At 39.9% G+C, this 57,671-nt stretch carries 54 protein-coding genes, 1 tRNA gene and 1 pseudogene (2 of these 56 cut by a window edge); 34 read left to right on the top strand and 22 right to left on the bottom strand.

All coding sequences use genetic code 11. The features are described from left to right. Window positions 1–875: the 3' portion of an acetyl-CoA C-acyltransferase FadI gene (gene fadI, locus HWV02_RS15775; protein WP_211676714.1), read on the top strand. 436 nt of this gene lie to the left of the window's left edge; 875 of the gene's 1,311 nt are visible here — the last part of the coding sequence; the start codon falls outside the window, past its left edge; its stop codon occupies window positions 873–875. Further along, window positions 875–3,007 carry a fatty acid oxidation complex subunit alpha FadJ gene (gene fadJ, locus HWV02_RS15770; protein WP_211676713.1) on the top strand — a complete coding sequence of 711 codons (2,133 nt, stop codon included), beginning with the start codon at window positions 875–877 and terminating at the stop codon, window positions 3,005–3,007. The genes fadI and fadJ overlap by 1 nt, the downstream gene beginning before the upstream one ends. A 94-nt stretch (window positions 3,008–3,101) precedes the next feature. Here fadJ and HWV02_RS15765 read toward each other — a convergent pair whose 3' ends face one another. From HWV02_RS15765 to nrdD, 4 genes are all read right to left on the bottom strand, one after another. Further along, the gene (locus tag HWV02_RS15765; protein ID WP_211676712.1) at window positions 3,102–3,548 is read right to left on the bottom strand and encodes a GspH/FimT family pseudopilin; all 447 of its coding nucleotides are present in this window, start codon (window positions 3,546–3,548) and stop codon (window positions 3,102–3,104) included. Window positions 3,549–3,674: 126 nt separating this feature from the next. Next, window positions 3,675–5,672 (bottom strand): SDR family oxidoreductase, encoded by a 1,998-nt coding sequence (locus HWV02_RS15760; RefSeq protein WP_211676711.1) that lies wholly within the window; start codon window positions 5,670–5,672, stop codon window positions 3,675–3,677. Window positions 5,673–6,504: 832 nt separating this feature from the next. After that, the gene (gene nrdG / locus HWV02_RS15755; RefSeq protein WP_211676710.1) at window positions 6,505–7,020 is read right to left on the bottom strand and encodes an anaerobic ribonucleoside-triphosphate reductase-activating protein; all 516 of its coding nucleotides are present in this window, start codon (window positions 7,018–7,020) and stop codon (window positions 6,505–6,507) included. A 95-nt stretch (window positions 7,021–7,115) separates the two neighbouring features. Further along, window positions 7,116–9,251 (bottom strand): anaerobic ribonucleoside-triphosphate reductase, encoded by a 2,136-nt coding sequence (nrdD, locus tag HWV02_RS15750; protein ID WP_211688645.1) that lies wholly within the window; start codon window positions 9,249–9,251, stop codon window positions 7,116–7,118. 305 nt (window positions 9,252–9,556) lie between these two features. Between nrdD and HWV02_RS15745 the strand changes: the two genes are divergently transcribed. The 5 genes from HWV02_RS15745 to HWV02_RS15725 all read left to right on the top strand — a co-directional run bounded on the left by HWV02_RS15745 (window position 9,557) and on the right by HWV02_RS15725 (window position 12,799). Further along, a tRNA-Ser gene (locus HWV02_RS15745) sits at window positions 9,557–9,647 on the top strand. Window positions 9,648–9,795: 148 nt separating this feature from the next. Beyond that, window positions 9,796–10,311 (top strand): TlpA disulfide reductase family protein, encoded by a 516-nt coding sequence (locus HWV02_RS15740; protein ID WP_211688643.1) that lies wholly within the window; start codon window positions 9,796–9,798, stop codon window positions 10,309–10,311. Window positions 10,312–10,352: 41 nt separating this feature from the next. After that, the gene (locus HWV02_RS15735) at window positions 10,353–10,565 is read left to right on the top strand and encodes a DUF4266 domain-containing protein (RefSeq protein WP_067044798.1); all 213 of its coding nucleotides are present in this window, start codon (window positions 10,353–10,355) and stop codon (window positions 10,563–10,565) included. Continuing rightward, the gene (locus HWV02_RS15730; RefSeq protein ID WP_211688641.1) at window positions 10,556–11,818 is read left to right on the top strand and encodes a DUF3570 domain-containing protein; all 1,263 of its coding nucleotides are present in this window, start codon (window positions 10,556–10,558) and stop codon (window positions 11,816–11,818) included. The genes HWV02_RS15735 and HWV02_RS15730 overlap by 10 nt, the downstream gene beginning before the upstream one ends. A 36-nt stretch (window positions 11,819–11,854) precedes the next feature. Next, window positions 11,855–12,799: an FAD:protein FMN transferase gene (locus HWV02_RS15725; RefSeq protein ID WP_255550422.1), complete on the top strand. Its 945-nt coding sequence runs from the start codon at window positions 11,855–11,857 to the stop codon at window positions 12,797–12,799. On the opposite strand, the gene HWV02_RS15720 is transcribed toward HWV02_RS15725, so the two are convergent. Continuing rightward, entirely contained in the window at window positions 12,796–13,752 is a 957-nt protein-coding gene (locus HWV02_RS15720) for a D-2-hydroxyacid dehydrogenase (protein ID WP_211688639.1), read from the bottom strand. The two genes, HWV02_RS15725 and HWV02_RS15720, sit on opposite strands and share 4 nt — an antisense overlap. 330 nt (window positions 13,753–14,082) lie before the next feature. On the opposite strand from HWV02_RS15720, the gene trpS reads away from it, so the two are divergent. The 4 genes and pseudogenes from trpS to HWV02_RS15700 all read left to right on the top strand — a co-directional run bounded on the left by trpS (window position 14,083) and on the right by HWV02_RS15700 (window position 16,502). Further along, window positions 14,083–15,141, top strand: coding sequence for a tryptophan--tRNA ligase (gene trpS / locus HWV02_RS15715; protein ID WP_211688637.1), 1,059 nt, complete (start codon window positions 14,083–14,085; stop codon window positions 15,139–15,141). Between the two features lie 13 nt (window positions 15,142–15,154). Then, window positions 15,155–15,466 (top strand): cupin domain-containing protein, encoded by a 312-nt coding sequence (locus HWV02_RS15710; protein WP_211672356.1) that lies wholly within the window; start codon window positions 15,155–15,157, stop codon window positions 15,464–15,466. Between the two features lie 13 nt (window positions 15,467–15,479). Then, a complete protein-coding gene (locus tag HWV02_RS15705; RefSeq protein WP_211688636.1) occupies window positions 15,480–16,064 on the top strand; it encodes a dienelactone hydrolase family protein in 585 nt (194 codons plus the stop codon). Between the two features lie 59 nt (window positions 16,065–16,123). Then, window positions 16,124–16,502, top strand: a pseudogene (locus HWV02_RS15700) (GNAT family N-acetyltransferase). Window positions 16,503–16,566: 64 nt separating this feature from the next. Here the strand turns inward: HWV02_RS15700 and HWV02_RS15695 are convergent. Beyond that, entirely contained in the window at window positions 16,567–17,238 is a 672-nt protein-coding gene (locus HWV02_RS15695; protein WP_211676700.1) for a LysE family translocator, read from the bottom strand. A gap of 240 nt (window positions 17,239–17,478) precedes the next feature. Here HWV02_RS15695 and HWV02_RS15690 point away from each other — a divergent pair, with 240 nt between their 5' ends. Continuing rightward, complete coding sequence (locus HWV02_RS15690; protein ID WP_211676699.1) at window positions 17,479–17,823, top strand: hypothetical protein; 345 nt, start codon at window positions 17,479–17,481, stop codon at window positions 17,821–17,823. Here the strand turns inward: HWV02_RS15690 and HWV02_RS15685 are convergent, their stop codons facing one another. After that, the gene (locus HWV02_RS15685) at window positions 17,824–18,651 is read right to left on the bottom strand and encodes an AraC family transcriptional regulator (protein WP_211676698.1); all 828 of its coding nucleotides are present in this window, start codon (window positions 18,649–18,651) and stop codon (window positions 17,824–17,826) included. 255 nt (window positions 18,652–18,906) lie between these two features. Here HWV02_RS15685 and HWV02_RS15680 point away from each other — a divergent pair, with 255 nt between their 5' ends. Together HWV02_RS15680 and HWV02_RS15675 are read left to right on the top strand one after the other, a co-directional pair. Then, window positions 18,907–20,604: an acyl-CoA synthetase gene (locus HWV02_RS15680; RefSeq protein WP_255550419.1), complete on the top strand. Its 1,698-nt coding sequence runs from the start codon at window positions 18,907–18,909 to the stop codon at window positions 20,602–20,604. Between the two features lie 298 nt (window positions 20,605–20,902). After that, entirely contained in the window at window positions 20,903–22,195 is a 1,293-nt protein-coding gene (locus HWV02_RS15675) for an HAAAP family serine/threonine permease (protein WP_211688634.1), read from the top strand. A 111-nt stretch (window positions 22,196–22,306) separates the two neighbouring features. Here the strand turns inward: HWV02_RS15675 and queC are convergent, their stop codons facing one another. Continuing rightward, window positions 22,307–23,035, bottom strand: a complete 729-nt coding sequence (gene queC, locus HWV02_RS15670) for a 7-cyano-7-deazaguanine synthase QueC (protein WP_211672349.1) — start codon at window positions 23,033–23,035, stop codon at window positions 22,307–22,309. Between the two features lie 259 nt (window positions 23,036–23,294). On the opposite strand from queC, the gene HWV02_RS15665 reads away from it, so the two are divergent. Next, window positions 23,295–23,912: a tetratricopeptide repeat protein gene (locus tag HWV02_RS15665; RefSeq protein ID WP_211688632.1), complete on the top strand. Its 618-nt coding sequence runs from the start codon at window positions 23,295–23,297 to the stop codon at window positions 23,910–23,912. 76 nt (window positions 23,913–23,988) lie between these two features. Here HWV02_RS15665 and HWV02_RS15660 read toward each other — a convergent pair whose 3' ends face one another. After that, window positions 23,989–24,870 carry a LysR family transcriptional regulator gene (locus tag HWV02_RS15660; RefSeq protein WP_211688630.1) on the bottom strand — a complete coding sequence of 294 codons (882 nt, stop codon included), beginning with the start codon at window positions 24,868–24,870 and terminating at the stop codon, window positions 23,989–23,991. A 110-nt stretch (window positions 24,871–24,980) separates the two neighbouring features. Between HWV02_RS15660 and HWV02_RS15655 the strand changes: the two genes are divergently transcribed. From HWV02_RS15655 to HWV02_RS15640, 4 genes are all read left to right on the top strand, one after another. Continuing rightward, entirely contained in the window at window positions 24,981–26,354 is a 1,374-nt protein-coding gene (locus tag HWV02_RS15655; protein WP_211688628.1) for an MFS transporter, read from the top strand. A 10-nt stretch (window positions 26,355–26,364) separates the two neighbouring features. Next, a complete protein-coding gene (locus tag HWV02_RS15650; protein ID WP_211688627.1) occupies window positions 26,365–26,748 on the top strand; it encodes a hypothetical protein in 384 nt (127 codons plus the stop codon). 84 nt (window positions 26,749–26,832) lie between these two features. Further along, window positions 26,833–27,027 carry a DUF4250 domain-containing protein gene (locus HWV02_RS15645; RefSeq protein WP_211676691.1) on the top strand — a complete coding sequence of 65 codons (195 nt, stop codon included), beginning with the start codon at window positions 26,833–26,835 and terminating at the stop codon, window positions 27,025–27,027. Between the two features lie 103 nt (window positions 27,028–27,130). Beyond that, window positions 27,131–27,907, top strand: coding sequence for a M48 family metallopeptidase (locus HWV02_RS15640; protein WP_211688625.1), 777 nt, complete (start codon window positions 27,131–27,133; stop codon window positions 27,905–27,907). Between the two features lie 35 nt (window positions 27,908–27,942). Here the strand turns inward: HWV02_RS15640 and HWV02_RS15635 are convergent, their stop codons facing one another. Then, window positions 27,943–28,698, bottom strand: coding sequence for an MBL fold metallo-hydrolase (locus HWV02_RS15635; protein ID WP_211676689.1), 756 nt, complete (start codon window positions 28,696–28,698; stop codon window positions 27,943–27,945). Between the two features lie 168 nt (window positions 28,699–28,866). Here HWV02_RS15635 and sbcD point away from each other — a divergent pair, with 168 nt between their 5' ends. From sbcD to HWV02_RS15575, 12 genes are all read left to right on the top strand, one after another. Beyond that, window positions 28,867–30,105: an exonuclease subunit SbcD gene (sbcD, locus tag HWV02_RS15630; RefSeq protein ID WP_211688623.1), complete on the top strand. Its 1,239-nt coding sequence runs from the start codon at window positions 28,867–28,869 to the stop codon at window positions 30,103–30,105. Then, window positions 30,105–33,776: an AAA family ATPase gene (locus HWV02_RS15625; RefSeq protein WP_211688621.1), complete on the top strand. Its 3,672-nt coding sequence runs from the start codon at window positions 30,105–30,107 to the stop codon at window positions 33,774–33,776. The genes sbcD and HWV02_RS15625 overlap by 1 nt, the downstream gene beginning before the upstream one ends. A 146-nt stretch (window positions 33,777–33,922) precedes the next feature. Continuing rightward, on the top strand, window positions 33,923–34,363 hold the full coding sequence (locus HWV02_RS15620; protein WP_211688619.1) for a YtoQ family protein: 441 nt from the start codon (window positions 33,923–33,925) through the stop codon (window positions 34,361–34,363). A gap of 102 nt (window positions 34,364–34,465) precedes the next feature. Continuing rightward, entirely contained in the window at window positions 34,466–34,834 is a 369-nt protein-coding gene (locus HWV02_RS15615; RefSeq protein WP_045109745.1) for a VOC family protein, read from the top strand. Between the two features lie 35 nt (window positions 34,835–34,869). Continuing rightward, complete coding sequence (locus tag HWV02_RS15610) at window positions 34,870–35,259, top strand: NUDIX domain-containing protein (protein ID WP_211688617.1); 390 nt, start codon at window positions 34,870–34,872, stop codon at window positions 35,257–35,259. Beyond that, a complete protein-coding gene (locus HWV02_RS15605) occupies window positions 35,256–35,849 on the top strand; it encodes an HAD-IB family phosphatase (protein WP_211672337.1) in 594 nt (197 codons plus the stop codon). Before HWV02_RS15610 ends, HWV02_RS15605 begins: the two co-directional genes overlap by 4 nt. Window positions 35,850–35,883: 34 nt before the next feature. Further along, window positions 35,884–36,288: a VOC family protein gene (locus tag HWV02_RS15600; RefSeq protein WP_211676685.1), complete on the top strand. Its 405-nt coding sequence runs from the start codon at window positions 35,884–35,886 to the stop codon at window positions 36,286–36,288. Window positions 36,289–36,316: 28 nt separating this feature from the next. After that, window positions 36,317–36,808: a GNAT family N-acetyltransferase gene (locus tag HWV02_RS15595; RefSeq protein WP_211688615.1), complete on the top strand. Its 492-nt coding sequence runs from the start codon at window positions 36,317–36,319 to the stop codon at window positions 36,806–36,808. Between the two features lie 108 nt (window positions 36,809–36,916). Then, a complete protein-coding gene (locus HWV02_RS15590) occupies window positions 36,917–38,266 on the top strand; it encodes an SPFH domain-containing protein (protein WP_211676681.1) in 1,350 nt (449 codons plus the stop codon). Window positions 38,267–38,358: 92 nt separating this feature from the next. Beyond that, on the top strand, window positions 38,359–38,637 hold the full coding sequence (locus tag HWV02_RS15585) for a peptidylprolyl isomerase (RefSeq protein ID WP_211672334.1): 279 nt from the start codon (window positions 38,359–38,361) through the stop codon (window positions 38,635–38,637). Between the two features lie 188 nt (window positions 38,638–38,825). Further along, window positions 38,826–39,740 carry an aromatic amino acid DMT transporter YddG gene (yddG, locus tag HWV02_RS15580; protein ID WP_211688614.1) on the top strand — a complete coding sequence of 305 codons (915 nt, stop codon included), beginning with the start codon at window positions 38,826–38,828 and terminating at the stop codon, window positions 39,738–39,740. Window positions 39,741–39,968: 228 nt separating this feature from the next. Next, window positions 39,969–40,409, top strand: coding sequence for a YccF domain-containing protein (locus HWV02_RS15575; protein WP_211676679.1), 441 nt, complete (start codon window positions 39,969–39,971; stop codon window positions 40,407–40,409). Between the two features lie 78 nt (window positions 40,410–40,487). Here HWV02_RS15575 and HWV02_RS15570 read toward each other — a convergent pair whose 3' ends face one another. The 6 genes from HWV02_RS15570 to HWV02_RS15545 all read right to left on the bottom strand — a co-directional run bounded on the left by HWV02_RS15570 (window position 40,488) and on the right by HWV02_RS15545 (window position 46,298). Further along, on the bottom strand, window positions 40,488–41,726 hold the full coding sequence (locus HWV02_RS15570) for a leucine-rich repeat-containing protein kinase family protein (RefSeq protein ID WP_211688609.1): 1,239 nt from the start codon (window positions 41,724–41,726) through the stop codon (window positions 40,488–40,490). A 109-nt stretch (window positions 41,727–41,835) separates the two neighbouring features. After that, complete coding sequence (locus HWV02_RS15565) at window positions 41,836–42,690, bottom strand: siderophore-interacting protein (RefSeq protein ID WP_211676677.1); 855 nt, start codon at window positions 42,688–42,690, stop codon at window positions 41,836–41,838. 22 nt (window positions 42,691–42,712) lie between these two features. Beyond that, window positions 42,713–43,474 (bottom strand): ABC transporter ATP-binding protein, encoded by a 762-nt coding sequence (locus HWV02_RS15560; RefSeq protein ID WP_211688607.1) that lies wholly within the window; start codon window positions 43,472–43,474, stop codon window positions 42,713–42,715. A 24-nt stretch (window positions 43,475–43,498) separates the two neighbouring features. Then, a complete protein-coding gene (locus tag HWV02_RS15555; protein WP_211676675.1) occupies window positions 43,499–44,452 on the bottom strand; it encodes an iron chelate uptake ABC transporter family permease subunit in 954 nt (317 codons plus the stop codon). Further along, window positions 44,445–45,380: an ABC transporter permease gene (gene vctD / locus HWV02_RS15550; RefSeq protein ID WP_211676674.1), complete on the bottom strand. Its 936-nt coding sequence runs from the start codon at window positions 45,378–45,380 to the stop codon at window positions 44,445–44,447. Before vctD ends, HWV02_RS15555 begins: the two co-directional genes overlap by 8 nt. A 12-nt stretch (window positions 45,381–45,392) precedes the next feature. Continuing rightward, on the bottom strand, window positions 45,393–46,298 hold the full coding sequence (locus tag HWV02_RS15545) for a siderophore ABC transporter substrate-binding protein (RefSeq protein WP_211676673.1): 906 nt from the start codon (window positions 46,296–46,298) through the stop codon (window positions 45,393–45,395). Window positions 46,299–46,573: 275 nt separating this feature from the next. On the opposite strand from HWV02_RS15545, the gene HWV02_RS15540 reads away from it, so the two are divergent. Further along, window positions 46,574–46,912 (top strand): DOPA 4,5-dioxygenase family protein, encoded by a 339-nt coding sequence (locus HWV02_RS15540; RefSeq protein WP_211676672.1) that lies wholly within the window; start codon window positions 46,574–46,576, stop codon window positions 46,910–46,912. A gap of 132 nt (window positions 46,913–47,044) precedes the next feature. Here the strand turns inward: HWV02_RS15540 and HWV02_RS15535 are convergent, their stop codons facing one another. The 4 genes from HWV02_RS15535 to HWV02_RS15520 all read right to left on the bottom strand — a co-directional run bounded on the left by HWV02_RS15535 (window position 47,045) and on the right by HWV02_RS15520 (window position 50,053). Next, window positions 47,045–47,617 (bottom strand): hypothetical protein, encoded by a 573-nt coding sequence (locus tag HWV02_RS15535; RefSeq protein ID WP_211676671.1) that lies wholly within the window; start codon window positions 47,615–47,617, stop codon window positions 47,045–47,047. A gap of 177 nt (window positions 47,618–47,794) precedes the next feature. Next, entirely contained in the window at window positions 47,795–48,331 is a 537-nt protein-coding gene (locus HWV02_RS15530; protein WP_067044657.1) for a hypothetical protein, read from the bottom strand. Between the two features lie 218 nt (window positions 48,332–48,549). Further along, window positions 48,550–49,155: a LysE family translocator gene (locus HWV02_RS15525; RefSeq protein WP_211688605.1), complete on the bottom strand. Its 606-nt coding sequence runs from the start codon at window positions 49,153–49,155 to the stop codon at window positions 48,550–48,552. A 46-nt stretch (window positions 49,156–49,201) separates the two neighbouring features. Next, window positions 49,202–50,053 (bottom strand): AraC family transcriptional regulator, encoded by an 852-nt coding sequence (locus HWV02_RS15520; protein WP_211676669.1) that lies wholly within the window; start codon window positions 50,051–50,053, stop codon window positions 49,202–49,204. A gap of 265 nt (window positions 50,054–50,318) precedes the next feature. On the opposite strand from HWV02_RS15520, the gene HWV02_RS15515 reads away from it, so the two are divergent. Beyond that, a complete protein-coding gene (locus HWV02_RS15515; RefSeq protein WP_211688604.1) occupies window positions 50,319–53,930 on the top strand; it encodes a hypothetical protein in 3,612 nt (1,203 codons plus the stop codon). 179 nt (window positions 53,931–54,109) lie between these two features. Here the strand turns inward: HWV02_RS15515 and HWV02_RS15510 are convergent, their stop codons facing one another. Continuing rightward, the gene (locus HWV02_RS15510; RefSeq protein ID WP_211688602.1) at window positions 54,110–55,279 is read right to left on the bottom strand and encodes an FAD-dependent monooxygenase; all 1,170 of its coding nucleotides are present in this window, start codon (window positions 55,277–55,279) and stop codon (window positions 54,110–54,112) included. Between the two features lie 177 nt (window positions 55,280–55,456). Here HWV02_RS15510 and HWV02_RS15505 point away from each other — a divergent pair, with 177 nt between their 5' ends. Then, complete coding sequence (locus HWV02_RS15505; protein ID WP_211688600.1) at window positions 55,457–56,362, top strand: LysR family transcriptional regulator; 906 nt, start codon at window positions 55,457–55,459, stop codon at window positions 56,360–56,362. A gap of 190 nt (window positions 56,363–56,552) precedes the next feature. Here HWV02_RS15505 and HWV02_RS15500 read toward each other — a convergent pair whose 3' ends face one another. Continuing rightward, on the bottom strand, window positions 56,553–57,671 hold the 3' portion of the coding sequence (locus HWV02_RS15500; protein WP_211688598.1) for an Ig-like domain-containing protein. Its footprint extends 1,935 nt past the window's final position; 1,119 of the gene's 3,054 nt are visible here — the last part of the coding sequence; its start codon lies off the right edge, out of view; its stop codon occupies window positions 56,553–56,555.

Genomic DNA, 57,671 nt, shown 5'->3' with positions numbered 1-57,671 from the left:
ACTTAAGCAAAGCAAAAACGACTAGCGATAAATTAAAAATTGCGCGTCAACTAAGCTTGAAAGATTTACTGCCTGTTGCACCTGCGGTTGCTGAGTACAGTACGGGTTTGACTATGGGTCAGACAGCAGAACAAATGGCTAAGTCTTATAACATCTCGCGTCAAGCGCAGGATGAACTTGCTCATCGTTCTCACTCTCTCGCCGCTAAAGCTTGGGAAGAAGGTAAGTTAAAAGATGAAGTCATGACGGCTTATCCTGAGCCGATGAAGTCATTTATTTCTGAAGATAACAACATTCGTAAAAATTCAACAGTTGAAGGTTACGCGAAACTACGTCCTGCATTTGACCGTAAACACGGTACTGTAACTGCGGCAACAAGTACGCCACTAACAGATGGTGCTGCTGCGGTACTATTAATGAGTGAAAGCCGCGCGAAAGAACTTGGTCTAGAAGTACTAGGTTATATTCGCAGTTATGCTTATGCTGCAGTGCCTGCTGATGTTGATGGTCTAATTGGTCCATCATATGCGATACCTGAAGCGTTAGACCGTGCAGGTATTAAATTTGACGACTTAGCGCTATTTGATATGCATGAAGCATTTGCCGCACAGACATTAGCAAACCTAAAATGTTTAGAGTCAGATACGTTTGCACAGGAAAAATTAGGTCGTCCAGAGCGCGTTGCTAATATCGATGAGAGTAAGTTTAACGTACTGGGTGGTTCACTTGCATATGGTCACCCATTTGCAGCGACTGGCGCACGTATGATCACGCAAACATTGCATGAATTGAAACGTCGTGGTGGTGGTCTAGGGTTAACGGCGGCATGTGCTGCTGGTGGTCTAGGTGTAGCAATGATTGTGGAGAGTGCGTAATGAGTCAGCAAGATAAAACATTTTCACTTGAGATCCGTGAAGATAAGATTGGCGTTCTAACAATGGACGTACCCGGCGAAACGATGAACACTTTACGTGCAGAGTTCGCTGATGAAATTTCTGATTTGATGAAAGAGATTAAATCAAATTCAGATCTACAAGGTCTAGTACTGATCAGTGGCAAGAAAGACAGCTTTGTTGCTGGTGCTGACGTGACTATGATTGATGCGTGTGAAACGGCTGCAGATGCAGAGCTGTTATCACTTGAAGGCCACCGTGTTATGGGTGAACTGGAATCATTAAATATTCCTGTTGTTGCAGCTATTCACGGCCCTTGTTTGGGTGGTGGTTTAGAACTTGCTCTTGCTTGTCATATCCGTGTTTGTACAGAAAGTACAAAGACAGTATTAGGTGTACCTGAAGTGATGCTAGGTCTATTACCTGGTAGTGGTGGTACACAACGTCTACCACGTCTAATTGGTGTGGCTAAGTCTCTTGATTTGATGTTAACAGGTAAACAAGTACGTGGTAAACAAGCGCTTAAAATGGGTCTTGTTGACGATGTAGTGCCTGAAACAGTACTTCTTGAAGTGGCTGTTAAGCTAGCGAAAAAAGGTAAGATCCAGCGTAAACTAACACTAGATCTGACTGGTAAGCTATTAGAAACAAACAAAGTTGGTCGTAACATCATGTTCGATCAAGCTAAAAAACAAACGCTTTCTAAAACCCGTGGCAACTATCCTGCACCAGAAGCAATTCTAGAAGTGGTTAAAGTTGGTCAAGAAAAAGGTTTTGAAGCAGGTTTAAAACTTGAAGCAAAACGTTTTGCAGAGCTTGCAATGACATCTGAATCAGCATCACTGCGTGGCATTTTCTTTGCTACAACAGAGATGAAGAAAGAAGATGGTGTTGAAGGTGTTGCACCGAAGAAAGTGAAAAAAGCAATCGTACTTGGTGGCGGCTTAATGGGTGGCGGTATCGCTAACGTTACTGCAACAAAAGCGAAAGTACCTGTACGTATTAAAGATATCGCACCACAAGGTCTGCTTAACGCACAAAAATATACGTATGACATTCTAAACAAGAAAGTTAAACGTCGCTTTATGTCAAAAGCCGACATGCAAAGTCAACTGGCTATGATCACAGGTACAACTGAGTACACAGGTGTGAAGAGCGCTGATATTGTTGTTGAAGCTGTATTTGAAGATCTTAAATTGAAGCACCAAATGGTGGCAGATATTGAAGCTAATTGTAACGAAAATACTATTTTCGCATCAAACACGTCTTCTTTGCCTATTACTCAGATTGCTTCTGAAGCTAAGCGTCCTGAAAACGTAATTGGTCTGCATTACTTCAGCCCTGTGGACAAAATGCCACTTGCAGAGATCATTACGCATGAAGGTACGTCGGATCAAACTATTTCTACAACAGTTGAATTTGCCCGTAAACAAGGCAAAACACCTATCGTAGTTAAAGATGGAGCAGGTTTTTATGTAAACCGTATTCTTGCGCCTTACATGAATGAAGCTGCACGAATCATTTTAGAACAAGAACCTATTGAAGCCGTTGATAAAGCATTAGTTAACTTTGGTTTCCCAGTTGGTCCTGTAACACTTCTTGATGAAGTTGGTATCGATGTTGGTGCTAAGATCGGTCCAATCTTAACGAAAGAGCTAGGTAGCCGTTTTGAAGCGCCTGCTGCGTTCGATAAGCTATTGGCTGATGATCGTAAAGGTCGTAAGAACGAGAAAGGCTTCTATCTATACGGTAAGAAAGCGAAAAAAGGTAAGAAGCAAGTTGATGAATCAATCTACAAGCTATTCAACCTGAAACCTGAAGCTACAATGGATCCGAAAGCACTTGCTGAACGTGCTGTATTGTTAATGCTAAACGAAGCGGCACGTTGTCTTGATGAAGGTATCTTACGTAGTGCGCGTGATGGTGACATCGGTGCAATCTTCGGTATCGGCTTTCCTCCTTTCTTAGGCGGCCCATTCCATTATATGGATTCAATCGGTATTGCTGAACTTGTTGACAAGCTAGAGCGTCATCAAGATAAATACGGTGAGCGTTTTGCACCGTGTGAATCGCTTATAGCAATGGCAAAAGAAGATAAAAAATTCTATAACTAATTGCGTGATGCATTAGCTTATTAAATTTAAAAGCGGCGTTAGATGCAAATCTAACGCCGCTTTTTTGTTTTAAGTACACCCATTTAATACAAGATTAATGACTATCACCAGTTATTGGATTAACAGTCGTATCACCAGTAGCACTGACCGTAATATTAATACCTTTACCACCGGGATTGTAACGAATCGTATTATCTGCCGTGATAGTGCCGTTAGCGCGAAAGATAATGACAGAGGTGAGACCTGTAACTGATAAGTTTGAATCACTGCCAGTATCTATCGTTGTTCTATTAACGATTTCAGCTGTACTCGTTGCTAGGGTAAGAACATTATCTGCAGCTGTCATATACAGAGGACGGTTATGCGCAATTGCGGTGTTTTTAGCATAGCTAAGTGCGCTATTAATTAATGTGGTCGCGTCGTCTATACGGCTTTGTTGTATGGTGTTTTGGTAACTGGGAACGCCAATGCCAATGAGTATGGCAAAGATAGCGATTGTGATCATTAATTCGATGAGTGTGAAACCCAATGATTTTTTCATTCTTACACATCCTTGTTAAAGAAAACAATAGATTAACATGATAACAAGGATCAAAAAAGGGACCACTTTTAGTATATAGTGGTCCCTTTACATTATCTTATTAGAGTCTGTTTATGGCAGGTTAGATTACCAATGCACACCGCGCATGATAGCTGCAAATGCAACTTGCTCGGTACTTGCTTGTGTCGGTTTATCTTTGTCTTCTTCTTTGCCCTTCGCAGCAGCAGAATCATTAAACATACGGTAGCCGGTGTTCATGATGATCTCACTTACTTTAGGGAACAGTGAGTAAAGTACTTCAGACATAATACCGACTTTCGTTGCGATGCGTTTAGGCTTACGAATAATTGCTTGAGCAATTAAATCAGCCGCTTCTGACGGTGCAAGTGTAGGTACATTGTCATATACTTTTGTTGGACCAATCATAGGTGTACGCACTAACGGCATATTAATCGTCGTCATGTTTACGTTACGGTCAGAGAACTCTGATGCGGCACAGCGCGTAAAGGCATCAAGTGCTGCTTTTGATGCAACATAAGCAGAGAAACGCGGCGCATTTGTTAACACACCAATTGAAGATATGTTAATTACATGCCCTTGTTTACGTTCTAACATGCTAGGCGAGAAGCCCATGATTAAACGAATTGAGCCAAAGTAGTTTAACTGCATCGTTCTTTCGTAATCGTGGAAACGGTCAAATGATAAATCAATTGAACGACGGATTGAGCGACCTGCGTTATTGATTAATACATCAACACATTTATGTTCATCAAGCACTGACTTAACTAATTCATCACATGATTCCATGTTTGAAATATCACATGAATAGATGTGTGCTTCGCCACCAAGCTCTTGGATTTGCGCCTGTGTTGCTTCTAGTTTTGTGACATCACGTGCGACAAGGATTAATTTAGCGCCTGTTGGTGCGAGTTTTAATGCCGTTGCTTCACCAATACCAGAGCTTGCACCTGTGATGACAATTGTTTTACCACTCACATTACCTTTCAGGGTCATGTCATTGACTAGGTCATCATTTAGGTTACGCTCCCAATAATCCCATACCGCAGGTGCGTATGCGTCTAAGCGAGGCACTTTGATATTAGAACCTTCTAGAGCACGTGCTGTTTCACGGTCATCGAAGCTTGTTGGGTAGTTAAGGAAGTTCAATACGTCTTTTGGAATGCCAAGGTCATTTAATACCCCTTCAGTAAGCTGTTTTACTGCTGGTAAATGGGTGATTGCTTGACGAACTGAAGCCGGTAAGAAATTAGCGATTCTAGAATCAATTCGGAATGCCGTTTTTGGTGCGTTACCTGCTGTAGCGAAGATATTAAGTACTTCACCCACTTTAAATGGTTTTGGATCTACAAGGTGGAAGCAGTTACTGTGCACTTCTTCCTTGTGACTAATGTAGTCAATTGCATCTGCAACATAGTCGACAGGGACAATGTTCAGACGACGGCCTTCAACACCGATCATTGGCATCCATGTTGGAATTGTCTCACGGATCTTTTTCAATAGTTTGAAGAAATAGTATGGGCCATCTACTTTATCGATTTCACCTGTTTTAGAGTGACCAACAACCATTCCTGGACGATAAATACGGAAAGGAATTGAACATTCATCACGAACTACTTTTTCAGAAACATGTTTGGTGCGAAGATACGGATTCTCCATATTTTCAGCTTCTTCAAACATATCTTCGTAGAAAGTACCATTGAACAAGCCCGCTGCAGCAATAGAACTTACATGATGAAAGCTTTTTGCCTTCATATTTACAGATGCTTCAACAGCGTTGCGTGTACCTACAACATTCGCAGTTTCTTGTGATTCGGCATCGGCCTTCATGTCGTAGATTGCAGCAAGGTGGTAAACATTATCAATTTGGTCTGTGTGCTCTGCTAACCATTGCTCATCAATCCCTAAATTCGCTTTAGTGATATCACCAGTAACCATTTTGATACGACTTTTAACACTTTTATGCACTCGATCCTTTAATGCATTGAACTTGTGCTCTGAGCCTTGGCGAGTTAATACATAAACTAACGCATCTTCTCTTTCTACTAGACGTTCAATTAAGAATCGACCAATAAATCCTGTACCACCGGTAACTAAGTATTTCATTCCATTATCCTCAATTAAACTGTGTTTGCTTTTTGTTAAATAAAAACGACTTTTCGGTTTTATAGCAATGAGTGTGTATCACTTATGTAGTAGTAATATCATCGATTTGAAAATAAATGTCAATGATGTGCCCTTAACGTAACTGGATATTTAACTTTTCTAACAACAACTTGTCAGTATTTTATGACGCATTGTTAGGTTTTCGTGTTGGTAAGTTCTGTTAACTAAATATTAACGTTTAGTGTAAATACTCTTTTTTTTCAATTGTAATTATGATTCGTTTTTACAACGTAAAAGTTTACTTTCTTAGATGTTATTGACAAGTATTGACGTGTAAAATTAAAAATGATGATTGTTTTGGATGGTATATTCTAAATATTATTGCTAGCTATTATTTGGTGGTGGAGTATTAGCGTAAATTTGAACGTGATTATTTAAAGTCGTTAACTATCAGTGTATTAGGTGGGAGGTGTTGTGGTGTGTTCATTTGTAGGTAGATTGGTTTACTTTGACACTAATACTTTTGTGCTAAATGTTATAAAAGTTAACTGTTTCCGACCTAATTATTAATGATTTTAATGTGACTTAAGTCAAATAAAAATAGTTTTAGGTGACTTGTTTTGGTGAGGGATTTTGACCTTTCAATAGATATTACTAATTAAGTAATATCGTATAGTATGACTTTAGTATTAGAATATTTATTCCATAGTCCATATCTATCTCAAAAGTATTAAATTCTGAATTTGACCTTTTTACAATTTATAATTTTAAAATAGCAACTTTGGTGTTGATAGCGGTATCATCTTGGCGTGATTGATTTAATCATAGTCAATTAATCTTGGGGTTCGGCGATAGAGTATTCAAACTCACCAATTTTCTCACTTTTACTGATCGCGATAATGCGTTGATTTCGGCTACCTCGAAACTTTAATGCCGGATCGATTTGTTGTTGTTCGAATTTACCATCGATAAGGTAATCAATATAATGAACGACGGCCTTTTGTTGTGCAGTTAATTGCTCGATCGTGTAACCAGTCCATAGCCATATATCTTTCCCAACACATTCTCTTTTAACCCTTTTTACAAGTTTCAATATAGTTTCTAAGTTTGCTGGATAGAGGGGATCACCACCGCTTAAGCTTAATCCTCGACGGCGTATTCGTGTATCATTCAAATCATTAATTATCTTGTCTTCTATCTCTTGGTCGAATGGGGAACCATTGCGTGGAGACCAGGTCGATTGGTTATAGCAGCCTTTGCATTGGTGTTCACAACCACTGACAAATAAGGAGACCCTTGTACCTGGGCCATTGATGACATCAAGGTCAAAATATTGAGAGTAGTGCATCTTTACTCCTTAAACGCTAGCCAATAAGCAATTGGCTAGCTAGTTAATTAATCTGAATATGGTTTTATATAAATGTGTTATAAAAATTGAATGATTTATAAATGTTTAACGCGGCGTTTTACTTCTTCCTGTTTACCTTCATTAAAAGGACGTGCATCTGGACTGCCTAAATAACCACATACGCGACGGGTAACAGATACCTTTGCAATATCGTTATTTCCGCATTTAGGGCAGGTGAACCCTCTACTGGTACATTCGAACTCACCGGTATAGTCACACTCGTAACATTCATCAATAGGTGTATTAGTACCGTAATAAGGAACGCGTGAATAGCTGTAATCCCAAACGTTTTCTAATGCCTCAATGTTGTGCTGCATATTCGGGTATTCACCGTAGCAGATAAAACCACCACTACTAATAGCAGGATAGGGCATCTCAAAATCTATTTTGTCGTATGGATTAACTTGTTTTTCTACATCCAGATGGAAGCTATTAGTATAATAACCTTTATCTGTCACATCCGTGATATTACCAAAGGTGATTTTGTCTAATTTAGCAAAACGGCTACACAGATTTTCACTCGGTGTTGCATACAAACTAAATGCGTAACCAGTTTCAGCTGTCCACAGCTCTGTAATAGCTTTCATATGGGTAAGCATGGCAATGGATTTCTGTTGCAATGTTTTACTATCAAAAGGGTGTGTTTGATTGCCAAATAGTGCATTGATTGCTTCGTGTAAACCTATGTAGCCTAAAGAAATAGATGCACGACCATGTTTGAAAATTTCTAATACGTCATCATTTTCTTGCAGACGAACACCGCAAGCTCCTTCCATATACAAGATTGGCGCAACACGCGCTTTGACACCTTTAAGGCGAGATATACGAGTTTCCAGCGCGCGTTTACATAGGATTAAGCGTTCATCGAGTAATTGATAGAATCGCGATTCATCACCGCTTGCTTGAATGGCGATACGCGGTAAATTAAGGCTGACAACACCTAAGTTATTACGGCCTTCATGTACTAATTCACCTTGCTCTTCATAGTTTCCTAAGAAACTACGGCAACCCATAGGTGTCTTAAATGAACCTGTCACTTTGACTACTTGGTCGTAATTTAAAATATCTGGATACATACGTTTACTTGCACACTCAAGCGCAAGCTGCTTAATATCGTAGTTTTCATCGGCAGATTTATGGTTTAAACCATCTTTGATCGCAAAGACCAGTTTTGGAAAAACAGCGGTTTTATGATTCTTGCCTAAACCCGCAATACGGTTTTTAAGGATTGACTGTTGGATCAAGCGAGCTTCCCAACTTGTACCTAAACCAAAACCAAAAGTCACAAAAGGTGTTTGCCCGTTAGCTGTATGTAAGGTATTTACTTCGTATTCTAACGACTGGAATGCATCGTAACATTCTTTTTCAGTGCGTGAACGAGCAAACTCTTCTTTATTAGGGATCGCCCACTCTTCAGCTAAAATTGTGTTTTTGTTAAAACTTGCGGTGACATATGGCGCTAAAATCTCATCAATACGGTTGATTGTGGTACCACCATAAATATGGCTAGCCACTTGTGCAATAATCTGTGCGGTGACTGCCGTTGCCGTAGTAATGGATTTAGGTGTTTCAATCTCAGCGTTACCCATTTTAAAGCCATGCGTTAACATGCCATCAAGGTCGATCAGCATACAGTTAAACATTGGGAAAAAAGGGGCGTAATCAAGATCATGATAATGAATATCGCCAGACTCATGCGCATGGACAATATCGCGTGGCAAGATATGCTGCTTGGCATAATGTTTCGCGACAATTCCCGCCAGTAAATCGCGCTGAGTAGGGATCACTTTGCTATCTTTATTGGCATTTTCATTAAGCAGTGATTCGTTACTTTGCTCAATAAGCCCTTTGATCTCATTGGTCAGAATGCTTTGCGTTTCACGGGCAATATCGCGCTGATGACGATACTCGATATAAGCGCGGGCAATGAGTTTGTTGCTTTCTTGCATCAACACATCTTCAACGGTGTTTTGAATCGTATGGATTTCGATTGCATGTTCACTGGATACATCTTGTTGGATCAGTATTTGATGAACCTTATTCGCCATTTCTGCCGCATAATGACGACTTTCTTGTTGCACTGATTTAGCCGCTGCGAAAATGGCGTTTTGTATGCATTGAATGTTAAAAGGCACACGACAACCATCTCGTTTAATGACAAATAGATCCACAAAATACTCCTTAAATAAACAATGACATTATACACCCACACTATATGTGGGTTAATTTTAAACATTAGACACAATATGTAGTGCATTAGGCTTTAAGTTTACTTTTTTTGTATTGATTTAGATCAAAAATTATTAAGGCTTCACTTGGATTTATCAGGACTGTATTGTCGATCAATAAACAAACTGGTTTTACTTGTAAGTTGCTTTTTAAGCGATATTTAAACGTAAAGTGAGCAGTGATATAGTGATGAGATAAAAAGCTTTACAAGTCCGGGAGCTTATTCTAATATCTGCTCCATTGCTGCGGAGGGGTGGCAGAGTGGCCGAATGCACTGGTCTTGAAAACCAGCAGGGGTTAATAGCTCCTCGAGAGTTCAAATCTCTCCTCCTCCGCCATCCATTCAAGAGAACGCTAATCGATTACTCGTTAAAAGTAGTCGGTTAGCGTTTTTTTATATCCCATTTTCGACATTTTTTTCACTAATCCTCTGCTAACTTCATTACTATAGCCGCACACTTACTCATCTTCTTGGGATCTAAGCTTATGAATCCATGTATCTATAATCGAATTCGTTCTTTTTTTATTGCCGTATCTGTTGTTACTAGTTTACTTTTTTCCACGACCATTTTTGCTGAAAATAAGGTTAGCCAAGCGCCGACATTTGTATTACCTGGTATCAATAATACCCAAGTGAACCTTGAAGACTACCGCGGAAAGGTAGTATTAGTTGATTTTTGGGCATCCTGGTGTACGCCCTGTATTCGTTCATTTCCGTGGATGGAAGAAATGGTTGAAAAGTACGGTGAAAAAGGCTTTGTAGTGATTGCGATTAATATGGATCAAGAATCTATTTTAGCGACCAAATTTTTGCAACGTTATCCAAACAAATTAACTATCGCATTTGATCCGCAAGGTGTTGTCGCTGAGCAGTATGAAATAATGGGATTGCCTAATTCGTTTATACTTAATAAGAAGGGCGAAATTGTGTATAAGCATATCGGCTTTAGATTGGCGGAGTTGGATAAATACGAAGCTGAGATCTTGTCGCTATTACCTTAGACCTAGCTGTTACTGGAGTTAATTAGTTGTGGAGATGCCTTATGAGACGGATTTTATTATTGGCTAGTGTATTGAGTTTAACTGCTTGCTCCTCACTCGGCGTTACACCTTGGGAACGAGACTTGTTAGCGAAACCAGAAATGCAGCTTGCAGATAACCCGATGGAAATAGGGTTTGACGACCACACTTATTTTAGTAAAGAAGGCTCTAGCGGTGGCGGTAATTTTGCTGGTGGGGGCTGTGGATGCAACTAAAAGGAAAAACCTTCACCAATATTTCGATAACGTTAGCAGCTGCCAGCTGTGCACTTGCTGCGCCTGTGACAGCTCAGCCGTCAGAATTAGGCAGTTGGGATGTTGATGCAGGTCTGTTGATTTATGCTGAGAGTGATCATCAAGTGCAAGCCTATGAGGGAGCACTTTCCCTCACTAAGCAAATTGATGACGAGCGCAGTATTAATCTTAAAGGCATTATTGATGTACTTACTGGCGCTTCACCTAATGGCGCGGTTACACAAAATAAAGCGCAAACATTTACCCGTCCGTCAGGTAATGGCAGTTATATTACGGCTGCAAGCGATACATCGATTGATGATACTTTTCATGATACGCGGGTTGCACTGAGTACCCAATACCAACAGCAGTTAAGTCGTCTTTGGTTGTATTCTGGCGGAGCATACCTGTCTAAAGAATATGATTACCTTGCCTTGTCGATCAATAGTGCGCTGGCGCGTGATTTTAATAATCGTAATACCACTGCATCTCTCGGTTTTTCTTATGCCTACGATACTATTGAACCAGAAGGCGGCATCCCAGATCCAGGTGTTTCGGTTGATGATCCTAACAACCGTTTAACGGACTCTGATACCAAGCAAACCCTTGATTTTCTATTTGGTTTAACGCAAGTGATTGATCGTCAAACATTGATGCAATTAAACTATTCGATTAGTGATGTGAATGGTTATCAAACTGACCCCTTTAAAATCTTGTCGGTGGTTGACAGTAATGGGTGGGCGAATGATTATGTTTATGAAAATCGCCCCGATCAGCGCACTAAGCAAAGTTTATTTTGGCGTACTAAATACAATATACAGCCATCTGGCCAAGTGCTTGATGTTAGTTATCGTTATTTTTGGGATGACTGGGGAATAACCTCACATACGATTGACAGTAAATGGCGAGTTCAACTTTCAAACCAACATTTTATTGAGCCACATCTCCGTTATTATTGCCAACAAGCGGCCGATTTTTATCGTGTCTATCTTGATGAAGGCCAGCCAGCTCCGGAATATATGACTGCTGATTATCGCTTGGGTGAGTTACAAACTTATACCGTCGGGCTTAAATACGGTTTACCTATTGCGGGTAATGAGTTCAGTGTGCGTCTTGAATATTATCTTACTCAGGTATCGGGTGATGATTCGTTGGCGAAAGGAGCTGGTATGGCGGGATTAGATATTTATCCAGATAAAAGTGCCATCATGCTGCAGAGCTTCTATCGTTTTTAATACCGTTTTTAATGTTTATATGAGCAGGTATAAGGTTTGAAAAAAGACGATCTATTAAACAAAGGCAGCGCTTTACAGCAAGGCGATACTTCAAAAAAAGCCTTTACCTTAAAACGAAAAGCAGGTTATTGGCTCGGTGAATTCACCGTCATGGCCAGTCCTTGTCAGATCTTATTAGATAACCTCGATGAAGCTCAAGCGGACAACCTTACTGCGCAAGCATATGCAGAAGCAAAGCGCATTGAACTAAAATACAGTCGTTTTCGTGATGACAATATTATTGCCCGCCTTAATAGCTCTGCTGATGAAACTATCTCGGTAGATGAAGAAACGACACGGCTTATTAATTTAGCTGATTTATGTTTTCAACTCAGCGATGGTTTATTTGATATCAGCTCTGGTGTATTGGGTAAACTCTGGCACTTTAAACAGCAAACTCAACTGCCCAGTGACGGAGGTATTAAAGCGCTGCTACCCAACATAGGTTGGCAAAAAGCAAGTTGGCACGCACCGTTATTACGTTTACCAAAAGGTATGCAAATCGACTTGGGTGGTATTGGTAAAGAATACGCGGTCGATAAAGTCGCTCGGCTATTGCAGCAACAAACCGATAACGCATTTTTGGTTAACTTTGGGGGGGATATTTATACCAATCAATTACGCAGTAATGGTGAAGCTTGGCAAGTCGCGATTGAAGATCCACAGCATCTTGGTGAAAGTAAGCTTATGGTTAGCTTAGTCCAAGGAGGCCTTGCAAGTAGTGGTAATAGTCAGCGCTATATTGAAGTCGATGGTCAACGTTATGGTCATATCCTCAACCCTAAGACTGGCTATCCTATTACTAGTGGCCCTGCTCAAGTGACTGTCTATGCCCAAAACTGTGTGCAAGCGGGGATGCTGGCAACCATTGCGTTATTACAAGGTGAGTTTGCTGAAGACTTCTTGAAAGCGCAAGATTGCCGATATTGGCTGTCTAACTAACGACACTGGTTTTGTGGTGTTCCTGCAATAAAGGCATTTATATTGGCAATAAGCTGGTTGGATAATGTCTGAATAGCAGAATCCGATCCCCAAGCGACATGCGGCGTTAATATAAGATTAGGCAGATGTGCATTAGCGATTAAGGGGTTACTGGTATCAGCAGGCTCTTGGGTAAATACATCAACACCTGCGCCAGCAATTTGTTGACTATATAATGCCTCCACTAACGCCTCCTCATCAACCAGACCACCACGTCCCGCGTTAATCAAAACGCTCGTACTCTTCATTAGCTTAAATTCGTCACTGCCGATGATATTGTGCGTTTGCTCTGCAAGTGGGCAATGCAGTGTCAGTACATCCGCTTGTTGTAAGACGAATTCAAATGGGCTGTAGCCTTCACGACACTCATTCGCACCTTTACGCTCAGCAAAAAGTACCGTCATGCCGACTGCTTTGGCCAACGCTGCAACAGCATTACCGAGACTACCTTTACCAATAATACCTATCGTAGAGCCCGCTATATCGGAAATGGGATGGCTAAAGAAGCAGAATTGTTTTTGCTGCTGCCAAACACCGGCTTGAATATCTTGATGGTAACCGACAAGATTTCGTTTTAGTGCAAACATCATGGCTAATACATGTTCAGGTACGGAGTTGGTGGCATAGCCTTGGATGTTACTGACGGTGATGTTGTGCTGGCGACAATAATCTAAATCAATGTTGTTGGTGCCAGTCGCCGCTACGGCAATCATTTTTAATTGTGGGCACTGACTTAATACCTGCATATTTAAAATGACTTTATTAGTAATGACAATGCTTGCATTTTGAAGCCGTTCAATCACTTGCTCCGATGTTGTTGTCGCATACTCATGCCATTGGCAATCAACATCAGGTTTAGGGATCGTAATGTGTTCTGGGATCGTAGAGCGGTCGAGAAAGACAATAGTATCCATGTAAACAAGTCCAATTTGATAGTTAAGATTAATGGTTAAGATTAATGGTTAAGATTGATAGTTAAGATTAATAATTAAGATTAATAATTAAGATTGATAGTTAAGATTAATAATTAAGGTTGAAAGTAGATTGAAATATCGCTTGCGCTAATTTTCGCAGGCTGATACTTTTAATACATGAAATTAAAACCTATTTTTACACATATCACAACATCTTGGTGGCACTCTCTTTTATAAGAGCGGTGTTGAATACTTTTGTTCACAGATCGCCGGATGGCAACTGATGAATAAAGTATGTATGTCTCCGGTAATCTATTTTGGAGATATACAATGGAAAATAACCTATCACTAGACTTAGACCAAACACCTAATTCAAGTCAAAATAACGCGACTAGAGAAAAGATCCTCACGGGTGATCGTGCAACGGGTTCTTTGCATCTCGGGCACTTTGTCGGTTCATTGCAGCAGCGTGTAAAGTTACAGTATCAATATGAGCAAACTATTTTAGTTGCTGACATGCAGGGGCTCACTGATAATGGTCATAATCCACAAAAAGTCTCGTCGAATATTTTAAATGTTGTCGCGGACTATCTTGCTGTCGGTATCGATCCATTAAAAACCACTATTTGTTTACAGTCCGCCATTCCAGCCTTGGCTGAACTCACAATGTATTACTCAAACTTAGTGTCTATTGCTCGTTTGGAGCGTAATCCGACGGTTAAAAATGAGATCAACAGTAAATCATTTGGCCGCTCTATTCCTGCTGGTTTCTTAACATACCCGATAAGTCAGGCCGCTGACATCACTGCATTTAAAGCCACATTAATACCAGTGGGGGAAGATCAATTACCAATGATCGAACAGACCAATGAAATCGTAAGAAAGCTAAATAACATTGCCCAACAAGAGATTTTGGTTGAGTGTAAGCCATTGTTAAGTAAAGTTTCACGTTTGCCTAGTGTCGATGGTAAAAGTAAAATGTCTAAATCCATGGGTAACACCATTATGCTAAGTTCGAGTGAAAAGGAGATCTCCAAAGCGGTTAAAGCCATGTATACCGATCCGAATCATTTACGCGTGATCGATCCGGGACAAGTTGAAGGGAATGTGGTATTTACTTATTTAGATGCATTCCATCAAGATCAGGTGTACGTTGCTAATTTAAAAGAACAATATACAGCTGGTGGATTGGGTGATGGCACTGTGAAGACAATTTTGGAAGAATGCTTACAGGATTTATTAAAACCAATCCGACAGCGTAGAGCTGAGTTTGTCGCTGATCGTTCGCAGCTTATTTCTATTTTGAAAGCAGGAACAGAACGTTCTCAAGATGAATCTAATGATGTATTACGGCAGGTGAAAAGTGCATTTGGCTTAAACCTATTTTAAAAGGATTGTTAAAATGAATAATATTTTTGATTCGATACCCGCAGACCTCAGCAGTGAAGTATTTGAAGATTTGGTCACGAGTGACAAGGTTAAAATTGAGCGAATTATCTCAAAAGGGCACTCGTCACCTGATGTCGGTTGGTATGACCAAGAGCAGAGTGAATGGGTGATCGTTATTGCAGGTAGTGCAATTATTGGTTTTGATGATAAGCCCTCTGTTACGCTGAAGGCGGGTGATTATCTGAATATTCCAGCGCATCAAAAACATAAAGTTGCGTGGACGGACCCTGATGTGGAAACGGTTTGGTTGGCTGTATTTTATTGATGGACGATAGCGCATGCAAATAATTATAATGACAGATATTTTTGGTCTGACAACTGATATCGATTTACTTGCTGTGTCACTCTCAACCGAGTTGACAAGGGTAACGGTAATTGATCCTTACGAGGGTTATAAACAAACATTCATTAATGAGCAAGCCGCTTACGATACGTTCATGACTCAATGTGGTCATGAGCGGTATATTTCAGCTGTAGCATCAGCGATTGCACTATCAGAAGATGAGGTGGTATTACTAGGTTTTAGTGCTGGCGCATCTGCCGCTTGGAAAGCCATCGACCGACACTCAAATCCATTAATCAAACATTGCATTGGTTTCTATCCGAGTCAGATCAGAAACCATCTGGATGTAATCCCTTGCTGCCCTGTGACATTAGTATTTCCTTGTGAAGAGAAGCACTTTGAGGTTGATAATATACTCTCAGCCCTAGCATCTCTAAAACAAGTCCACTGTATTAAAACCAGTTTTTATCATGGTTTTATGAATTCATTATCAGAGAATTATTCATTAAGCGCGGCTACATTTTTTACTGACAAAATACGTAATAAAATTAAATTGGATAACATAGGTATACTAAATTAAGTTGTTGATGTTAAGGCACTTATTACTTTGTTGTTAGTTAATTATAAAGGATAGTCGAAATGGAAATTCGTATAGATGATTTAAAAGGTAAAGAAGTTGCCCTTTTATTACAAGAGCATCATGAAGACATGCTAGAGCATACCCCTGCTGAAAGTGTACACGCGTTAGATTTAACCGGATTAAAAGTGCCTGAAGTGACTTTTTGGAGTGCGTGGATTGATGGTGATCTTGCCGGCTGTGGTGCGATGAAAGTAATCGGGGCGGGTCATGTTGAGATAAAATCAAGGTATTACTACTGTTAGCTTAGAAACGGGTACACCTGATTCGTTTATACCTGCTCAAAAATTATATCGAGATTTTGGCTTTAATGAATGTGCCCCTTTTGCTGATTATCGTGAAGATCCGTACAGCTTATATATGACTAAAGAACTCGGTTGATGATTTAGCAGCCTTGAGCATATCCCGGTATGCCCAAGTTACGGTCAAGGCGCTAAGTTTCAATCTAAATAGCGCTTTCACTAAGTACCATAACGCCTTCAAGCAAGTTATACATAATTGCACTTGATACAGCCATAAACAGCAGCCCGGTGAACAAGTTGATTGCTGGCGCTGCCTTTTGTACACGTTGCTGGATCATCGGTTTTGATAAAATCAATGCGATAAGGATAAACCAAATCAAGGATAATCCTAACATGATGACTGTTGCTGATAGCTTAGTGAGAAAGCTAACATCAGGGGTGATCATGGCTGAGAATAAAATAATAAAAAACACCATCGCTTTGGGGTTTAACAGGTTAGTCCAAAGCCCTTGCATGAAGCCTTGTTTTGGCGTTAATTGATTTAATTTAAATGGGCTATTATCCACTGATACTTTTGCTTTCCAATGTTGCAGCGATCCTTTTACCGCACTAAATCCCATCCATGCTAAATAACCTGCGCCAACCATTTGCACAATGGTATACAGAGTTTGTGAGCTTTTAATAATCAGACTAACCCCAGTTAAACTTAAGATTGTATGAATTAAAATAGCCATTGAAATACCAACCGCAGAGGCAATAGCAGTACTTCTTGATTCTTGACTTGCAAGTCTGACAACTAAAGCAAAATCAGGACCTGGGCTAGCTAAGGCAACAGCGTGAATAATAGCGAGTGATAACAACAGTTCGATGTTCATTGATAAATCCTTAAACGTAAATTCTGTCGCTATTTTGCTAGTTGAAGAGCGAGGATTATAGGAAAAAATTGCAGAGTCGGTACCTGTCTTGATTAATCAACATAATAATAGCTTGTTAATACATCTAAATTAGTTATGTCTATTTGTGATGATGATCAAGTTAATTAATCAATATTATATCAAATGATAATGAATCTCATTATCATCGGGGTCTGTTAGGGAAAATAATGGATATCAGTAATGACTAATACGACAAGATGTAAATTAGACAAAGAGGAATTGGAAACCAACACAAGTATTTGTGAGGGATGTAATAATGACAGTGCAAATGAACCCTCTCGTGAAGACCGTCGACAATTAATGCTTCAATATTCTTTTATTATTTTTGGCTTATTATCTATACCTCTCATGTTAATTAATGATTGGCTAGGCTGGATTGATATTAAGAGAGAATGGTCAACATACTTTTTTGGTTATATTGTGCTGTCTTCATCGGTCATATTTATCTCATTGATCACCTTCTTATGTTGGAATAAATTTGTGAACACTGAAAAATGTGAGGGCGGTACTCGTGCAGTCAAATAACTAAAGTACACGACGTTGAAAGTGGGATGGGGTAATAAGGTAAGCATTCTTGAACGCTTTATTAAAATGGCTTTGATCGAAAAAACCAACCTGATAAGCAACATCAGACAAGTTACCGCCTTTCATTAACGCCTTTTTCGCATACTCTAATCGTACTCTTTTTAAATATGCATGCGGTGTTATTCCCATCGACTGTTTAAACTGACGTAGAAATTGAAATTTACTTAAATCAAGTTGCTGTGCTAACTCATCTAACTGAAATGACTGTCCGGGTTCATCGTGGAATAGCGTTTTAATATAATCTAGCTGTTGCCTTGATAGCTGCTTGATTGATACGTGCTGCTGTGTCGGGATCCCACCATTGTGGATAAACAATTCTGTGATGAACGCCATCATAGTTGTTTCTATCTGTAGCTGAACAGAAGCATCTTGCTCTGTGGTTAAGAGCTTATGTAAGTGTAAGAAGGCATGCGATAGCGTCGGATTGTTGATCAGTGGTGCATTAAAAAAGGTTTCAGCCTGATTCATTTCTCGGCTAATTTCGTTAACATAATTAACTGGTAATGCCATGACATGTGATTGATAACCACCAAGCGTAATGTTCTCGCCATTGTGTGCTTCGTCTGGGTTTAGCGTAGATAGAAAACCAGGTGCAAGGTGATATTCTTTACCCTTATGCAGATATTGTTGGCAACCACTCGTTACGATACCAATGTGATAATCAAGATGAATGTGCGGTTCGAAAGAAAAGTTTTCAACATTCGCTGAGCTTAGTTCTATATTGGGTAATACAGGGTTATGCCAGTATTCAATTTTTTCTTGTCCCATCGTGTTTACCTATATTACCAAGCTACATCACCTTAATCTGCATATTAACAGTGCGGTGTTGGCGGTGATAGTAAATAATTGCATAAATATTATTTTTGTATAGACCAAGATTTATCTATGTTTAAACGTTGAATATCACAGATATAACCTTTGCTTTAAAATTGCAGTGTAACTGTCTTGTTTTGGTGTCATGGTCCTTATTAAGTAGCTGTAGGTATTACAGCCTCATCATAAATAATAGAAGGGACGCTATTTATGTCAACATCTGAAGTTACGCGTAATCAACTGCAACGGAATATGCAATCAAATAATATTTTCGAACAAAACCTACCTATTACCAATGCGAATTATGCAGCATTAACCCCCATTTCTTTTTTAGAACGTTCTGCATTTGTCTATCCCAACCATACTGCGACGGTGAATGGTGACATTCGTCATACTTGGTCAGATGTATACCAACGCTGCTGTCGTTTTGCCAGCGCGTTGAGCAAACGTGGGTTCGGTAAAGGGGATACAGTGTCGATCATCGCCCCAAACATTAATGAGCACTTTGAAGCGCATTTTTCTGTACCTATGTCAGGTGCGGTATTGAACTCGATTAACACACGTTTAGACGCTGAATCGATAGCATTTATTCTCACACATGCGGAAACCAAGGTGTTGATCACTGACCGTGAGTTCAGCGCTGTTGTCCAGCAAGCAATAAATAAGTTGGTTAATAAACCTTTGGTGATTGATATTGATGATCCGGCATTTGATGGCGGTGAATTTATCGGTGACTTAACTTATGATCAATTCTTAGCGGAAGGCAATGACGACTTTGCTTGGGTAAGACCTGATGATGAATGGGATGCTATTTCACTTAATTATACCTCGGGCACAACGGGGGACCCAAAAGGCGTTGTTTATCATTATCGCGGAGCATATTTAAATGCGGTCAGTAATATCTTATCGTGGGAAATGGGCGCACATCCTGTGTATTTATGGGCGCTACCCATGTTTCATTGTAATGGTTGGTGTTTTCCATGGGCGATTGCTGCCACAGCTGGCGTAAGTGTCAGTGTCCGCCATGTTCGTGCAGATGCTATTTATGATTTAATTAGAACTGAAACAGTGACACATTTTTGTGGTGCTCCGATTGTATTAAATATGCTTAATGGCGCGGACGAATCACTTAAAATGGGTATTGAACACGAAGTAAAAGTGATGACCGCAGGGGCGCCACCACCTGCGTCTGTGATCGAGGGGATGGAAGCGTCAGGCTTTAAAGTGACCCATGTTTATGGACTAACAGAAACGTATGGTCCTTCTGTTGTTTGTGCATGGCACGATGAATGGAATGATAAAACCAATGAACAACAAGCACGTTTAAAAGCGCGCCAAGGTGTTCGCTCACCTTTGCTTGATGAACTAATGGTCGCCGATCCCATTACGCTAGAGCCAGTAGCAAAAGATGGCAAAGCAATAGGCGAGATTTTTATGCGAGGTAATTTGGTAATGAAAGGTTACCTGAAAAACCCAGCGACAACACAAGCGGCTTTTGCTGGAGACTGGTTCCACTCGGGTGATTTAGCGGTATGGCACGAAGATGGTTATGTCGAGATTAAAGATCGATCCAAAGATGTAATTATTTCTGGCGGCGAAAACATTTCGAGTATTGAAGTTGAAGATATTCTTTATCGCCATCCCAAAATACAAGATGTCGCCGTTGTGGCAAAAAAAGATGAGAAGTGGGGGGAAACACCTTGTGCTTTTATTAGCCCAATGCCAGATGCTGATATCACATCGCAAGAAATTATCCTTTTTTGTCGTGATAATATGGCGCATTTTAAAACGCCAAAAACCATTGTATTTGGGGAGTTACCAAAAACATCGACAGGTAAGATCCAAAAATTCCTATTACGAGAACGAGCAAATAACTTGATTATGGAAAATGAGAATAGCCTAGCATAAAAGTCTATTGTGTCATCACCAGTCCCGCCATGATCGATATCGGAACCATTTTCCCCAAATGTTACGCACGATAGAAAGCGGGACACTTGCTTATAGGATATCCCTATGTGTGTTTATACCCATAAATGTGTAAATTTGGTGTGACCTATGTTGTATTATGGTTAACAATACTTTACATCGTTATGAAGCCTATGTATTGTCCATAACACTGATTTTCAAGGTCCAAGCAGTTGAGTTGCCTATGTTCTAGTTATAGCTTGGGTAAATTAACTGTTTTCGATATATCAAGGATTAATGCGTGTTAAATATTAAGAGTAGTCAATCTCAATCTCAATCTCATTCTCAATCTTATTCTCATTCTCAAGTTGATTCAGATACTGGCAGTTGGAGTGCCCATGATACCAAGTGGACAATTAGCTTATTTGGTACTGCTGTAGGGGCAGGCATATTGTTTTTACCTATCAATATAGGTGCTGGTGGATTCTGGCCGCTTATCATAATGGCACTGCTCGCGGGCCCGATGACTTTTTTAGCGCATAGGGGGTTATCTCGATTTGTTCTTTCATCGAAGAATCCCGAGGCCGATTTTACCGATGTTGTTGAAGAACATTTTGGTCACAATGCTGGTCGTATTATCTCTATTCTGTATTTCTTATCTATTTATCCTATCTTACTTATTTATGGTGTAGGGTTAACTAATACAGTCGATAGCTTTATCGTAAATCAGCTTGGTTTAGCATCTCCTTCACGTGTGTTGTTATCCGGTATATTGGTTGCTGGCATGGTGAGTGTGATGATGGGGGGAGAGAAGTTAGTACTCAAAGCGTTTGAGATCATCGTTTATCCATTGGTGCTTATTCTCGCTGGACTGTCAATTTACATGATCCAAGATTGGCAAGTGCCTGACATATCAATGGTGACGGATATGGGTGAGTTCTCGCGTACATTGTGGTTAGCTGTGCCTGTTACTGTATTTGCGTTTAGTCATGCTGCAGCTATCTCTAGCTTTTCTACGGCACAAAAGCGCCATTATGGTAAACAAGCTGGGGAGAAATCAGAACAGATCCTTAAACGTACGTCAATCATGCTTATTTCGTTCGTCGTATTTTTTGTTTTCTCCTGTGTGTTCAGCCTTACACCGGCGCAGTTGTTGGAAGCTAAAGTACAAAATATATCTGTTTTATCGTATCTTGCAAATGTGAAAGACAATGCTTTAATTGCTTCTTTAGGTCCGTTAATTGCTTTCATTGCTATTACATCTTCATTTTTTGGGCATTTCTTAGGCGCTCGTGAAGGCTTAAATGGTTTGATACGTAAGCAAGTAAACATAACGCCTGCAGCGACTAATAAGCTGACTATTTTTATATTGTTTATTAGTATCTGGATTGTGTCAGTAATGAACCCAAGTATTTTAAATATGATGGAAATATTTTCGGGACCAGTTATTGCTATGATCTTGTTTGTGATGCCTATGTACGCGGTATCTAAAGTTGAAGCATTGGCGAAATACCGTGGTGCCTTAAGTAATATTTTCGTTACCATCATGGGTTTGATTGCCATCTCAGCACTGATTTTTAACGTATTCTTATAAATACGGCGAAATAATAAAGGAAGGAACGTTCAGTTTATTGAAGAGGGACTCAATTGTATGTGCTGAAATGGAACATACAATTGAGTACTGGCTTACTTATTATAAGCCCTATTATGATGTGGCTTGAATACCCGCTAAACGTGGTAACTTGCCTTTTAGCGCTGTAATGTGCACAGTTTTATTGGTGAGATAATCATTTAAACCATTATTACGTAATAGACAGGCCGGGCAGTCGCCACAACCTTTACCCACAACACCGTTATAACAAGTCAGTGATTGGTGAGTAACGAAATCAAGTTCATCATGCAAATCTGCAAGCGCCCATGTTTCCGCTTTGTTCAACCACATTAATGGCGTCTCAAATTTAAAGTCTTTAGCCATACCTAGGTTACAAGCTTGATTAATTGACTTGATAAACTCGTCTCGGCAATCAGGGTAACCAGAAAAATCAGTTTCACATACACCGGTAATAACTGTGTTAGCACCGACTTGGTAAGCATAAATACTCGCCAGCGTCATGAATAAGATATTGCGACCTGGTACAAACGAATTTGGTAAACCGTTATCCATCAGTTCGTGAGATACCGCGATATCGTCACGAGTTAGTGAACTAATCGCCAGTTCACTAAGCAGATCAACATTGATGATTTTATGATTTTTCACACCGAAATAAGCCGCTGTTTTTTTCGCTACCTCGATCTCTTGGCTATGGCGTTGACCATAATCAAAGGTAATACAATCGACGCTATCATAACGTTGTAAGGCATCAACTAAACAGGTAGTACTATCCTGACCACCACTGAATACTAATACCGCTTTGTTTGCTGTCTGCTGTGACATTTTTTGTCCTTTATCTATTTTAATGAGGCGATAATAGCACAAGTATATTCAAACAAGGTTAAATCGGTTGTTAAAATCGCTTAAACAATTACCTGCCACTGGTTAAAAAACAACGGTGTAATAGCACCTATGCAGGAGGATGTTGTTTCGGTAGAATGTAATAACTGCTGTATAAAAATATAGTGATATTTATACAGCATTCAATTTTATGTATAAGTCGGTTGTTGCTGGCTTTTTGTTTTTATTGGTAAGTACAAGCATGTCAGACAATATTGAAAACGCGCGAGTAGAACCGCGAGATCCTCGTTTACAAATCGTTTCAGAAGCCGAACAAGGCAGCCCTTTCTCTCAGTTGGCTGCTGCGGATATGTTTTATGCGCGAGGCACTTATGAAGATGCTTTTTACTGGTACAGTATCGCAGTGCGTTCGTTTACCAGTAATCCAAATGCTTTTTCTGCCGAAGTGATTAAATACGAAGTGTCAGCAGCAGAGTATAATCTCGCTACTATGTTCTTTAATGGCTTAGGCACTGATTCAGATAAAATACAAGCATTTAAATTATATGCAGAAGCGGGACGTAAGCGATATTTAGCTGCGCAAGTACAATTGGGTATGATGTATGTTTATGCCGAAGGTATTCAGCAACATTATGGTTTAGGTTATGCGTGGCTTTATGCTGCAGAATTAAATGGTGAAAACAGCAAAGACGTGAAAAAAGTGCTAAAAATGATCGAAGGTAAAATGGATCGTAAATCACTTGATAACGCACGTAAAATGTCGGAACAATGGGTCGATGAAGCTGTTTTAGAAAAATTAGCGCAACGTAAGAAAACCCGTTTTTCTTTTATTAGTAATTGGTTTAAGAAATCAGCCTAGCCTCTGCTTACGCCGACTAAAATGACTTGAGATTTTCTAAATCTCCCGTCCCATGGTCGATAGTATACTTTGGTACCTACCACTCTCGTAAAAAATCAATAAAAGCTCTCACTTTTTCAGGAACGTAACGAGTATTTGGATAGATTGCATAAATATTTTGTAATGGAAAAATATACTCAGGAAGTAAGTGAATGAGTTGGCCTTGCTCTAATGCTGGATGTACAAGCCATTCGGGTATTAGTGCGATGCCCGTCCCGTTTAATGTAAAGGCTAACAGTGCGCTAGCGCTATCAGCAGTGATGGTTGAAGGACTTTCGACATTGAGTAATACAGTTTCTTTTTGTGGTGTTATTACTTGCCAACTCAGTGGCGATTTTAAGCGACTGTTAGTGATCCAATTAGCTTGTGCTAAGTCAGATAACGTATTTATGTTATTCGTTGCTAGATAACTTGGAGAGCTGACAGGGAAAATAGCAAAATCATCAATATATGCTGCGTGATAATTTGAATCGGCCAATTCACCCAATCGAATAGCGATGTCAAAATATTCGGCAATTAAATCAGCATGCTTAGATGATGAAATGTAATTAATATGTAACTGAGGGTGTTTTTTTGCGAATGCTGCCAGCGCTGGTACAACTTTGTGTGCACCATACTCAGGAGTACTTGTAACACGTAGCACACCACTTAAACCATGATGATCGTGACGCACATCGTTCAACATGTGCTCTGCATCCGCTAATAAGCGTAGGCTATTCTGATAGAAATGTTTACCGGGTTCTGTGAGTGAAATTTTTCGCGTACTACGCCTTAATAAAGAAACCCCCAGTTCAGCTTCTAGTTGTTTGACATTGAAGCTAACGACAGCCTTGCTCTGATCCAACACCTCTGCCGCTGCAGTAAAACTTCCGGCTTCGACCACTGCAGTGAAGATCTTCATCCTTTGTAAATTAAGCATGTTCCTCTCGTTAACTGTCAAATTATTTTTGACAGTGTAAGTGACTATACCCTATTTATCCACTGTGATTTTAGATTTAGACTGCGTATCTTTCGTCTGTAGGAGGTTTTATGCAATATCGAACTAAAGTTGCAATTGTTTATTTACTGGGTTTTTTTATCGATCTCATTAATATGTTTATTACTAATGTAGCTTACCCCGCGATAGGCCTGGCACTGAATGCGAGCGTTGATCAATTGACTTGGGTAAGTACGAGTTACATTTTGGGATTGATATTAATTACACCAATTAGTGCTTGGTTAGCATTACGTATTGGTGGGCGTCGAGTATTTTTGTTATCGCTCACTTTATTTATTGTGACGACAGCACTGGCTGGTTTTGCTAACTCTATCGAACTGCTGATTGGATTACGTTTACTTCAAGGTTTAAGTGGTGGCTTGTTAATTCCGATAGGGCAGACTCTCACCTACCAACTATATGCGAGTCATGAACGCGCACGTCTTTCTTCTATTATTATGTTAGTTGGTTTATTAGCACCTGCACTTTCTCCGGCTCTCGGCGGCCTTATTGTTGATCAGCTAAATTGGCGATGGGTATTTTTTGTTAATTTACCGCTGACATTGATTGCTTTAGTGCTTGCTTTTGTGTGGCTGCGTAGGGATAAAGTGTCATTTCCGAAAGATAGTCACTTCCTAGATGTTCGGGGGCTCGCTATTGCAAGTGTGGGCTTAACGCTGTTACTACTCGGTTTAGACTGGTTAGCCGTCCCCAACAAACTATTCGGTGCTCTTATATTACTAATTACAGCGGTTGCGGTATTGGTTTATTACGTGCGTCATAGTTTCCGTCATCCTAAGCCATTACTTGATTTGGGCTTAATTCGTAATCCATTACTTCGTATTTCGATGATGGTTTATTTGTTTATTCCAGGTGTATTTATGGGCGTTAATTTAATCGCAATGATGTACCTTCAAATGCAGTTGGGTATGTCAGCATCATCGGTTGGTGTACTGATGATACCGTGGTCATTGTCAGCATTTTTAGCCATTATGCTTGTGGGCAAATTATTTAATTATTATGGTCCTAAGCCTTTATTTATGTTGGGGTGTTTGATCCAAGGTATTGGTATTTTATGCTTATCTCAAATAACTATGGTTGATCAACCGCTGCTATTGCTGATTTCTTTTTCATTAATGGGTTTTGGTGGTTCTTTATGTAGTAGTGCAGCCCAGAGTTCAGCTTTTTTAACCATTGATTGTGTATCGTTGGCTGATGCGAGTGCAATTTGGAATATCAATCGCCAGTTTAGTTTTTGTGTTGGTGTTGCTGTAATGAGTTTGATACTGCAGCTACTACAAATGACTGTTGATAGCTTGAATGCTTATCAAATCAGTTTTTATCTCGCGGCGGCTGTGACTGCCGTGCCATTTTTGCTTTGTTTATATATTGATAACAAAGCTGTCTTGAAAAAAATAAACGCTTAAAGGAAATAGTATGAACCGTTTTTTTAATGAACTTGTCGATACACATGTAAAAATCGAGAATTGGCTTGGGCAAGGTAAAGGAGATCTTGAAGCGTTACTTTCACGTTTTGATAGGAACTTTTCGATGATAAGTATCAATGGAACTAAGTTAGATTTTCTTACTTTGGAAGCATTTTTTCAGAAGAATTGCGGTGCAAAGGACGGGCTCAAAATTATTATGGATAAAATGGAGATATTAGCAGAGTGGTCACAAGGGGCTTTGGTGAGTTATGTAGAACGTCAAATTTTGCCTAACAACATAGAGTCATTGAGACATTCAACAGTTTTATTGGCGCTTGAAGGTGATGAAATTTTATGGCGTCACCTTCATGAGACACCTGCGTCTGAATCATAGTTACAGCGATTGAGGCCACGCCTGTTAAAATGACTTAAGTCTTCTAAACTTAACTTATCAGTACTTACATGACGGGTGATGAAGATGGACTTAAGTAATTTTGAACAAATGGATACCGCGATCTTACTCGGTATTGTTAATGAAAAACTTCGATTAGAATGTACCGATCTGCATGATCTTTCTGCATCTTATGAAATGCCTACCGAAGCGCTCGCCAATAAATTAGATACGCTTGGTTATCATTACGATACAAAAACCAATCAGTTTAAAAGTTTTTAGCCAAGAGACGATTGTTAGCATTTTACTATTTGTAAGCTGCTCCTTATACTGGTTTGATGATAACTAGTTTGTTATCAAATCAAAGAGCCAATTAGGAGGGCGCATGTTTAAACAAATCTTACCTTTAGTCGTACTATCATCTTTAGTTGTGGGCTGCACTGCATCGCCAACGGGTCGTAATCAGGTGCTATTGTATTCATCTGGTGATATGACGCAGCTTGGCGCACAATCATTCGATCAAATTAAACAGCAAGAAAAAATCAATACCGACCCTAAACTGAACAATTATGTACAATGTATTGCTGATACTTTGACGCATTATGTTGACCAGCCAACCAATTGGGATGTGGTTATTTTTGATAGCCCACAAGTGAATGCTTTTGCCTTACCGGGTGGTCATATTGGTGTGTATACCGGCTTATTAAAAGTGGCGAAAACACCGTCACAATTAGCGGCTGTAATGGGGCATGAAATTGTTCACGTAACAGCAAAGCACAGTAACGAACGTCTATCACAATCAAAAATCACCAACCTTGGCTTACAGGTCTCGGATTATGCATTGCAAAATCAAGCGTATAAAGAGACTGCAATGCAAGCGTTAGGATTAGGTCTGCAATATGGCGTGGTGTTACCGTACGGACGAACCCAAGAATCGGAAGCCGATATTGTTGGGTTAGAATTAATGGCGAAAGCGGGATTTGATCCAGAAGAAAGCGTGGCATTGTGGCAAAATATGGCTGCTGCATCAAACGGTAAGCAACCGCCTGAGCTATTGTCAACGCATCCATCACACGATACGCGTATCAAAGATTTACGTAAAGCAATCGCAAAATTACCCGCTGAATACCGCCAGCATAAAGAATTGAGCTGTCAATATTGATAGGCAAATAAGTCACGCTTCTAATGCAATAATATTTACGTCTTTTTATTGAAAATGAAGCTTTTAAATTTGTGCTTAATTACTTTTTCTACAGTTAATGGTCGGTTGGTACTTTTTGTAATTAATTGCTGAATGTCTGTAGGCGTGATTTCAGAGAAACCATCATGTGCCATTAATATTTTACTGATGTTAAGTTGCAATAGTTTGTTGAGTGATTGCTTGTAAGCCTTTGGCTGATAGATAGGGAAGGGTGAGGTGAACTTGTTTTTGAGTTTTAAAATCATATCCCCCACATACATTTGTTGTGTTGGCTGATGTAAAAACGACAGATCCCGGTCGGTATGCCCAGGAGTAAAATGTACTATCCAGTCGTTAAAACCAGGCACACAGGTTTCGTGTTGTAAAATAATATCGGGCTTAAGGTCGGGGGGATAATAAATGTTACGGATATTTTTACCTTTACGATGTGCGACATATAAAGACAGAATGAGATCAATAGCATGCGCGACTCGACCATTAAACCCTTGATACCACTGACGTTCAAATCCAACTGACGCAATTTTACAACCAAATTTTTTACGTAATAAGTGTGCACCGCCAGCATGGTCGGGGTGCATATGTGATACCAACACTAATTTTAAGTCAGATATATCACGTTGCAATGTTTCGGTAATGAAGGTTTTGATAACGGGCACATCACATCGACAGCCGCCATCAAGTAATAATAACTTGTCTGGATACTCGACTAACAGAATAGTTTGAATATAACCTTCAATGTGATGTATTTGCATAAACAATACTTCTTTTTAAGTGTTTAGTTATTTGGCTATTCTCGCATAAATCCACTGTTATGTTAATTTTTGCAACTTAAGTGATTAGGGCTAAAACAACTGGAAGTAAAACCAGTATTTATCTACACTAGCGGTAGCTTACATTTACCGCTAGGAAACAAACGTTTCATGAAAATACTGCACACTTCAGATTGGCATCTTGGCCAGCATTTCATCACAAAAAGTCGCGCTAATGAACACAGCTGTTTTATGGCTTGGTTACTCGAACAGGTAGAGAAGCATCAAGTAGATGCCGTTATTGTCGCTGGTGATATTTTTGATACTGGCACTCCGCCAAGTTATGCGCGCGAACTTTACAATAGTTTTGTTGTTGCCATGAGTAAAATACAGTGTCAGTTAATTATTCTAGCGGGTAATCACGATTCTGTGGCGACATTAAATGAATCAAAGCAATTATTGTCGCAGCTTAATACCCGCGTTATCTCGAGTGTGTCACTGGATTTAGAGCAACAGGTGCTAGAGTTAAAGGATCGCCAAGGTGAAGTGGGGGCATTGCTTTGCGCAGTGCCGTTTATTCGCCCCCGTGACGTGATGCAAAGTGAAGCGTGGCAATCTGGTACTGAAAAACAGCAACGTTTAGGCTCGGCAATTACCGAGCATTACAGTAATCTGTATCAACTTGCTAAGCAAAAGCGTGAACAACTTGGGTTCGCAGTGCCGATTATTGCCACGGGTCATTTAACTGCGCTGGGTGTATCGGTCACAGAGTCGGTACGCGATATCTACATTGGCACGCTTGAAGCATTCCCTGCCAATCAATTTCCGGCTGCAGATTATATTGCCCTTGGTCATATTCACCGTGCGCAGAAGGTCGCAAAGTCAGAGCATATCCGTTATAGCGGTTCGCCAATACCCCTTAGTTTTGATGAAGTTAAACAGCAAAAAAGCGTTAACTTAGTCAATTTTGTTGATGGTAAATTTGACTCGGTTATTGAACTCACTATTCCACAGTTTCAACCAATGCAGGTACTGAAAGGTAACCTTGAAAGTATCGAAGCACAATTAGCCGAATTTAAAACACACGATGATGAGCTTCCGGTATGGCTGAGCATTGAAGTGCAAGAGCAAGATTATTTAACCGATTTACAAACCCGCATTGAAATGATGACCACAGACCTGCCTGTTGAAGTATTACAAGTGCGCCGAGCCCGTAAAGACAGAGAGCAGCATTTGCATAGCCAAGTTAAAGAAACCTTATCAGAATTGTCTGTGAATGATGTTTTCCAACGTTGTTTAGAAGGCGTTGAGTTTACGACTGATGCGGAAATTGCCCGTAAATCACGTATTGAGCTTGCCTTTAGCCAAATCGTTGAGCAAGTAGAGCATGCGACACAGGAGGACAAATAATGAAGATCAAACGTCTTTCCTTTAAAAATATTAACTCGTTAAAAGGCGAGTGGCAGCTTAATTTTGACCAAGAACCGTTTTTAAGTAATGGTCTATTTGCTATCACTGGTCCTACAGGTGCCGGAAAAACCACCATCCTCGATGCGATCTGTTTGGCCTTGTATCACGAGACGCCACGCTTAGCGATATCGAAATCGCAAAATGAGGTGATGACGCGTAATACCGCTGAGTGTGCCGCAGAAGTTGAATTTGAAGTGCAAGGTAAAGGTTACCGCGCCAGCTGGAGTCAGCGCCGAGCTAAAAACAGTCCGCAGGGCAATTTACAAGAGATGAAGGTAGAACTGGCTGAAGTTGTATCGGGTAATATTCTGGCAAGCCAAGTGAAATTGAAAAAGCAGCTGGTGGCGGAAATCACCGGTCTCGATTTTTCACGTTTCCGTAAATCTATGCTGTTGTCACAAGGTGAGTTTGCCGCGTTTTTGAATGCGCCCGCTAACGATCGTGCCGAGTTATTAGAAGAACTGACAGGTACAGAAATTTACGGTCAGATCTCACAAGCGGTATTTGAAAGCCATAACCTAGCCAAAGCGGAATTAGATAAACTCCGTGCTAAAGCAGACGGGGTTAACTTACTCAGTGACGAGCAACGTACTGAGATCGTCAGTGAGCAAACGACAGTAGGAAGTTTAGTTACTGACCTTAGCCAACAGCAAACCAGTTTACAGCAACAAAAACAGTGGCGAGAACAGCTTGAAAAAGCACAAGTCAGTGCTACAGAAGCACAAACCCGCTTAGCGAATGCAGAGCAAGAAACTGTAAGCCAACAGCCTGAATTAGAACAACTAGAAAAGGCGGAACCAGCGGAAGCGTTGCGTTTACCTTTCACGCATTTAAGCCAAGCTAATACTAAGCTCGCGGAATTAGAGAAAAAGCAACACGCATTGCAAGCGTCAGTGGTTTCTGCTCAAACAGCTGTCGCGGATAACCAGCTGAAACTGCAGTCTAGCCAAGCACAACTTGATGCCAGTAAACAGCAAAACCAAGCTCAAGAAATATTAATCAATGAGCGGATCATACCATTGGATAATGAGTGTGCGCAGTTGACCAAAGAACAACTGCAATTTAAGTCGCAACAGCAACAACAAAATAGCGAACTGCAGACCACGCAACAGAGTCTAGCCGCATTAACGCAAACAGCCGAAACCGCTAAAGCGACAGTCAACGCATGTCAAGCGTATCAGCAACAACATGCACAAGATGCGCAGTTGAGTACCCGATTACCGTTATGGCAAAGTCAGATACAGCAATGCAATCAACAGCAAGCTAATGTCGAGACACTGCAGCAGCAAGTGATTACTAACCAGCAGTCATTACAGCAAAGTTTAACAGCGCAACAGCAGCTAGCGAATAACGTGACGGCCAATATTGAACGTGAGCAGTCGGTGAAAGAGGCCGTTAATCAAGCGCTGCAGCAAGTCTCTAATTTACTCGCTGGTGATGATTTAGCTGATCTTGAACAGGCATTTAGTCAGCAATCACGCTTACAGGGTATTGTTGAGCAGCTACCCAGTTTACAACAGCGTTATCTGACTGAGTTGCAAGAATTTGAGGCCAATCAAGCAAGTATGGCAGTATTAACGCAACAACTTGCTGATATTAATGTTGATATAACAGCCAAGCGCGATCTGTTTAAAACCAAAAAGAATGAGTTAAACGATGTTCAGCGTTTATTAGAACAAGAACAGAAGATTGCTAGCCTGGAACAATTGCGTAGTCAGTTAGAACCGGGGCAAGCGTGTCAGCTATGTGGTTCGACAGCGCATCCGCTGGTAGAAGAATACCAACATATTGCCGACTCACTGACAGTGCAGCGTAAAGCACAACTAGATCTGGATCTAAAACAAATTGAAATAGATGGCGGAGAGCTTAAAAACCGCTTGGTCGAAGCGAAAACTAAGCTTGATAACTTTAATCGCCGTAATGCGACACTGCAGCCACAGTTAACGTCTTTAATAGAACAATGGCAGGATTATACCCAACAACTGAATGCTAACCTTATGATTGAGGATAGCGCCAATTCGCAAGCATTTATCCAGCAGCGAGGCCTGCAATTAACACAGTTGTTACAACGCATTCAAGCGTTGAAAACAGTGAACATGCAATTACAAAGTGCGCAGCAGGCATTGACTGAATTTGATAAAAACAGTGCACAGCTACAACATCAAATTGAATTGGTAAACCGTGATGTAAAAGCAACACAAGACGCTGAGCAGAAACTAACACAAGAAGTGCAGCAACAAGCGCAGGTATTAACCGAGTTACAACAAGCGTTGACCAATAGCGTGACAGAGCTAGGACTCACATTACCGGAATGGAGCCAACTCGATCACTGGTTAGTTCAGTGTCAGCAAGCACTACAAACCTGGGAACAGCAAGCGCAGTTGTTACAGTCAGCTAATGAGCAGTATGTCGCGGCAGAAAGTCAGTTAACGCCATTACGTGAACAGCTGGCGAAATTGGAATTAGCGATAACGCAGACCTTAGAAACCTTGTCTAGCTTGTCTGAGAATCTCATGGCGAAACAGCAGCAACGTCAGCAGTTATTTGGTCTGCGTAGCGTAGCAGATGCACGACAAACGATGCAGCAACAATTAACTGCCGTAGAACAAGCACATCAGGCATGTTCAACGCAAGATCATGCGTTATCGAATCAGTTACATGCACAGCAAGGTGAGTTAACGACATTACAACAAGGTTTGACGCAGCAACAGCAAGAATCGAGTGATTGTTTAGCGACATGGCAGCAAGCGTTAGCGACGAGTCCTTTTGCCACTGAAGCAGAGTTTAATCAGGCATTACTCCCGACAGAAGAAAAGCAGCGTTTATTGGTGCTTAAATCACAATTGACCGCGAACTTAACACGTTGCCAGGTGTTATTTGAGCAAGCCAGTGAGCGTTTGCTAACACTGCAACAGACACAATTAACTGAATTGGATATTGCCACTATTGTTACTCAGTTAGACGAGATCACGACACAGTTAAATCAAGGTTTACAGCGCCAAGGTGAGTTGAAGCAACGCCTTGCCGATGATGCCGCTCGTAGCGCAGATTTAGCTGACTTTTATCAGCAGATCAAAACCTGTGAAGCAGACTACGATGACAAGGCTTACTTACATAGCTTGATTGGCTCGAAAGATGGCAGTAAATTCCGCCGCTTTGCGCAAGGGCTAACGTTGGATCATTTAGTGACTTTAGCCAACCAACAATTAAACCGTTTACACAGCCGTTACCAGTTGCAGCGTAAGCTCGCATCAGGCAGCGAAGCCTTGGCTTTACAGGTGGTGGATACTTGGTTAGCCGATGCGGTGCGTGATACCAAAACCTTATCCGGGGGGGAAAGCTTCTTAGTGAGTTTAGCATTAGCACTTGGTTTATCTGACTTGGTCAGCCACAAGACCAGTATTGATTCGCTATTCCTTGATGAAGGCTTTGGGACCTTGGATGCAGAGACTTTAGACATCGCCTTAGATGCGCTAGATAACTTGAATGCGTCAGGAAAAATGATTGGTGTTATTAGTCACGTTGAAGCTTTGAAAGAACGTATTCCAGTACAAGTTAAAGTGAACAAGGGCAGTGGCTTAGGATTGAGTTCGTTTACTGTGGTGAGCTAGTTTAAGTTGTTTGATAGATGAAAATGAATGGCGACGGGCTTTGTACTGTCGCTATCATCCCCCTCATTATCAATAGCGCCGTTTACCTTATTGTTTTAAATTGTTAGGGTATTGTTACGAGGTTTTCAATGGAATAGGTAAAGTTAATGAAATACGTGGTTTATTTATCGGGTGAAATTCACAGTGATTGGCGCGAACAAATTATCAGTGGTTGTGAACAGAAAGGTCTCGATATTCAATTTACGTCAGCGATTACGAATCATGAAGCAAGTGATGCAGCTGGTGATTGTTTAGGTGAAGAAAGTACGTCATTTTGGCGAGACCATAAATCATCAAAAGTGAATGCGATCCGTATTCAAACAGCGATTAAAAATTGTGATCTTGCGGTCATACGTTTCGGTGAGAAATATAAGCAATGGAATGCTGCCTTCGATGCAGGCTACTGCGCTGCTTTAGGTAAACCTTATATTACCTTACATGACGAAAGCTTGATCCATGCTTTGAAAGAAGTTGATGGTTCCGCGCAATCTTGGGCAACGACACCAAATCAAATTGTGGAAATATTGACATACTTGGTCGTTAAGTAACAAGTTTAATAAGTATTAAATAGAATCGGTCACAACAGCGATTGCCTCCAACACTGTTTACTGCAAAATAAGGTTAATTTAATTCCGTATAGGAGAATATGAATGATTGGATATGTAATGTTAGGGTCACAAAATATCGACGTTTCGCGTTATTTTTACAGCGCTTTAATGGACATGATGGGTGCTAAAAAAGTAGCTGATTCAAAAAAATTCTTAGCGTGGAGTTTTGGTGAAGACAAACCTATGCTCGCAATCGGTAACCCCTTTGATGGTGAAGATGCGAGTTATGGCAATGGCACCATGGTTGCTTTAAGTGTTTCTTCGACAGAAGAGGTCGATAAGCTGCATAAAAAAGCATTAGCCTTAGGCGGGCAAAATGAAGGTGACCCTGGTGTGCGTTCTGGTGGCTTCTATTGCGCTTACTTTAGAGATTTAGATGGTAATAAACTAAATTTTCATTGCAAGCCGTAAGCTTTACACAAAAGCTTACGATTTAAGGATAAGTTATGTATCAGGATGTAGTCCAAATTGTTTTCATCCAAGGTTATCAAGTACTGCTTAGCTTTCGTCAAAACACTGAATTTCTTGATCAGCAGTGGAGTCTTCCTGGCGGTCGAATTGAACTTGGCGAAGCTCCGCAAGTAAGTGCCATTCGCGAATCATTAGAAGAAGTGGGGGTTGATCCTATCAATCTCAACTTTTTAATTCAGTTATCTGATCCTAATGTCGATTGTCAGCATTACGTTTATGTGTGTGATGATTGGCAAGGTGAACTCATTAACGCCGAACCGCATTTATGCCGAGAAGTGACTTGGTTCGATATTGAAGCAATACCTCGTGTTTACGCACCGACAATACCGCCGATAATAGCTGCCTTAAAAAGGTATTTAGTATGAATATCGCTTTCTTTGATTTTGATGGCACCATCACCAATGAAGATGCATTTACCAAGTTCATCTTCTACGCGACCCCAAAGTATCGCTTAATTGCGGGTATGATACTGCTATCTCCCGTTATTTTGTTACACAAAATAGGCTTGTTTCCTGCTGCTAAAATTAGACCAATCTTAGCTAAATTCGCATTTTGGAATCGCAGTGAAAAACGGGTATTCGAGCTGGGAGAAAAGTTTGCTTTGGAGTATTTGCCTTCGATATTAAGACAAACTGCAATGGAGCAGATTAACTGGCACAAAGCCCGAGGTGATAAAATTGTTGTTGTCTCTGCGTCGTTAAACCCATACCTTTATTTCTGGTGTCTACAACACAATATAGAATTGATATGTAGTGAATTGGAATCAAAAGGAGCAGTACTTACCGGTAATTACGTACACGGTGATTGTGGTGGTGATAACAAAGTTACTTTAATCAACCATCGTATTGATCTATTAAAGTTTGATTCAGTGTTTGCATATGGAGATACCAAAGAGGACTTACCTATGTTGGAATTAGCTCAAACAAAGTTTTATCAATGGCGTGAAGTCGCTTAGCGGAAGTTCTTGTTTCAATAATCGGAGTTTATTGATGAATTTAAGAGTTGTACCAGAGCTTTATTGTGTTGATATTGATGTAAGTAAGCACTTTTATGTCGATATTCTTGGCTTCAGTATTAAGTATCAACGTCCAGAAGAACAGTTTCTATTTCTAACGTTAGGTGGCGTTGATTTGATGTTAGAAGGGTTAAATAGCGAAGGAAGAAAATGGCTAACGGGTGATATGAATGTACCATTTGGCCGTGGTGTTAATTTTCAGTGGGATACAAACGATATTGATAATATCTATGTTCGTATTCAGTCATTATCACCAAGCTCTATCTATATGGAACTGGAAACGAAAACCTATGGATGTAATGACCAGCTAGTCACTCAAAAACAATTCATTGTGCAAGACCCTAATGGATACCTGTTTCGGTTTTGTGAAGACAGTTAATTCGACGTCAAACACAGGGATGATATAGATGCTACTCACAGAACGACTCATATTACGAAAGTTTGTAGAAGGTGATAAAGATACTGTTGTTACGCTATTAAAAAATGCTGATTTCATGGCGTACTCTCCGACAGGTACAATGAGTCAATCGCAAGCTGAATCCCGTTTTGAATTACTCTTAAACGCCTTTAAAACTCACGGCATTGGTAAGCTTGCGGTGATCGAACAATCTACCAATGATTTAATTGGATACTGCGGTATTGAGTCATTCGAATATCACAATAATGCAGCTGCCGAATTAGGTTATCGCTTAAAACTGTCTGCTAGAGGTAAAGGCTACGTGTTTGAAGCCAGTCAAGCAGTGCTAGAGTTCGCAAGACAGCTTGGCTACCAGAGGATCTTAGCGTTAACGGAACCTGAGAATGCGGCATCTCAGCATATACTTTTCAAACTCGGCTTCGAATCTCGTGAACAAGGAGTGTATCAAGGAATGCCAATTCAGTATTTCGAGAAAGGTTGATGTATTAAAAAAGTATGGTTTTATCGCTATTCAATTGTGATTTCTACGTTGTGCTGATAGTTTCGTTTAGAATTTTTACTCAAATAAACGGACAAAGGATACTTCGCAATGGATGCAGAAATAAGGTCAAAAATAGCTAAAGGTACACTGGGTGGGGTGATTTTATCAATCATGCTATATGTCGTTTCACAATCATTTTTTTATGCCGAACCGGGATACATCTATCATGTACGAACGGTAACGGGTAACGAAGCTGTAGTGACTGAAATTGGTTATAAATTTTATCCATTTGGCCGCTATAATGCTTGGAAACGTGCGATGACAGTTCAGGCGGCTTCGGGGGCAATTAAACATGCCATTACGGCTGAAAAAGACCAAGATTCAGCGTCTGCAAGTTTACCGCCAATGAGTATCATGTTTTTAGATCAAGTGGATGCCAAAGCGGAAGCCACTGTGCGATTTTCTATACCTTCTGATGAAGAAGGGTTCCTTAAGTTAGCCCATGAGTATCGTTCTCCTGAAAACTTACTACGAACTGCCTTACTGCCTGCTTTTAAGGAAACATTACAAGCTAATGCCTCATTAATGACTGCCGAAGAATACTATGCTGGTGGACGTACTGAGTTTAATTCTGAATTCGAACATCAAATGAATAATGGTATTTATTTAGTAAAACGTGAAGAAGTGGTTGTTAGATCGATGAAAACAGCGTCTGCGTCTGCGAACGCTGCATTAGGTAGTGAGCAGGAAGAGTATGGTGAAGATACAAAAACGATATTTGTGGTTCGTAAGGTACTTGATTCTGATGGCTTACCACAGCGTAAAACCCAACGATTTACCGATTTTGGTATCACGGTAGTATCCGCATTAATTACTGATATGAATCCAAACCAGAAATTTATCGAGCGAATGCAATTGAAACAAAAAGCATCGGCTGATAGAGCAATTGCACGCGAACAACGTGTGCAAGAAGAAGAGCAGCGCTTACTGGTTATCGCACGTGGTGAGCGTGAAGTAGCTGAAAGACAAGCGCAATCAAAAGTGGACCAAATCCAAAAAACCACAGAAGCTGAAACGGATAAACAACTGGCTATTACGAGTGCTGAGAAGTTAAAAGCAGAAGCGGAAATTCACCGTGAAACAGCACAAATTAATTTCGAAAAAGCTATTATCGAAGCTAAAACTCAGCGCACACTGGCTGACGCAGAGGCATATCAAAAAGAAGTGATTTTACAGGCTGATAATGCGTTAGCGCAAAAGTTAGACGCAGAAATCAAAATCCAACAGTTATGGGCTCAGGCTTATGCTAAACGCCAAGTGCCGACGAATGTTTTTGGTAGCGGTGGTGGTGCAGGCGGTGCTCCCGTCGGTAACGATTATGAGACCAAAGCCTTCATGCAAATGCTTACTCTAGATGCAGCTAAAAGGTTAAGTTATGACCGTGATTTAGTTAAATAGTAGAGGATGCTATTAACCATTTCTCGCCTTTTTTATTTTTTTGTCTTACACTGATTTTAATTTATCCCCCTAGTAAAACAAAGGAAAAAAACATGGCTCTAGCAACTGCACGACACATTTTAGTAGACGACGAAGCAAAGTGTAATGAACTAAAGGCTCAAATTGAAGCTGGTGCTGATTTTGCTGATGTTGCAAAGCAAAATTCAAACTGTCCTTCAAGCGCTAACGGCGGTGATTTAGGTCAGTTTGGTCCTGGTATGATGGTTCCTGAGTTCGATAAAGTTGTATTTTCAGCGCCTGTAAATACAGTTCAAGGTCCAGTGAAAACACAATTCGGTTATCATTTATTAGAAGTTACTAGCCGTAGCTAATAATAAATTATGTTTCTCGCATCTTTCGTGATGCGAGGAATATCCCTGCTATTCAAGCCAAGCTTAAATTCCACCCGATATTTTATTACCCCTGTACCAAGACAAGTAGCTTAGATTCAAATAATAAGTGCATGCTCGTCATTGTTTGACTGTACTATCCACGACTGAAATATTTTAAAGGTATTCACTTGATTAATTCCCATAAGTTCACCCTTGCTGGTTGTCTCGCTATTTTACTTTGGAGCACTATTGTTGGGCTAATCCGTAATGTTGCCGAGCAGTTAGGGCCCATTGGCGGTGCTGCGATGATTTACACTGTCAGCTCTGTATTTTTGCTGATTGTTTTAGGCGCTCCTAAGCTTAAAAGCTTTCCTCCTCGCTATTTACTCATTGGCGGTGGACTGTTTGTTAGTTATGAAATTTGCTTATCTTTGGCATTAGGAATGGCAAATAACCGCACCCAAGCGGTAGAAATGGGCGTAATTAACTACTTGTGGCCCTCGTTAACGGTCTTGCTCGCGGTATTTATCAGCGATAAACCCGTTAACAAGCTACTTTACCCTGCTATTGCCCTGTCATTTTTCGGTGTAGCATGGACCGTGGGTGGTGATGATGGTATTTCGATTAGTCAATTAAGCAGTAATATAGCGACCAATCCCGCGAGTTATTCAATGGCGTTCTTTGGTGCGTTCATTTGGGCGTTGTATTGCAACATAACGAAGACGCTCGCCAATGGTATGAATGGTATTACTTGGTTCTTCATTGGTACTGCGATTGCACTTTGGATTAAATATTTGATAAGCAATGAACCTACCATGGTATTTACGACTGAAGCTACGTTTGACTTGTTACTTGCGGGTATCGTGATGGGCAGTGGTTATGCGCTGTGGAATATCGGTATTATCGGCGGCAACATGGTATTTTTAGCTACGATCTCTTATTTCACGCCAATTTTATCGACCTTCTTTTCTGCAATGATATTAGATATAGAGTTGACGACTAAATTCTGGGAGGGGGTGGTAATGGTGACAATCGCCTCGTTAATTTGCTGGTGGTTGACGCGTGAAAAGCCTGTTATGAAGACGCAAATTGAATCTAATTAATCGTTATCTTAACTAAATATAAGAATTTAGGTGCGGTAAGTTGCTATCAAAAATCGGGTTTATAAGTTACTGGAGCCTTATACCTTGGTGGTATTTCAGGCCTTAATTATATAATGAAAGCTGAAATTATCTAGGTTAGGTCATAAATCTTGAATTTAAATGTTTTTTTGTAGTCCAATGCTTGATGTACTGTGATTAATTTAGATTAAGCGGATGTAGGGCGATAACATGAGAACAATTGGTAACATAATCTGGTTTCTGTTTGGTGGCGCTGTCATGGGACTTGCATGGGTTTTATTTGGTCTATTAGCGTTTATCAGTATTGTTGGCATCCCTTGGGGGCGCTCTTGCTTTGTTATCGCGGGTTTCTCATTTTTTCCATTTGGTAAAGAAGCCATATTCCGCGATGAATTAACGCGCGCTGAAGATATCGGTACCGGTAGATTTGGTTTTATCGGTAATGCGTTGTGGTTCATCTTTGCGGGTGTTTGGCTGGCAATCGGCCATGTAATGTCTGCGGCCGCATGCTTCGTTACTATTATTGGTATTCCATTTGCCCTACAGCATTTGAAATTAGCGGTTATCTCACTTGCACCAATAGGGCAAACAATTGTAGATAAAGACGTGGCGGCAATGGCGCGTTATAAGAACGCTAAGTTTAAGCTATAAATAATCGTTATTATCATGATAGCCCGTTTAACATCAGCCAATTTGTTATCTTGATGCTGGAAACGGGCATAATAATCTTTAATTAGTGCGCTGCTTAAGGCGTTTAAACTCGTCACTTTCTTGGTCTTCTTGAATACAAACACTTAATAAATCATCAACAAAATGCAGTAGTGCACGGTGTTCAATTTGTTTCACTTGCGCTTGTTGTGTGTCTGTTAGCATGTGATACATAGTCGCGGCACCAAAATCACCAAAGATGATATTAGCATCCACATCAAACAGTGTATTGTGGGCGTACAGATCGCCGTGACAAACTTGGTTGTCGTGTAAATGGGTAAACACGTCTTCCATCTGTGCGACTATCTTGCTAATTTGCACAATAGACAAGCTAAAGTCTGTTGGGAAGGTATCACGTGTACAGCTGTTAAAGCATGGTGGTAGACCTAAGTTTGCATAGTGCGCAGGAATCAAGTTCATGATCAGGGCTAAGTAACCGTCTTCTTTTACCTGTGCAAGCGATTGCACTAGGCTAGGATGGTTACCTACTTTCAAACAAGCTTGTAACTCATCTTCAGGGTAACCGTCACTGGTGACTTCACCTTTGAACACTTTAACTGCAATTTCATCAGGGAATTGCGTTTGTTGTTCATTCCAAATGGCTTTTGAGATCACGCCAGATGCGCCTTGTCCCAGTACGTTTTGTAATGTGTAGCTTGATGATGCTAATTGCGGCACGTTATCAATCGATACATCAGACTGGCTAAACGGGTTGCCCGAGAACGCAAACCAAGCTAGCTTCGGCAGGCCAAACAACTGTTCGGGACATGCTGTTAGGCGGTTCGCTGAAATACGTACCAGTTCAAGGTTATGACACTGAGACATAGTCTGAGGTAATTCTGTCAAACAGTTACCAGCAAGCGCTAACTTTTGTAAGCGTGGACGTTCGCCTAATGAATCTGGTAATACTTCAATTCGGTTATCCGTTAAGATCAACCAACGTAATTTTGTTGGTAGAGAGGCTTCTGGTACTTGGTTAATTTGGTTTGATTTAAAGCCGACCATTTCTAAGTTCGGGCATTGGCCAAGTACTTCAGGTAGCGTTACAAATTGATTGTTTGATGCAAACAAGATCTTCAACTTGGTTAATTGGATAATCTCTGCTGGTAAGCTCGTTAGCTGGTTATTTGATAAATCGAGAATCTCTAAGCTGTCAGCCAATGACAAGATCTCAAGTGGGAAAATAGTCAGGTTTTCTGATAATGATAAACGCTTAATACCTGTTAATTCACCAGATTTTAGCTGAGATAGAGTATGCAAAATAATTTAGCCCGTGTTAGAAATATACAAACCAGGCTAGTTTACTCGAAAATAACTGAAAGGGGAATTTTCAGCGATATTTAGGCAAAGATAGTATGGAGAAACCGGACTATGACTGTACACGTTCTTTAGCTAAAGAGTCTTCAGCCTCGTTGTCATCACGTTTGGCAATTTTATGGCCATCTTCAGTGCAACCTGTTTTCCAATAACTACTGATATAAATATTATCTTTATCGACGGATTTGTCATTTCTAAAGTACACACGTAGCGCACGCATATCTGAAAACTCACAAGCGCACCAAACCGACACCTCACCTTGCTGCCACGTTAACGCTTTCACTTGAGCCAGTAAGTTTGTCTTAGCTTTATTGGCGACAACCCAAATAACGTTGATACCCTCGGGTTTGACTAAGGTTTGCTTGTCATCTTGATGGTTAATTTCGATAACCGCATAACCACTGGCTGTTGTTGGTAGCTTAGTGAGTTGTGCAGACAAGGCTGGGAGACCTGTCATGTCTGCGACTAAGAAGTACCAATCGGTATCAACATTGACTGGTTTAATCATCCCTGGTCCAGCTATTGAGATCATATCACCGATATTCACAGACTGTGACCACGCTGCGGCAAAGCCACCAATGCTGCTGTTACAATCCTTGTTATTATTGGCACTGTTATTATCACTCATGTTTAAGTGTTCATGATGCACAAAATCAACATCTAATTGATTGAGGGCTTGACGTAAATGACGGATGGTATAAGTGCGCATTTTTGGACGTTCATCTGTCGCTAGTTGTGAAATGTCAGTGTTACCTTGCTCGGTAAAAAGTAGCTTAATGTAGCCACCTGCTGCATCAGAGGGGAAGTCAGACAGGTCGTCAGCCTGAAAGCTAATGCGCTGCATGTTAGATGTTAATTGCTGGCTGTCTATTACGGTTAATACTCTGGTGCTTGGTTTTTTACTCATTTTTATATCCTTAATAATTCGGTTATTGCCCGTAGTACATACAAATACGCTTACCGTTGATTTCGTGAATATCAAAATCAGTGTCGTAAATCGCTGACAATGTTTTTTGGTTAATGATCTCTGCGACTGACCCGTTCGCGACAACTTTGCCTTGCTTAAGTGCCACGATATTGTCTGAATAACAAGATGCGAAGTTGATATCATGGATCACAATAACAACTGCTTTACCTAATTCATGAGCCAAGGTTTTGATGTTTTTCATGATCTGTAATGAATGTTTGATGTCGAGATTGTTCAATGGTTCATCCAAAAATACATAATCGGTATCTTGAGCCACGACCATCGCGATAAAGGCGAGTTGACGTTGACCACCACTGAGCTGATCAAGGTACTTGTTTTCGATTAGTGTTAAATCTAAATAGCCAATCGCTTTATCAATCACGTCATTGTCGTTACTTGTTAGCTTGCCCTGACTATAAGGGTAGCGCCCAAAAGCCACTAGTTCTCGGACTGTAAAGCGCATATTGAGATTGTTAGACTGGCGTAATACTGCGAGCTTTTTCGCCAGTGCTTTAGTATCCCAATCTAATATGTCTTGATTGTCGATAATGACACTACCACTGTCTTTATTTAATAAGCGACTTGCCATCGACAATACGGTACTTTTCCCCGCGCCGTTCGGGCCAATGATTGCCGTGACTTCACCTTTAATGAAAGAGGCGGAAGCTTGATCGACAACTTTGTGTTGGCCAAAGGCTTTAGATAAATGAGTTAATGAAATCACGTTTTATGTGTCCTACTTACTTTATTAAATTTTTTGTCGAATAAGCAATGATAAAAAGTACACACCACCAACGAAATTGATCACCACACTGAGCGTGGTTGAAAAGCTAAAGACGTTTTCGACAATCCATTGTCCCGATAACAATATCGACATCGCCATTAAACTGCTGGCAATAAGCAGCGTATGATGGCGGTAGGTATGGAAGAATTCTTTAGTTAAATTTGCCACGAGCAAGCCAAAGAACATCACGGGACCGACTAAGGCGGTGGATAACGAGATCATGATTGCCACCAGTATTAACACTTGCTTGGTGACTCGACGAGTATCAACGCCTAAGCTAATTGCATTGTCATTGTCTAGCCAAAATACATCTAACACAGGGGCTAATTTGAATAGCAAAGCACTGACCGCAAACAATGGCACAACACATAAATAAACCAGTTCTTGGTTCACATTGTTAAAACTTGCAAACATGCTTGATTGAATCGTTAAGAAGTCATTGGGATCAACCAACATCATGAAAAATGATGAAACATTGCTAAACAGCTGGCCGAAGATAACCCCGAGCAGCAATAACGTGATGACGTTGCCCTCGCCATTATTGTTGCGAAAATAAAAGCCAAACAGTAATAACGAAAACCCCACCATGATTGCGACTGATAAGGCAAAGTTAACAAAGGGGTTTAATAGCAATACACTAAAACCACCAAAGATAACCACAACCAGAACTTGGGTGAGTAAATATAAGGCATCAAAACCCATAATACTTGGGGTCAAAATACGATTATGGGTAATGGTTTGAAACACCAGTGATGACTGAGCGATGGCAATACTGGCGATGATCATGGCGAATACTTTCGGCACGCGTCGTGATAAAAAGTATTCATAATTCGAGGCATCTAAACCAACACCGATGAATAAAAAGGTAAAGACAAGGGTGATAACAGCCAGTCCGGCTAGCTTCATTGAATCAGACATTTTGCTTCCCCTTTACAATAAAGAAGATAAATACTACGCCACCAAGCATGCTGATGATCATCGAAATTGGGATCTCGTAAGGGAAGATGATCACGCGACCTATCACATCACAAAGTAAAATTAAAATCGCGCCGATAATAGCCGTCAGTGGAATATTTTTACGTAAATTATCACCGTAGAATTGCGCCACTAAATTCGGGACGATCAGACCTAAGAAAGGCAGTTGACCGACAATCATGACCACCGAGGCTGACATCACAGACACAAGTAGAATACCGATGAAGAGTACGTGTTTGTAATTCAAACCAATATTGGTGGCGAAGTCTTTACCCATGCCAACCGCAGATAAACGGGTTGCATACCAATAGCTAATAATGGAGATAGGTAGGGCGATATAAAGCAGTTCATAATTACCCTGCAGGATGCTGGCAAAGTTAGCCACCGTCCAGGCTGACAGGTTTTGCACTGCATCATATTTATAGGCGATAAAGGTAGCAGCAGAAGACACCACATTACCAAATATGATACCGATTAATGGCACATAGATGGCATTCTTAAATTGAATGCGATGGATAAACTGAATAAACAGCAATGTACCGGCGATCGCCATGCCAAAAATAAGCAGTAAGCTGTCACCGTGGCCGAGAAAGACTAAACTTAATACATAGCCGAGCATGGCACATTCAATGGTTCCAGATGTCGATGGTGACGCAAATCGGTTCTGACTGATTTGCTGCATGATAAGCCCGGCAATACTCAGCCCTGCCCCCGAGAGTAAGATAGCGAGTAAGCGGGGGAGGCGACTGATTAACAATAATTCAATGGCATCAGTATCGCCTGCTAAAATGGCCGCTAACGATAAGTCTGCCACGCCAATAAATACCGATGCAATGCTGAGTAATACCAGCACAAAGAGTAACTTTTTCAAGGTAAACCTCAATTACAGTGCGCGTGATTTCTGCATATCTTGGATCATTTTATCGGTTGCAGTGACACCTGAAAGGGCTATGTACCAGGCGTTAATATCAAGGTAATTTAGGTTGTTATTTTTATAAGCCGTGGTTGATTTAACTAAGGGATTAGCAAATTCTTCACGGGTACGGCTTTTGTCTTTATTAATCAGTTTGTCTTTGTCGATAATGAACAGGTTAGCTGGATTGACGTTGCTGATGAACTCATACGAGATCAAATCGCCATGACGAGACTCTTTAATGTTCGGCACGGCTTCTTGGAAACCAAAATCACGGTAAATAGCAGAGAAACGAGACTGTGCACCAAACGTAGTGATATTACCGCCTGCACTCATTACCGTTAATGCTTTAACGTGGTTGGCTTTGTTGTAGTTGGCAATTTCGGAGATCTGAGAGTCAACACTGGCGATCTTTGCTTCTACTTTAGGTTGGATTTCAAAGATGTCTGCGAGCATACGCCATTGTTTCTGGGTGCTTTGCCAATAGCCGTTTGATTCAGGTGCAAACATCACTGTAGGGGCAATTTTGGATAGTTCTTTGTAAGATTCGGCAGCGCGAGAACCAATAATAATTACGTCTGGTTTTTGCATGTAGATAGTTTCAAAATCAGGTTCGTTTAAGCTACCTGACGACGCGAACTCTTTCGCTTTATATTTCAATAAATAATCTGGCATCGTTGTCGCTTTACTCAATGCAACCGGCTTAATACCAAAATAGTCTAGGGCGTCTAGTGTACCCGTGCCTATCACGACAACACGTTCAGGTTTAGTGTCTAATGTTGTTTTACCGAGTTGATGAGAGACTGTGATCGTTTCAGATAAAGCATTAGCAGAGAATAATAAACCAAATAAAGTAGCTACAACAGTTCGTTTCATATTAATGGAGATCCAAATGATAATTGTTCGTATTCGCTATCTTATACTAAGATAAACATCGATGACCAGTAAATTAAAGGTAAATAATGTAAAGCAGTGATAGAGTGTAAGGTACTGTAAATAAACGTTATTTGGTGAGTTGATGTGCTGTGTTTTGTTGCGTTATTTATGTCGAATGTGAAGAAAGTAAAGGTCGTATTCAGCAATACAGTAATTGTGTTATGTTGAATCTTTTTTTATAAGCCAATGTTATAGCTCTATTTTATGAGGTGTTTATGGATATGCCCGTTAATGGTCATGACAATTATCATGCACATTTTTATTTTGATGAATCATCACGAGTACACGCACAAGCATTACGAACAAGCATCAATGAAGAATTGGGTTTATATGTCGGTAATTTCAATACCAAACCAGTAGGACCGCATCCACAGTGGAGTTTTCAAGCCTCTTTCACTGCAGACGATTTTGATGTATTTGTACCTTGGTGTATTGAACATAGGCAAGGGGTATCAGTATTGTTACATGCAGTAACAGGCGATGACTTGCTCGACCACACCGAATATGTGCAATGGTTAGGCGATCCGATTACACTCGATTTATCTCGTTTTTAAAAATTATTTAAGGTGTGAGGGTTACTTACCTAACGCATTAATGGAGATGACTGCGTTAGGTTCATATTTAGTCTAACCTTTCGGATAAATATCACTATCGTAAAAAACTGAAATATACGTGCATAATTGATATCACGTATAATCCGCTACAATCTCACAGGTTTTAATGAAATCAGTTAATCTTTCTTGAGCTACCTGTATAGAAGGTTCCACCATATCGGTAGTAATATGAAGGTCACCAAAAAATATTTTGTCGTCTTTTACGATCATCCAAAAAGCAAATGTTTCATTCACAGTCGAATCATCAAAAGTGGCATCTATTATATACCCACTACCAGAAAGTGTTGAAATAGATACTGGAAAAGACTCTCTAAGATGCGTAGTGTAAAACATTTTATCTTCAAGCCGATTTATATAATTACGGAGTGCTATTGTTATAATGGCTTTAGAGTCAGTTAAATTATTCATCCCCTTTAGGAGATACAAATTTTCTTTTTTGTGTAATTCATACGCAGCCAAATGCCAATAATTATTATCATCATCCATAAATGATGCGCTTGTTTTCTTGATATCCGGAGCATTAGCCACCGTAATTTCTACGTTCGGTACGTGGAATTGATCTACTTTACACTCTAATTTACTATTCGCGAGTGCGCTTTCACAAAAGATTAATAAGATCAGTGCAATATATTTAAGATTTTCCATCCAATTTATCCTGAAGTTTGATTATTTTAAAATTTAAATAAAAAGCTTGAACGTTAGCAAATATAAACACAGCATAGAAAAGATATATTTTGTGTTCTGGAGTAGCAGAATTAAATAGCCATATCCCACCAATTACATTTATTAGGTAAATTACGATTGCAAAGAGTCTATTCATGATTAATATAAAGAAGAGGTGTTCAATGTTGTTCGGTTTGTTAACTCAGTATTGACCTTACTAAGTTCAGAGCTATTAAATATCACTGCTCCCCAAATGATTAGAGTAACCCAACCTCCCTTGGATAATTTTTTATTTTTCCAAACTTCTTGTAGTACACTTTTAGTACCTGCTGCTGATGCTGTTACACCTAACCCACTTGCATATGTATTAATTATTTCGTGAATTTTTTTATCAGCTAATAATTCTTCATTCGTCATTGACCACATCCCCCATTGAGGGTTGGTTTTTGTATCTAAAACCTTATCAACAAGCTTTCCAGTTAGCGGGCGACTATCAAGGCCTCGTATTAATTTCCACGCTTCCATTTGCTGAATTCGGTTTAAATGTCGGTACATAATAGTTGCAGTCATAGCTTCAACTTCTTGCTGTCCACCACTGGCCACAAATGAGTAAGGGATATTAATTATTTTAGCTAAATACCTAAGTTGCTCTTTTGGGGACTTCGGCAGGTTGTAAGGAAGTACAGTATGTTCCATTTCTAAATGTCCTTTTTGTCGTTTGAAGATATACAGCTTGTAAGTGTCTTACAGTCTCCAATTATAACAACAACGCAACGGTGTTACGTACTATAAAAGTACTAAATACATGGTCGTAACAGTGGGTTAGTCCTGCTCTGGAAAGTGTATCTTTAAGCCATTTTGAATCGCGCTCCAGTTTACTCGACGCTTTCAAGCTTAAGCGCATAGGTTATTTATCACAGTGTAAACATAGCCGACAGCACAGATAGCAAAAGTAAGACCGCAAGTATTTTGTTGATGATATCGTTTTGCTTTGTGCTGCTTAATATTTTTCTTGTTAATTGTCCGAGTAATGTCCAGAAAACAAGCGTATTGCAAGCAACGAAGAAGAATATTATTGTTAAGGTTAGATTGTGGTTGAAGCTGTGAGAGTCAGTACTATTGAATAAGCTGCTGACGGTCATGGCCATAAACCATGTTTTAGGGTTAATGAATTGCAAGCCTGCACCTTGAATCCAACTCGGCCTCGTAAAGGCATCGCTTTCATCTGCTGTTGCTATAGCGGGTGTCCAATACAGTTTCCAAGATAACCAGATTAACCATATACAGCCTATCCATGCCATTATTTGTTGTAGTAGGGGGTAGGTAATAAGTATGTTGGCGATACCTTGCGTAGTAAATAAGAGAATTAACGACGCAGCACTTGCAGCACTAATGATAAAAGCGAAAGCAGAATTAATGCCGTATCGATGGCCAAGGGTTAACGCGATAAGGTTTGTTGGACCTGGAGTGATAGAGATAACAACAGCAAATAACAAAAAGTTTAAATATAAAGTAGTCATAACAAGATACCATTAAATTGACGATGTAATGAGTATCTCGGTATTGTCAGCGATAGTCTGGATGATTTGTGCAGAGCTGCTGATAATTTGCAGGTGTTAATTTATAGACTCGGCGAAACCAACGACCTAGATGGCTTTGATCGGCAAAGCATAGCTCGCTAGCAACATCGATAGGCTGATAGCCCTGAGAGAGTAATTGGCGCGCTTTTACCAAACGAAGCTGAATCAAATAAGCATGAGGGGAAAGGCCAAAGGCAGCTTTAAATGCTCGGTTTATTCTAAACCGATCTGCATCAACCGCACGAGACAAGGCATCTAAGCCTATATCGGTATAAATATTGGCATGTAAGAAATCTTGTGTTTTAAGCGCAATAACATCAACTTCAACAGATTTAGACTGTTTTTTTCTCCAGTCTAAATTGATGGTTAGCTTTTCTAACATCTGGTCTAAGCACGCATCTTTCACTATCTTCGGGTCTTGATGGTGTAACGATAAAAATGCAGATGAAATACTGGCTGACAGTGCTTTGTTATTCGATAGCGTGGTATCAAAGTTAAGCTCAAAACTACTTGGTATATTATCAAACAGGGTCAAAAACTTGTCCTTTATCCAATCTTGTGGGATGTAGAGCATTCGATAAGTAAAGCCACCATACTCAGGTGCTTTGCCATCGTGTATTTCCCCTGGTTCAAGCAGAAAGCTACCACCAGATAAAGATGTGTGGGTATTACGTCTGCAGTTAAACTGTTGAACTCCCTGTTCAGTGATACCGACTAAATAACTGTCATGCCAATGCGGATCATATGCATGACCGTTAAAATGCGCTCTGATTGTTTCAATCCCAGTCTCATCATCTTTACTCAATTCAAGCCAATCCTTAGATGCTAGCTCAGCCATTTAATACTTCCTTGTAAACACAAATACACACTTTACTTAGTTAAATATAATATGAGACTTTAATCTAGAATATTTGTGCGTTTTTAATAAGTTATTTATTGAAGGGTTATGTGGCTAACATATTACGAGAATCAATAAAAACAGTACGGTAAAGTAATGAAAAGGTTGTGTAAAGGTGTTTTCATGTAGCACTCGTGTAACACTTAGGTTGTAGGTTTGTACCGTATTCAATACGGAAGCTTATGATTTAACTTTACATGGAGTTATGATGAATTTAAAACATTTATTAGTATTACCTGCTGTTCTTTTTTGTTCGTATCCTGCCACATCGTCATCTTTTTTTACACCAGAAACAAATTTTGAATATCTAGATATAAAAAAAGCAACCTCGTATGTAACAGGTAAAAGCTTTCTTTATAGCGTCATGGAGGAGACTGGGGAGATCGGATTACTTACCTATGATGACCTTTTGACGATAGATGTATCGGTAAAAGATATTGATTACCAAGAACTCACTATCCTTGAATGCGGTTCAAGTAACAGTTTCACCCCTAGAGAGCGGGTTGTTAATTATGAAAATACCTTTGGTGTGACAGGTTATGATGTTCTCGACTCTCCTTGTAAAATTGCTATCAATAAGGAAACTAAATGGATAGATGCAACCAGTTTAGGTCAATCATTATGGTACTCAAAAAATATTAAGGGGGATTTACAATGTTATTCGATTGACGGTAAACAGTGTGTCAGCTTACCTGATTACTCAAAGTACAAAAAGATTGATGATAATGTAACGCTACGTAGTTTGGAAAATAATGCAGCTAAATTGGCTACCTATTTTGAAGATGTTGATGAAGTTACATTACATATGAGGGATGGAGCATGGACGGGAAATATCTCTTTGCCTAAGAGTTCTCAAGGGAAAAGTATCGTCATTGATGTTACATCGACATATTCAGTTAATGTACATATCCCCAACAGCCAGATGAAAACAATAAGGTCTAATGAGATACGGAGTTGGGTATACCTAGGTCAAACTTGGCTTGAAGAAGGAACTAACATTAATGATTATCCCGAAATTATACAAATAGCAAAGCCATTAGTCTGTACGAGTCAAGATCAGATTAATTTTAATGATGGCACTGAAGGTAATTGGTGTAAAGAATTACTCAATACAGAACATGCAGAAACAAAGCGAACATTACAGTCCATGATTGATACCAAAGAAACACATATGGATCGCTTATTCAGTCAGATGTTGGACCATGACCTGTTAAAGGTAGATATAGATAATGATTACCCTAACCGCATATTAGCGCTAGAGAATAAAAAGAATGAATTAAAAAAAACACGGGATTTGGTATGTGCTACTGGATGGTGGAATATTCCAGCTTTAATAGCATGTGGGATACTTACTGGGCAATATAATGATGCATATAATGTATGGGAAAACCTTAAGAATGAGCGAGACGCTAAGCTTAATGAAGTGAGCGTACAAGTTGACATAGGCCGTGCTATGGATTATCACAAATTACATACGGATTGGGCGACTGCAGATGCAACCCATTTTTCAGCTTTATTAAAGGAAGAAAGTAGTGCATTAGCCGATCTAAAGTTGCTTAAAGAGGCATACCATCAGAAAGCAGAGGATGCACATAAGGCATACTTGGATGCTGTTGATAAATATATGGCTGATACTAAGCCTGGAAATATTCTTCTGAATTCACTGGAAGACATGCCTTTAGTTGGCCGAGAAGTACAGCATATTGTTGATTATGCAGATAATCCATCAGGTACTAATTTAAGGCGTATGCTATTAGGCTTGGCTGGACCAGTTGGTGAGGCTGTTGAAGGTGTTGTCGAGATAGAGACGGGAGACACTGAACTAAACCCTAGTGTGATGACGTTTTTAACTGATGTATTGTCCGATTTAAATGACGATCATAGTATTGGTGAAGCTTTGCAAGATATCGTTTCTGATGTGATTAATGATTTTGGTTCTGACGCGATTGAAGCCATTCGTCAGGCTGGAATGTGGCGAGATAATCCAGGGCAAGAAAATTTTATTAAAGTGAACTATGAAAACATTATCGATTTACGTTCACAGCTTGATCCTATTAATTATGATTTCTGGCAAGGATCAAGTGTTGAAGAAATTAATGTGCAGAATAATCTAACGCCTGAAAATGCTAACTTTAAACAATATATCTCAGATCCGCTTAGTTATAATCCGAGCTCTCTTATTGACATTGAATATGCGAGTGGTGGCAGTAAATTTGAAAATCGACTGTCATCTTTGTTCGCGCACTCTTTTGGTAAAAACTATACCGATGTTATTAAATTAAACGCCAAGTATGCAGACTGGACGTCAGCAAAGATTAATAATGAGTTGTATAAGTTTTTCTCGGACCCCGCTTATATTGAACAAAGAACACCTTATTGGGGAGATTCTCGCACAATGGGTCAACGTCCAGCAGGTACCATTTATAATAATGAGCATGCATTTATCGTACTTAATAGTGATTTTGTTACAAGGGGGAGTGCTGATTTCTATAAGTTTTATTTTGAAGAACTTGGTCATATGGGCAACTATTGGCGTTGTAAAATATTTGATATTGCAGTAAACAAATGTCAATCGACAGGTGATGTGGGGGCTCGCTTTAGAGATGCTGTCTTATTGGACGAGTCACTTCATACTATTCCTTTCGCTAATTTGTTAAATGAATTACCTAAACATACAGACGTTGATATGGAAACATTACACTTTTCAGATGGTAGTGTCGCGACGCTGGAAGGGTGGCCAAGTTATTATACTATTAATGATCATATCGCAGGTTTCGGTAAATTTTCTTGGCTGATGCGATTAGGGCTTGACGTTGCTAGCGAAGACTTACCGGGGGTCAGTGATGAATTTGATATTGAGGTTGTCATCTCAGCTCCGAAAGGGGCAATGAAAGGTGACCCATGGAAAAAATCAGCGAATGGCTATTGTAAAACGGATGCAGAGACCGATTGTAATATGCCAACAATGTGGGTTTCGGTGGCATTTCGCGATGCGATTAAATACTCTATTGCTAAATTACCGAAAGTTAAAAATACCAAGTTAGCAAAAGCGGGGGCGGACCTTTCGCCACGCATGGTGCGTAAGCATAGTGGTAAACTTCCTTTTCAGTTAACTTCAGTGAAGGGGACGGATTGGAAGTATATGAACGATTATAATATTTATGCAAAAAAATTCACTGTCGCCGCTGAAGTTAAACTTGATTTTTTTAAGATGGGGACGGAAATTACTAAAGGAACACCAAGTAGGATTCATAAGCCTGAACTGTCATTAAAATCAACCCCGCTTTCTGGTAGTTATCTTGTTGAAATTGCAACTAAAGATAAAAAAGACTTTGCGGGGTGGCTATCTGCAGATATTGCATCCTCTGTCATTGGCTGTGCTGGGGGATTCATTGCTGGGGTTATATCAGATAGCGATCCCGTGGTTATGTGCCATGCTGCGTCTGATGTGCTTGAAGGTGTGGAAACTGCTTTTCAGGCTTTAGACCATAAGCCTACAATGATTGTGGAGGCTGATGGTAATATTACCTTACCAATATCATTGGAATACAAATATGCTAATACAGGAAGAGGACAGGTCCACGCTGATACAACAACTAATCCACATATTCCTGATGAGGGAATATCGGGTACAAGCATTGTTGAAAGTAATAAAATAACGAGTTTAAAAGAAAAAACCGGTAATGCGTTATCTAAACTATCTCGGGGTACAATCGCTGGTGTTGGTGTATTTAGATTCCGTATTGGGTTTGATTATGCGAAGGAAGTTGTCTCTAAAGGGGCATACGCTTTACCCGCGTCTATTGTTGGAGATTAATTAATATTGTTACGTAATTATCCCACCATACCAGCAAGTATAAACATTTTGGTTTGGTGGGAGATATGAACGAGGGCGAAAGTAAGCAATGCCTTCTGATTCGGTAATGAAAGGTATGCGTTATAACGACTTCAAAATTAGCAAGCTGATACCGTTAAGCTCCGAAATTTACGACAGTGCTAAACGTTGATAGGTAAACCGTTAGTCCAGAGTTTAGCTATACCAATAACAGTGCTTTTATGATCCATATTTTTACTCGCTAAATTCCGCTGTTTACAAAACGCTTGGCCTTGGTTAAAAATAGATGAGGCAACTTGGCGACCACCCATTGTAATTTTTGACGTTTTAGCCGCTCTTAACTTGGTAAACTGCTTAAATACCTTAGGTATATCATTCACATTTTCTTTTAAACAATGAACAAAGTGCCATGCATCTTCCAGCGCCTGACAAGCTCCTTGACCAGAAGTAGGTAAGGCGGAGTGCGCTGCATCACCGAGTAATACCAGATTATTTTTATGCCAAATTTTTATTGGGTTATGATCATGAACATAAATTTTATTAATTCGGGATAAAGGTGTTTTATTGATGATCTTCATAATAGGATCAGGCCAATTAGCAAACAGTGAACAGAGTTCGGATTTATACAAGTCAGGGTTTACCTTGTTTATATTTTTAGATACGACACATCCAGCCCAATAAGCTTTTGTTTTTGATACAGGCACTATTCCGAAACGCTCTCCAACGCCCCAGTAATCTGAAACCGAAAGATCAGTGAAAACCTCATCTTTACACTCAAATACACCAATCCAATTAATAACACCCTGATAAACAGGATCGTTATTACCATTTACATATTTTCTCGCAAATGAATTCATACGGCCATCAGCGCCAATAATGATATCTGGTTCGATATTTTTACCATTGGTAAATTGCACATAAACTTTGTTGTTATCGTTATTTGAAAGTGAAGTTACATCATGTTGGTAATGTATATTGATATCCAGTTCAAGAGCCCGTTGAGTCAATATAGCCATCAAATCTTTACGAAGAATAGAATAACTAGGATATGCCATTAATTGATTTAGTTGAGTGATGTCTAGTGAGCCTAACGGTTCGCCATGACTAGAAAAACGATGCATATAGTTGAGTGAACCTGCCACTTTAGCCACTTGGCTTAACACTCCAAGTTGGTCTAAAACAAATGAAGCATTCGGCCAGCATACAATACCGGCACCAATCTCGCTTGGTCGACTATGTCGTTCATAGACATCAACCTCAAAGCCTTCTAGTTTCAATGCAATGGCAGTACTTAATCCACCTATACCGCCGCCTAATATACCTATTTTCATAATGAGTCCTTATTCCTAATAATGTAGGTAAAACGTGCACTCCAGCTAATGTTGAGTCTTGTCAGTTATCTCTTTTTTAGCTGAATAGTGATTAATGACAAATAATATAATTCATATCATTTATGATTATTAGCTGGTATAAGTTGGACTTATTGATATCAGTAATGGGATGGTGTAATGGGTAATATTGATTTTATTTCACTCCGAATATTTTCTTTGGTGGCTGACAAAGGCAGTTTTATCGGCGCTGCAAAAGCATTACAAATGCCATCTTCAAACGTGAGTCGTACTATTTCACAATTAGAGGATAAGCTCCAAGTCCGCTTAATTGAACGCAGTACAAGACATATGAGGTTAACCGAGTCAGGTGCGCTACTTTATTCCCGGTCTGGTGCATTACTCGACGCCTTAGCGCAACTCGAATCTGACATCACATCCAATAAAACGCAACTTAAAGGCCCATTAAGGCTCTGTATTCCGAGTGAAATGGGTCCCAAATTATTGGGGGATTCTATTATTGATTTTTCATTAAAATATCCTGAAATCAGTATTAACTGTACGACGAACTTAGCCGGATTTGAGTCCTTAATTGAGGATATCGACATTGCAATTATTGTTACTAGGGGGGATCTACCAGACAGTGATTACATTGCACAAAAACTAGCTGAGTTTCCATGTTGCATTGTGGCTTCGCCCAAGGTTATTAAGCAATGGGGTAAACCAAGTAACATCAGTGATTTTAGTGCATTACCTTGCATAACAACAGCGACAGCACTGCAAGGAAAAGCGTGGCAATTTATTAAAGACAGTGGGGAGTTTCATCACATAAGCGTGTCTAGTAACTTTAAAGTGAACAGCGGAGAAATGGCTTTTAAGGCAGCCTTATCGGGGGTTGGCTTTGCTATCCTTTCTCGTCATGCTTGTGATGAACATATAAAAGATGGCAGTCTCATTGAGTTAAATTTTGCATCCAAGGCCGCACCGTTAAACCTATACGCAGTATACTCTCATCGAGTATTTTTTCCTGAAAAATTCCGGGTGTTTATTGAGTTCTTAAAAGCTGATTTAGCTCAATTTATATGACGCAACTTTGGATTTCCCCGTTACGCTTTACCAACTTAGCATCAGGTGAAGAAATTAGTTAGGATTGTGTGTTTACAACATTGATGATCTTATTAATTAAATTATAAGCATGAAAATAAAATGCCGCTCATTTTAATTGAGCGGCATTACATATATCAACTTTATCTATGCTGATGTTAATGGCGATGATTTAGTCTATTGAGACGCAGCTGACATACCCTAAGGTATCATTTGGGAGGTCTTTCTTGACAGAATCATCATTTTCTCTCAAATTAACCATGGTATTAGTATCAGTAGCGTTAGATAGATAATCTCTATCCGTTAGTTTGTCATCGAGTGAGAGCTTTTTCAATACTTGCAACTCATTAACCGATGCGAGTGTCCAATTATTGCGGTTTTTGTACCCTGCACTCGATAGATTTTTGCAATACTGCGCAGCAGAGTTATCTCTAGAGTGAACACCTTTAAATTGTGGGTAATTAGAATGACCTTTTTTATAATTATAAATATGCCCTAATCTTGAAAAATCATGCTTTCTTGCTCCATTAGTAAAACCCATTACAGGTAATGAGTCTTGTGAAGGTGGTAAGCTGTACAAAGTGTTACCGACATGTAAGAGGGCGGGTTTGTATTCCTCGTTCATAAGATTGATGTTGCCAGTAATTATCTTCCAAGTATCTTTAATATCACCTAATTGAGCTGAAACACTAGTTATAAAAGTCTCGTATTTCATAGTCGCAAGAGCAATACCATCTTGGTCAATTTCTATTGCGTCAGAGTCACTGCTCCATTCCACCTCTTTAGTTATATCCTTGTTTGTGCCGTCAGAGTATAAACCCGTTGCAATCACTTTCTGGTCAGTACCATTAATTATAGACTTTACAGTAAATTCAATGGAGATATTTTTTAACACTTTAGGGCCCACATTAATTCCCATCGAAAATTTTATTGATGGGTCAGTTTTATCACTTACTGTAACTTCGGTGCTGCCTTCTTTCATCGCTTTGATTTCACCAGCCGAAATGAAATCCACAATTGAGTTATCAACAGTGTTCCAATTAAACTTGTTTACATCTAGAAAAATTTCTTTGTCTAAACTATCTATACCAATGCCCGATAATTTATATGTTTGACCGAGAGGAATATCGTCTTGCACCTGATTTAGTTTAATCTTTTCTAATTTGGCATTACTAATTGTAAGGTTAGTGCTCTCTGTTAACGTACCTAATGTTGCGCGAATGGTTACTTGACCAGCATGTTTGGTCTTTAGCGTATTACCTGTAAAAAATGCTTTGTTTAGATTTTCACT

The sequence above is a fragment of the Moritella sp. 28 genome (genome assembly GCF_018219435.1).
In the GTDB taxonomy this organism is placed as follows: domain Bacteria; phylum Pseudomonadota; class Gammaproteobacteria; order Enterobacterales; family Moritellaceae; genus Moritella.
This window is presented reverse-complemented; position numbering and strand designations above follow the sequence as displayed.

Bases quoted from the DNA above. Each gene is read 5' to 3' on its own strand.
- fadJ (WP_211676713.1), top strand. From the start codon at position 875: ATGAGTCAGCAAGATAAAACATTTTCACTTGAGATCCGTGAAGATAAG.
- HWV02_RS15765 (WP_211676712.1), bottom strand. From the start codon at position 3,548: ATGAAAAAATCATTGGGTTTCACACTCATCGAATTAATGATCACAATC.
- HWV02_RS15760 (WP_211676711.1), bottom strand. From the start codon at position 5,672: ATGAAATACTTAGTTACCGGTGGTACAGGATTTATTGGTCGATTCTTA.
- nrdG (WP_211676710.1), bottom strand. From the start codon at position 7,020: ATGCACTACTCTCAATATTTTGACCTTGATGTCATCAATGGCCCAGGT.
- HWV02_RS15740 (WP_211688643.1), top strand. From the start codon at position 9,796: ATGAATCCATGTATCTATAATCGAATTCGTTCTTTTTTTATTGCCGTA.
- HWV02_RS15735 (WP_067044798.1), top strand. From the start codon at position 10,353: ATGAGACGGATTTTATTATTGGCTAGTGTATTGAGTTTAACTGCTTGC.
- HWV02_RS15730 (WP_211688641.1), top strand. From the start codon at position 10,556: ATGCAACTAAAAGGAAAAACCTTCACCAATATTTCGATAACGTTAGCA.
- HWV02_RS15720 (WP_211688639.1), bottom strand. From the start codon at position 13,752: ATGGATACTATTGTCTTTCTCGACCGCTCTACGATCCCAGAACACATT.
- trpS (WP_211688637.1), top strand. From the start codon at position 14,083: ATGGAAAATAACCTATCACTAGACTTAGACCAAACACCTAATTCAAGT.
- HWV02_RS15710 (WP_211672356.1), top strand. From the start codon at position 15,155: ATGAATAATATTTTTGATTCGATACCCGCAGACCTCAGCAGTGAAGTA.
- HWV02_RS15705 (WP_211688636.1), top strand. From the start codon at position 15,480: ATGCAAATAATTATAATGACAGATATTTTTGGTCTGACAACTGATATC.
- HWV02_RS15695 (WP_211676700.1), bottom strand. From the start codon at position 17,238: ATGAACATCGAACTGTTGTTATCACTCGCTATTATTCACGCTGTTGCC.
- HWV02_RS15690 (WP_211676699.1), top strand. From the start codon at position 17,479: ATGACTAATACGACAAGATGTAAATTAGACAAAGAGGAATTGGAAACC.
- HWV02_RS15685 (WP_211676698.1), bottom strand. From the start codon at position 18,651: ATGGGACAAGAAAAAATTGAATACTGGCATAACCCTGTATTACCCAAT.
- HWV02_RS15680 (WP_255550419.1), top strand. From the start codon at position 18,907: ATGTCAACATCTGAAGTTACGCGTAATCAACTGCAACGGAATATGCAA.
- queC (WP_211672349.1), bottom strand. From the start codon at position 23,035: ATGTCACAGCAGACAGCAAACAAAGCGGTATTAGTATTCAGTGGTGGT.
- HWV02_RS15665 (WP_211688632.1), top strand. From the start codon at position 23,295: ATGTCAGACAATATTGAAAACGCGCGAGTAGAACCGCGAGATCCTCGT.
- HWV02_RS15660 (WP_211688630.1), bottom strand. From the start codon at position 24,870: ATGCTTAATTTACAAAGGATGAAGATCTTCACTGCAGTGGTCGAAGCC.
- HWV02_RS15655 (WP_211688628.1), top strand. From the start codon at position 24,981: ATGCAATATCGAACTAAAGTTGCAATTGTTTATTTACTGGGTTTTTTT.
- HWV02_RS15650 (WP_211688627.1), top strand. From the start codon at position 26,365: ATGAACCGTTTTTTTAATGAACTTGTCGATACACATGTAAAAATCGAG.
- HWV02_RS15645 (WP_211676691.1), top strand. From the start codon at position 26,833: ATGGACTTAAGTAATTTTGAACAAATGGATACCGCGATCTTACTCGGT.
- HWV02_RS15640 (WP_211688625.1), top strand. From the start codon at position 27,131: ATGTTTAAACAAATCTTACCTTTAGTCGTACTATCATCTTTAGTTGTG.
- HWV02_RS15635 (WP_211676689.1), bottom strand. From the start codon at position 28,698: ATGCAAATACATCACATTGAAGGTTATATTCAAACTATTCTGTTAGTC.
- sbcD (WP_211688623.1), top strand. From the start codon at position 28,867: ATGAAAATACTGCACACTTCAGATTGGCATCTTGGCCAGCATTTCATC.
- HWV02_RS15625 (WP_211688621.1), top strand. From the start codon at position 30,105: ATGAAGATCAAACGTCTTTCCTTTAAAAATATTAACTCGTTAAAAGGC.
- HWV02_RS15620 (WP_211688619.1), top strand. From the start codon at position 33,923: ATGAAATACGTGGTTTATTTATCGGGTGAAATTCACAGTGATTGGCGC.
- HWV02_RS15615 (WP_045109745.1), top strand. From the start codon at position 34,466: ATGATTGGATATGTAATGTTAGGGTCACAAAATATCGACGTTTCGCGT.
- HWV02_RS15610 (WP_211688617.1), top strand. From the start codon at position 34,870: ATGTATCAGGATGTAGTCCAAATTGTTTTCATCCAAGGTTATCAAGTA.
- HWV02_RS15605 (WP_211672337.1), top strand. From the start codon at position 35,256: ATGAATATCGCTTTCTTTGATTTTGATGGCACCATCACCAATGAAGAT.
- HWV02_RS15600 (WP_211676685.1), top strand. From the start codon at position 35,884: ATGAATTTAAGAGTTGTACCAGAGCTTTATTGTGTTGATATTGATGTA.
- HWV02_RS15595 (WP_211688615.1), top strand. From the start codon at position 36,317: ATGCTACTCACAGAACGACTCATATTACGAAAGTTTGTAGAAGGTGAT.
- HWV02_RS15590 (WP_211676681.1), top strand. From the start codon at position 36,917: ATGGATGCAGAAATAAGGTCAAAAATAGCTAAAGGTACACTGGGTGGG.
- HWV02_RS15585 (WP_211672334.1), top strand. From the start codon at position 38,359: ATGGCTCTAGCAACTGCACGACACATTTTAGTAGACGACGAAGCAAAG.
- HWV02_RS15575 (WP_211676679.1), top strand. From the start codon at position 39,969: ATGAGAACAATTGGTAACATAATCTGGTTTCTGTTTGGTGGCGCTGTC.
- HWV02_RS15565 (WP_211676677.1), bottom strand. From the start codon at position 42,690: ATGAGTAAAAAACCAAGCACCAGAGTATTAACCGTAATAGACAGCCAG.
- HWV02_RS15555 (WP_211676675.1), bottom strand. From the start codon at position 44,452: ATGTCTGATTCAATGAAGCTAGCCGGACTGGCTGTTATCACCCTTGTC.
- HWV02_RS15545 (WP_211676673.1), bottom strand. From the start codon at position 46,298: ATGAAACGAACTGTTGTAGCTACTTTATTTGGTTTATTATTCTCTGCT.
- HWV02_RS15540 (WP_211676672.1), top strand. From the start codon at position 46,574: ATGGATATGCCCGTTAATGGTCATGACAATTATCATGCACATTTTTAT.
- HWV02_RS15535 (WP_211676671.1), bottom strand. From the start codon at position 47,617: ATGGAAAATCTTAAATATATTGCACTGATCTTATTAATCTTTTGTGAA.
- HWV02_RS15530 (WP_067044657.1), bottom strand. From the start codon at position 48,331: ATGGAACATACTGTACTTCCTTACAACCTGCCGAAGTCCCCAAAAGAG.
- HWV02_RS15525 (WP_211688605.1), bottom strand. From the start codon at position 49,155: ATGACTACTTTATATTTAAACTTTTTGTTATTTGCTGTTGTTATCTCT.
- HWV02_RS15520 (WP_211676669.1), bottom strand. From the start codon at position 50,053: ATGGCTGAGCTAGCATCTAAGGATTGGCTTGAATTGAGTAAAGATGAT.
- HWV02_RS15515 (WP_211688604.1), top strand. From the start codon at position 50,319: ATGATGAATTTAAAACATTTATTAGTATTACCTGCTGTTCTTTTTTGT.
- HWV02_RS15510 (WP_211688602.1), bottom strand. From the start codon at position 55,279: ATGAAAATAGGTATATTAGGCGGCGGTATAGGTGGATTAAGTACTGCC.
- HWV02_RS15505 (WP_211688600.1), top strand. From the start codon at position 55,457: ATGGGTAATATTGATTTTATTTCACTCCGAATATTTTCTTTGGTGGCT.